The following is a 56,421-nucleotide window of genomic DNA, read 5'->3' as shown; positions in this document are numbered from 1 at the left end:
CACCCAGCAGGGCAACTGAGCCACTGCGCAACAGTGGGTGTCGCCTTAGAAAGGAGGACGCAGCGCAAGTCGTGGTCCACGGCACAGTTCACTGGAGGATGGGTGCGGGAATCTGGGTGTCGCCTATGTGCGGAAGACTGGGTGTCGCTGGACACACGACTGCCGCAGGTGACCTCGCGATCTGCTGCACGGCGCTCGCCGGCGTAATCGCCCGCCAACTCAAGTCGCACACTGGACTCCGGCCAGCGACCCGGGCGCTCATGAACACATCCGGCTAGCTCCACGAGACCACGTGACGGCTGCGATCTAGGCGGCGCATCATCTCCTCTCGCGCCGGGGTGGTGACCTTGGCGTAGATCGCGGTTGAGCGGATGCTCGTGTGGCCAAGCAGGTCGGCGACATACTCGAGACCGAAACCCTCCTCGAGCGAGTGCACGGCGATCGAGTGGCGTAGCGAATGGGAAGCAATAGCAGGGGAGAGATGTGCGTCGGCGGCGTACTTCTTGAACCAGCGCTGGACCGCAAGGACCCGCAAACCGTGCTGGTTGTTGGACTCGCGACCGGTGAAGAGGAATGAACCCTTGTCCTCGCGCTTGCGGAGATAGCGCCGAATCGCCGGCACCAAGTCGCGGGGCAGGGGATACTCCTTGGCGTCGCCTCCCTTTGCGCGCCGGATCCGGATTCGACTGCGTGAGAGGTCGAGGTCTTCGAGAAGCAGGAGCGTCGCCTCGCTCGCGCGAAGTCCGAAGCGATACATGAGACCGAACAGGGCGACATCCCGCGATCTGCCCGCCACCACGACCGCGCGACGAAAGCGACCGAGCTCGTCCTGAGTTAGGTACCGAGGGAGGCGATCCTTTCCCCCTGTCGGGGGTCGAGCGCTGGCGCGATCGGGCCTCTGGCGCGACCTGGGGCGGCCGGCAGGGAGTCGAATGATAGAGTTCTGTCGTCCACGCATGGATGGCGAGTTCCGCTGGCGAGGCTTAGATTCGCGGGTCGTTCGCGCGGCCCCGGCGCCCGAGTGATAGCTTCTAGAGTAAACCCTATCACTCATACGGCGATGGTCAACCGCGACTTATCCACAAAACGAGATCGAAGCTCACCGGCGGGGGCGGTTCGATGACGACACAGGAAGAGCTGCTCGAGCAACTGGGCTCCGCATACACGAGCAAGGTCGTTCCGCGCCTCCATGGATTCGCCTTCATTCCTGACAACCTGCTTGAAGGGTTGGCGCGAGAGGCTCTATCCGAGCACTGGGGAAATAACCACTACGCGTTGGAGAAGTACCTCGCAGTGCACGTACCGTGGAGCATCGAGCAGGGCCGGTTCACGCAACGCAACAATCAGTTCTACGTCACCGCCGGACATTTGCAGACCCGCTACGGGACGCCGCTCTATCTCGTGTTCCAGCGCCTTGCCGAAACAGGCCGGTCGCCGTGGCGGCTCGTTGCGGCCGGCTCTCGCATTGCAGCGCCCGAACTCCCAACCCCCCCAGACATCCCACCGCCGCCGGCCTTTGACCGCGGCGCGGAGATCGTAATGAGCCACGACCACATCCTCGGAGACAACGCTGATCGCGTTCCTTTTCTTCGGGATACGCCACCGGTCGCACAAATGTGCGCCGTCTCTGGCGCCATTCAGTGGTCTTTGAATCGCGGACTTCATCTAGGTCACTGGTACTTTGGCCAGATGAACTACGTGGTTCCGCTATACCTTCAGAGTCGCGAAAACATCACGCGGGCCCCAGACCTAGTCGCACCCGTTCAAGTGAGCCCTGGCAGCCTGCTTGTCCGAACCGTCTTGGAGGCACAAATGGCCTATCCAAACGCCAGAGTCGCCGTCCACAGACATGATCAACTGCCTGCTTGGTTGCTCGAAGGCTGGGTGGCCTTCGCCGACAGAGTGGTTGCACCCGAGGAAGATCTCGAGGAGTCGGAATCCGACGAGGTCTGAATCGCACCTGCGGCCGACAACGCCGCGTGCTCAAGAAGGAGACGCACGGTGGCCGATCACGACGAATCAAAGGAGCACGCCGAAGAACCGGTTGACGATCTCGACGAGGTCTCAGAGGTCATTCCGTTCACCTACTCGATCACAGCGTACGGAGCCGACTACCCGGTCGACTCCCTCGTGAAGCGAATCGAGGCCCACGACGTTCTGGTGCCGCGTTTCAGCTGGGAGCCAAAAGAACCCGGTGCCATCGTTGGATTCCAGCGTGAATACGTTTGGCCACGCCCGAAGGCTGATCGTTTCATCGAGTCCCTTCTCCTGGGCCTCCCCGTACCGGGCATCTTCCTCGTGAAGGAGCAGTCGGGCCGACTTCTTGTTTTGGACGGCCATCAGCGGCTCTTCACGCTGCACTCGTACTACCAGGGCGTAATCCACGCCGAAGAGTATCGGCTGCAGGGCGTCCAGGAGCGCTTCGCTGGGAAGCGCTACAAGGACCTCGACACCGAGGACCGCCGCCGCCTCGACGACAGCATCATCCACGCAACAGTCGTCCGCCAAGACGAGCCGTCGGAGGACCAGAGCAGCATTTACGTCATCTTCGAGCGGCTGAACACCGGCGGGGTCAATCTGCAACCTCAAGAGATCCGCGTCGCGCTTTACCACGGCGAGCTAGTGGGTGTCTTGCGTCACCTGAACGATCACGAGCCTTGGCGCCAGCTCTATGGGCGGCGCTCCAGCCGGCTAAAAGACCTCGAGATGATTCTGCGGTTCTTCGCCCTCTACTTCCACTCCGCGAAATACGCGAGCCCGATGAAGGACTTCTTGAACCGGTACATGGCAGCGAACCGGCACCTCGCACGCCAGCCGGAGAATGTGCTGGAGAGCGTCTTCATGCGCACGATCGACACGATTCAAGCCGGCCTCGGCCAACGCGCGTTCAGACCAAAGCGCGCACTCAACGCCGCCGTCATTGATTCCCTGATGACCGCGGTCGCCCGGCGGCTCGATCACGGCCCCATCAACGACAAGGCGGGATTCGCAAAGCGCTACGAAGCGCTTCTAGCCGATGCTGGGTATATCGCAGCCGTTGAAACGGGAACGTCGCAGGAGGCCAACGTCCAGGCGCGCCTCGAGCTGGCGACGGCGGCGTTTGCTGATGTTCAATGACCGGCCGCGCCGAGGTTCAACGTCTTCAACAGAGGCTCGATGGCACGTTTGCGCGGGCGAGCGGTCTCATTGGCGTCGCCGGCGAGCTTGAATTGCTTTCGGACCACGCGCGGTATTTGTGCGTACTCGTCTCTGGTTTCTTCGAACAGGCTGTCATCGAGCTCGTTCTCGAGCACGCTCGGCGAAACGCGGGCAAGACCATCCAGCGCTATGTCGAGGCGCGGACGCGACGACTGACCAATCTGAACACTCAGCGGCTTCTTGATGTCGTTGCTGATTTTGACCCTGACTGGCGCCGCGATCTGGCCGCATATGTCGTTGACGAGAAGAAGGCCGCCCTCGACAGCATCGTCGCGCTCCGCAACACGATCTCTCACGGCCGGCCTACGTCGGTCACGTTGAACACGGTCAAGAAGTACTACGCCCAAATCAAGGATGTCGTTGGGCGCGTGGCCGACCTTTGTGTGCCCGTGTAGAAGAGCGAATGAAAAAGCCCAGCCTCGTCGCGAAGCTGGGTTGGTCGATTTCGTTCCAGGGACCAACCCGAGCAAGCTGGCGGGCCATTCCTGGATCTGTGAACTTAGCAGTGCGAGATTGCTTCGCGGAAGACCTGCGACAGTCGCAGGGTGTTGTCCATCTGCTGCCAAGGGCTCTGCTGCCCAATCACCGCCGTGAAGGCGTTGAACAGCGCCCAGGCCGTCTCCGGATCGAAGTCGCTATTGTCCAGCTCGTCGTAGCCGGCGATCACCTTGGGAAGCCGACTCGCCGGCAGTGCATTCGAGCGGACCGCCCGGACCATGATGTCGTGCGCCCTGCCCTTGGAGAGCTTGGTGCCCTTCATCACTTCGATCTCGTCTTGGAGTTTGGCCTTCATGGCCGACACGTCCGAGAGCATCCGGTAAATCAGATCCGGCAAGTCCCGGAACACGTTGACCGTGTGCTTGCGCGAGACCTGGGTCTCGCCGTGGAAAGAGAGGTTGTCGCAGACGAAGACGCGAGCGCCGGCTACGAGATCGACAGCCAGTGAGCGGTCGTAGCTCGACCGTAGTCCAATTGCGAGGCCCCAGTCCGCTTTCACCCCGTTGCGGCAGGTGAGAACGCCGAACATCTGGTTGCCTTCGCGAGCGAGGGCATAGCGTTCGTCTTCGACCCTCAGGCCGAAGCGAGGAATGTGGAGCTTTATTTCCTCGATCAGGCGAGGGTAAGGAACAGCCTTCCAGGTGTCCGTGTCATCGGGCACTGGAACTGACGCCAGGTCGGCGGGAGTTGCCTCCCATCCTCCCCGGTGAGCGATCAACGTCATGGCAGTCTCGCTTTCTGCGGATCGAACGGCTGAACGCGATGCGCCAGCTCGTCCTCGACGCGAATGAGTGAGGCCGGGAAGACGGACCAATCGCCGTAGTACCTCCCGTCGTAGAAGACGAGATCGTCTACGAACTTCAGGTCGCCGTCGCCGGCCGGTGAGGGAATTCCAAGCTTGAGGTCGGAGCGGTACGTGACGTGGACGTAGTCCACCAGGAAGACGGGGCCTTTCTCGCCCCAGTCGTCCATGTCCTCGGTCGGGTCCTTCCGTCCGTGGAAGAGCTGGAGCGCGACCTTCACAGCAGTTGCCTGGCTCTGAACGAGACCACGCCTCGACTAGCGATGATCACGTGATCGAGAACTCCGATGCCGAGCAGTTCGCCGCCTTCGACGAGGCGCTTGGTGATCGAGAGATCTTCTTCACTCGGTTCCGGATCCCCGCTGGGATGGTTATGCACCAGCACAAGCGAGGCGGCCGAGGCCTTGACCGCCGGTAGGAAGACTTCCCTTGGGTGGACGATCGAGGCGTTGAGGCTACCGATCGAAATCGTCTCGAGTGATTCGACCTCGTGACGAGCGTTCAGCAAGAGCGCGACGAAGTGTTCGCGCTTGGCCTTTCGCAATCGCCGGATGGCAGGAATCGCGACCACGTCGTCGGGGCCGCGGATCGACACCACCGGCTTGTTGGCGTAGCGGCGCGTCGTCAGCTCGCAAACGAGCACGACTGACTCCTTTCGTCAGGATCACCTCCCTGAAGTCGCCACAGAGGCGTCCAGTCGTCATTGACCCGCCGGACAATCCGGCAAAGGTCTCAATCGTGGTTCGGTCCTCCGCGCGAGCGGGGGGGGGTGGCGCGTGGTGCGCTTGCGCATACGACGGCGCGTGGCTACTCCCTGCGGAAGGGGTTGGGCTTGCGCTGCTCGAGCGAGACCTTTCCGTTGCCAGCCTTCTTGCCATTGAGGTAGCTCTGCTTGAGCTGCTTCTCGACGATCTCCCAGACTCGCTTCTGAACGGCCTTGAGTGATGCGCCGAGCTTTTCCTCGTCGGTCGTGACCTCTACGAGGTCGTCGTACTGTGCGGCGAACACTTCCGTGATCTCGTCCTTTACGGACGCGAGAAACGACTTCTCAGCCATTGGTGAACCCTCCGGATGACTGCTCGCGCACAATGCGTGGGCAGAGGACGGAGGGTTGTTTGAAAAGAGCGGAGTTCAGTGTGGGCCGGAGCGACGTCTAGCGAGCGCCGCCATCCTTCAGGCACTCCGTGCCCCGATGTGGGAGGGGCGTAAGGCCCGCGCGAGGGCTTCAGCGGGGCCGCTCAGTTCGGTCGATCAGGGAGAGGATCCCTGAACACTCTTCTCGCGTTCCAAGCACGGGACGGGGGGAGTCGCAGCCGAGGCGCCGCGGATTGCATGGTACGCCGATGCGGGAATCTCGCTAGAGCCACCCTGTGGAAAACAAGCCCCTAGTCGGGCTCTCCTGGCTGCTCTCCCTCGTCCACGGCTCTGCGACGCTTCTGCGCCAGAAATCGCGCCAGACGGTCGCGTGGGGCTCCTGGAGCGAACCTGGTGACGGCCTCTGCCGCGAGGTGCGCTCCCTGCTCCTGCGTGGCGTCAGGCTCAGGTAGGTCGTAGGACTGAGCCACGAAGACCTCTGTACCGTCATTTCGCTTCACCTTCACGAAGCACTCGCGCTGATGCTGATGCTCTAGTTCGCGGCACTGTGCTTCGCGTTCTTCGTTGACCGAGTAGAACTGCGGGTCGCCGAAGTCGCCCCACATCCAGTGCTTCTTCCTGCGCTTTGCTTCGGTGCCGGAGGCGGGGAAGATCTCCTTCGCGAATCGCTCCGCATCCTCGCGCCCCACTTGCATGACCACATGGACCGCAGTGTTCGCGAGGAGAGAGGAGAGGAACTCGGGATTGCTGTCGAACGGCGGCTGACTGATCGTCTGGTGAGCTATGACCGATCCGACGCCGCGCTTGCGGCTCCTGGTCACCAGGTCGATGAACGAACGAGTTGCGAAGTTCTGAAACTCGTCGGCGTACAGGAACCACGGACGAGCGCCTTCTCGGCGCTGCAGAGCCGCCTGATAAAGCCTCGACACGATGAGCATCGCCAAGAGCTTTCCTGAATCGCCGAGAATCGTCTCGGGGAGGTTGACGATGAGCGGCCGCCCTTCGTCCATGAGTTTCTGGAAGTCGAGGCAGTCCTCCGCGGCGATGGAAGGCTGAATGAACGGATTGTTGGCGAAGGCTGCCGCCTTGTTGCGCGTGCTCTCGACCCAGACACGCACCTCGCGCTGACTAATCGCGCGAAGGTGGTCGAGAAAGTAGGAGCGCGCCCGCTGATCCTGCGACGCTTGAGCAACACGCTCGCGCCAGGCCGCATCGCTGAGGAAGTGGGGGAGTTCAGCGATAGTGAGGCCTTGTTCGACGAACAGGATGAGCGAATGGCGCAGAAGATCCTCGAGCCTTGCTCCCCAGGAATCGAACCATGCGCGCCTGAACGCCTGCAGGCACCCTTCGACGACAGTGTGTGGATGAACACCTTCGGGAACGTGAAGGACGTTGAGGCGACTGGGACCAATCGTTGGGTCGATCAGCACCGGCTCCCTGCCGGCGTCGACCAGATGCCGTAGCACACGCGGCACCAACCGATCCTCCACGTCGAAAACGCCGAACCCGACGCCGTCGTGGATGTCTTGGACCAAGAGCGTCTCGAGCGCTGACGACTTGCCGGAGCCGGAGGAGCCGATGAAGTAGACCGACCGAAGGCGGTCGGGAGGGGAGAGTTCGATGTCCCGAGCCTCCCCACCGCCGAGCGGTTGTCCGTAGGCCAGGTTCACCGACGCCTCCGGTACGGGAGTTCTCGGCCCAGCCTCTTCGGCTTGGAGTTGAGGTGATCGAGCCACGCGCTGCACGCGAAGAATCCCAAAAGCGCTATGGCGCCCTCGCGAGTCCTGCACAGGTACGAGGAACACACAATTCCGTTGAGAAGCGTGAGCCAGAACAAGATCGTCCAGCCCACGCCTCGAATGTCCTTCGGCTCCTTCCAGGTCTTGAGGTAGAGCCACTTCAGGACGGACTTCACCTAGCGCCTCCGCGAGAGGATGTAGAGTGCCGCGAGACCGATGACGAGGCTCGTTCCCGGACGCTCACGCACGAAGTCGAGGGCCGCATGCGCCAGATTCGCCTGGGCCCGACGGGCGCGGTGATACTCCTCGAGTGACCGGTACCTGTCCTGCTCGTAGACGATGAGGTCGTCGTTCACTTGAACCTCCGGGCGCGAGAGGAGATGGCCTTCCAGCAGTGGGCCACCAGGGACATCAGCAGGCCGGCAGCCAAGCTGATGAGGGCGTTGTCGAGTACTGACGAGAGCTTCAGGGTGATCTGATCCATCATTTCCCTCCTCGAAACATGCCCTTGATGACCTGCCCGATTAGCCAAAGCAAGAACACCAAGGCGGACACGTTGACGACAAAAGCCCAAGCGTTGTTGAAGAACTCAGCCATCACCCTCCGTACCTCCAGTGCCGCGCGCCACACCGCGGGCACACAAAGAGCTGATGGAGGAGGTGGGAGCCTGCGGGGATGCCGTTGCCACGTCGCTGGGTGTGGATGTGGCGGTGAAAGCGACCGGGCTGTCCCGCGCAGACGGGCGAGCCGGTACGGGGGGAGTGGTAGCGGCGGGGCCGAAAGAACCAAGGCATTCGAGCCTCCTGGTTAGCCGGCGGGATTGCCGGCTCACTCCAGCGGGCGTGTCAGGACACTTGATTCTCCTACGGCAGCTCTCGGATAATCGGTGTGCCTCGATCCTCGAGGGCTGCCGGCATAAGTGGCGGTGCGGGCAGTTGTGGACTGGCGAGAGCAGTGGGACGTGACAGCGACGGATCAGATGTTTGGAGCCCCGTCGGGTTAGGAACCACCGCGGCAACTTGTGGTAGCCCGCTGTTGAACGACGACTTGCCCGCCTTTATCGGCAGATCGAACCCAGCCTCGGCGTTGGGAAGATCGGCAAGCACAAGAGTCAACAGTCACGCGCCAAGATGAGAACCGCGCACGAAGCTCGCCAAGTCCTAGAGCCAGCTCCGCAAGGCGGAGGGAACATGACGAAAGCGATCGACCTCTGGCTTTGCCGGGGGCCAGATGCAGCGTCATGGTCAGCGGTACTGGCACACGCTCGCGACGTGCGGCGGGTGCGAGAGTAAGGCTCAGGCTTGGATCATCGCACTGTTCCTGAACGCCTCGCGTGATGGATGGATTCCACTCAATGGCAAGGGTGTCCCGAGGGGGCGTCCCTACCAGAAGGTGGCGGACCTGATGAACGCGATGGGATTCAGGACGAAGGAAGGGGAGTTGTGGAAGCGCACGCGGACGCAGCAGGTCGTGATGAACGGCCTCGCCAGGGCCGCAGCGTTTCACGCCATCTTTCTTGACAGCAACGATCGCAAGCTCGGACGCGATTTCGAGGCTGCGATTAGAGATGCCGAGAAAGAGACGTGGGCTCTCTTCCAGCGTAAGCGCAGAGCAGTCAAGAACGGCGAGAAGGTCGACTACGGAACGCTCACGGTAAACGGCGAGTCCCGCGTTTGTGACCGTGCGCCGCTCAGCGAGCAGTACTGGGCGATGAAGAAGTTGACCGCTCGCCGGAATGGTTGGAAGTCACCTGAGCCGTGGTTCGCTTCGCCGCCTGAAGAGCTGTACGTCGACAAGCGGCAGCTGCTGTAAACGAAACGGCCCCTCGAGAAATCGGGGGGCCTTTCGTTTGCCGGCCGACAGTGGTTCTCATCAGGGAACGCGCTGATCGGGCAGGTAAGGGAACCTGGGCGCACCCTTCGGACTTTCGCACTCCGGAGCAAAGCCCGTGCGATCCGAAAGGCTCACGGTGCCTCGTGCGTGGGAGGCAATTCCTGAGAAGGAATGGAGCTGGACGAGCTGCCGGCCAGCGCTTTCAGTGAAGCAGGAAGTGCAATGATTGGGTAGGCTCGACCGTTTCCGTGAGTCACGACCTCCTCGAAGAGTCGCTCTGGGTTCTGCAGCGCCTCGATGATGGCCGTCTCGCTGACGACCCGGTAGAAGTTGAGCGCGTGTTCGTTGATGCGACCATGCCTCTGGATCGCTGACAGGATGCTGCTCTCGCGACCAGACAAGGCACTCGGATCCGAACGCCTCGGTGACATGAACAAGACGCTGAAGCGCGACACCTCGAACTGCCGCTGCACGACTTCCTTCGCGTCCGCCTCGCCATAGCGGCGGATCTTCTTCTCAATAGTGCGACGCTTGCTGTCTCTGCTCTCGATACGCTCATTTCCAGTGTCCGCTTCAAGGAAGACGTTCCAGCGGAGCCTCACCGCCTCTGAGCGCATTACGAAGAACGCGTCCGGTCGGATTCGGACTCCCTCGCCTTTGATCTCCGTCCCTTCACCCTGTTCCCAGGCGATCAGTGTGAGGAGATCGGGCCTGACCTGCTGGGCCCTCAGAAGCGCGGCATGGAACCGTGCGATCATCAGCTCATGCTCGAGTACGTATTCCTTGCGCGGATCCTTCAAGTACTCGAACCATCTCTCGGCGCGGACCGCGGGCGAGCCTAGAACCACAGCCCCCTTTCCGCTCAACAGGAACACCTGACGCGCGGAGCCGCGATTGATTCGGAACTTGGGGTCACGGAACTTCCACAGGCGATGAAGTAGCCCCTGCTCGAGCAAGGCTTCGCACGCTCGCCGCACTCCCCAGGCACCAAAGGCATGACGTCCCGGCTCCCGCTCGCTTGCGAGCAGGGCCGTGAGGACCTCGAGGTCCGCGACCCGCAGGTCGCGTATGGCCTCGAGGAGCCGGGTTCGATTCTTGGATAGTTTGGTCATGAGGGTGGGTCGTGGGTGAGAGCTTCCGAGAGCCCCTTTCGGAGCCCTCGGAGCGGTTGACTACCTGGCGAACGCGGGCAGTCTGACGAACGGAGCGACGCCGTGAACGGCGCAAACCCGGTTTGTCGAGCGGTGAACGAGTCGAACGTTTCGAATGTCGGTGAGCTCATAGGGACGGAAGTTCGCGTCGAGAACGTATGACGCACCTCCCTCAACCTCGACCTCCTCCACAAACCTTGAGCAGTTCGGACTCTTCGGGCAGGTCATCTGCTTGGTGGAGGTCATGCACCCTCCTCCACGCCGTTGCCGTCGACACTGTCCGACACAAGCGTTGCGTTGACCGTGCTCGGCGCCTTCGCGCGGTGCCCGAGCATGATCATGTTGTCCGCCACGATCTCGTTGGCCATGCGGCGTTGACCGTCCGCGTTGACGTACGGTCGTTTCCGCAAGCGCCCTTCGACGTACACCTTGGAGCCCTTTCTCACGTACTGCGCGATGATCTCGCCCAGCTTTCCCCAAGCGATGCAGTCGTGAAAGTCGACCGCCTCTCTCCTCGCCTTCGTCTTCGCGTCCTGCCACGCGTAGTTCGTTGCGAGGCTGAAGCGGCAGAGGCGTTGTGAGCCATCTCCCGACGCGCTGACCCTCGACTCCGGGTCGCGCACTACGTTTCCGATGAGCGTGACTTTGTTGAGGTCCATGGCCTCAATCCTCCACGACTCGCTTGCCGTCTGCCCCGCACGCTTCACACTGCACACCCCCGACCATCGGGGCTTTGCAGCACTCCGAACTCTCCGGCGTGACTTGGAATTCCATACGCCGATCCCTTTCCGCCGAGTTGATGCAAAGTCCCCGGCGCTCGGCCGCCTGTGGGCTCAAGCGCAAAAGCGGTTAGTGGGGTGGCGGTCAATGTGGAGTCGCCGCAGCGAACTACATTGACGGCCGGGGGACCCCAACCGCTACGCTTGGGAGACCTACAGGCAGGCTTACTTTGAATGCGCGTTGCGAATGAAAAACTCAGGGCTGAACAATCGGTGAGAAGGCGAGCGCCCGGTACTCCGGGCCGAAGACGCTACGAGCCGTCTGTGAGGCTCCAAATAGAGTTCGGCGGGCCGGTAGCCCAGCGTCGGGTTTCACCGTCAAGCTGCGGAGCAGACACCCGCCAAAGCGAACTTCTACCGCCTGTACCAGTACACCCAGACCCAGACGTACACGCCGAGGACGAAGAGCACCTGCAGGACCCACATTGATTGCCCCCTAAAGGGAGAGGTTGAGTTGCTCGAGGGCGCCTGCCAGGCGGCGCCGCGCCTTCTTCTTCGCCTTCAGTCGCTCGCTGTCCGCCTTGATTTCCGCGTCTAGCTTCGCCAATTCGTCTTGCAGGTTCTGCGTCATGAGTCCCTCCGGTTTCCGGGCCGGTGATCGGCCCGCCTACTTGATGGCCGGTGTCAGTCGGGGAGGGCTTGGAACGCGAGTCGGAGTAACTCGCTCGCGGATTGACTGGGGCCGTGAGGCCGAAGGGCGGCGCACTCAGTGGACGGGTTCGGGGCCGTCGACCATTACGAAGTTGCGGCCGATAGGCGGTGCGCGCTCGGCCGACCGTGAGTGTCCGGCCCAAATGGCCAGAGCCGAGCGGTAGCGAGGCGGCTAGCCGGCCGCATTAGGGGCAGGGCGGGACATTTGGGCCGGAGAGGAACGGAGGCGGCGTTTAGGGCGGAACTTCAAGGCGTTGAGCCGAGTTCCGAGCCTGCGGAAAGTCCAAGTGAGTGTAGCAACTGGACTGGGGCCGTCTAGGCCTCGTTATCCTCAGCCGCGCCTGGATCGGAGGCCGAGCGCGCTCTCAGTTCGTTGGAAACAGTTCGTTGAAGAAATGTTCACGAATGGCACCTTCGTCGTTCTTCCCAAACAGGTTCAACAACGGCTCGTTCTCGATGATCTTCAAGATCGCGTTTCGAAGATGTGCATCCCCAAGTACAACCACTGCCCGAAGCTTTGCCTCATCCTTCTGCTTGAGATGACCGCCATGCACGACCGTTGAGCGATACCCATAGAGGTCGTGGATATTCTTGTAGATCTCTCGGCGCTCCGTGCCAGTGGTTCCGAGCAAGAATGCAGAGCGTTCTGCGACGCGATGGGCCACGCCGTTAATGTCCGTAGAAAAGAGGGTCTCAAAGCAGATGCAGTAGAACGCCGCCTTGACGCTCGGATCATCTGCGCCACGAGCTGCTTGAGCAAAGTATAGGCACCTTGCGATCCGGGAGGCGTGAACCAGGCCGGTTGGTCGACCCGCCTCAAGCGCACGAGCCACCTTTGGAATGATGGCGTCGAGCTGCTTCATGTAGCCGATGGCGGTGTCGAGCTCCGATCGCGTGAAGGTGGCATGAACTAGCGTGCATTCCGCGGTGAAGTAGTACGCGCTGTGCCGCTCGCTCAGCGAATTGTCCGAGCCATCCTCGTTGTTGACCATGAAGAACACGCTTCCCGGATTGCCGCTGTTGTCGCGGACTAACCAGAGCGCCAACATGAAGATCTGCGAACGAACCAAGAAGTTCCGCGTGATTGCATGTCCAGTCAGCTCGTCACAGTTCGGAGGGGTCGTCCTCGTCAGGTTGAAGAGAAAACTCGGCCGCGACACGAGTTCTTCGCCCTCCCGCTTGCTGATGAGATCGAAGAACCGCTTTTCCATCAGCTCTCTAGAGATCGCCGGCTTCGTTCCGAGTCGGAGATAATCGTCTAGTTCCAGACCCCCATCTGGAACGCCTTCGAACGCGAGGTACTCAAGAGTCTGAAGCATGTGTAGCTCCACGAGATCTCCCTCTGACGGGATTGCCCCGGAAGTCGACCGCCATAGTGGATCAGTCGACTACCGCAGACACGAACCCACCAATACCTGAAAGCATTGGGTGGTGAGTTCGTCGCGCGATGCGAGTTGGGGCCAAGCTTTTACAGTTTGCCACGTCTGCCGGGACTGTCCAGGGTCACTTCTCCCCAGGTCTCGTGCGATGGGTCAGCGAATCGAATCGAGCCAGAAACGAACTCGACAGCCCCAGAACTCTTCGATGGTGATCTCGCAGGTACTTGTTGAGCGAGTCCCGCTCAGCGTCTCCAGGTTGGGGATCACCAGGCCGTGAGCCGTCGAAAGCTAGAGCCGAGAACTGGCGTGACTTCTTGACCTCATCCCGCAGCGCGATACTGCCGTTGATCGCACGCACGTCGAGCATGATCTTGAGCGCTTGGGTTCGGAGCGCAGGATCGAGACCAATCATCCCGGGGAAACGCACGCCCGGTCCGACACCCTGAAACTCGAGCATGGGGGCAAGCGGCACGAGGTCACGGATGGCTGGATAGATCCGGATCTCGTCGTCGAGCATCCGCAGGTTACTCCGCGCCACGGCCTCATTGAGCTCGAGCTGCGTGGCGAGCGCCGAGGCGTTTGCGTCGTCGAACTTGTTCTCTTCGAGCCGGGCCTGGATGAGATCGTCCCGGTAGTTCTGAAGCTCATGCCGCACGGTGAGTCGGAAGCCGTAGTAGGTCCCACCGAACGTCGCCGCGACCCCCAAGACTGCCCCGAGCAACGTGTGCAGGAGCGGGTGACGCCAGAGCGACTCCTTTTCTTCTGACAAGGCTCCTCCAATACAGGAGGGGACAGCGTGGACCAGCTACTCACGATCCAACAGGTCGCAGATTACCTCAGTGTCAGCCCGAAAACCGTTCGCCGGCTGGTCTCCCGGCGGGGCCTGCCGCATATCCGGTTCGGCCGTGTGTTACGGTTCGAACGTGGCGACGTGTTCCGGTGGCTTCAGGCCCGAAAGGAGGGCTGAAGATGCCGAAGCTGCCCAAGAACATGATCAAGCGAAAGGGCAGGGGCGGGTACTACTTCCGCAAGCGATTCGCCGGCCGGGACGTCTGGATCTCACTCGGCGAGGACTTCTCCGAGGCGAAGACCAAGTTGAAGAAGCTTCGGAACGAAGATCACTTGCCTCGAGCTGATGTCACGGTCGCGGAGGCCGCGAAGCGCTGGCTCGGGCAGTACATCGCGACCGCTAGGAACGAAAAGCAACAGGTCATGGCAGCAGCTCGGGTCAGGAGGTACATCGACCCGTTCTTCCGAGCGACATTGCTGCAGCGCGTGACCAAGGAACACATCAGGTCGTACCGCCTCTGGCTCGAGAAGCACGACATCGCACCGAACACCGTGGGCCACATCCTCGCTGACGTGCGGTGCTTCCTGAACTGGGCCGAGGACGCAGGACTGGTGGATCGCTCGCCGTTTCCGCGAAGGATCATGCCGCGGATTCAGGAGCAGCCGCCCGACCGGCTTGCTGATGAGGATGCAGAAACGCTCAAACAACTTCCCGACCCGCACGGTTTCGTGTGCCGCCTGGCACTCGGGACGGGGCTCAGGTGGGGAGAGCTGACGAGGGCTCAAGCTTCGGATGTTGAGAGGGGGTTTCTCGTGGTGTCGAAGACGAAGTCGGGAAGGGTGCGTCGTGTGCCACTCGCTCCGGAGCTGCTTTCGGAGGTCAGGGGTCACGTCGGCAGGTTGGTCCCATTCTCGAACCTCTCACCAGGGTCGTTCTCGGCCTACATCCGAAGGCAAACGGGGCTTGCAGGATTCCACGTCCACCAGACGAGGCACACCTTCGCTTGTCAGTGGCTGGAACGCGGTGGCAGTCTCGCTGCTTTGCAGCAGATCCTCGGGCACGCTTCGATCGAGACCACCCAGAGGTACGCGCGCATCAGCGATGACGTCGTGATGCGTGAGGCAGAGCGGCTCAGCGAAAAAGCGGTAGCCAGAGTGGTAGCCACCAAAACGTAACTTGTTGTGGCCCCGTAGCTCAGACGGATAGAGCAGCGGTTTCCTAAACCGCGTGCCGCTGGTTCGACTCCAGCCGGGGCCACCACCTAAATCGCCTCAACCATCGCTGAAACTGCGTCGACTAGAGGGTGTTCCGGGTTTCCGGGGCACCCTCTCCGTTTGGCCGGAAATGGACAGAATGGGACGGGAGCGGACGTTGAGGGGAGACCTAAGGGGAGACCAGGCCGGTGCCGCATGGAGGGGCATGCCCTCCTAGTCGCGTGATCCAGCGCGCAGAGAGCCCGCGGTCAAGGTGGAGCGTCTGGCGGCAGCGCAAAGTTGGCTCCGTTGACTCACCTGTCGCTCGTGTGTTATTCAAATACACGTTTGATGATTTGAGGAGCCTTGATCGAATGGGCTGGGCTCGATCGCCAGGCTGCGGTGCGAATCTCACGTCGATCTGGGAGACACGAATGAGGAGGTCACGACATGGCTGATCCCGTCGACTCGCAGGCCTCTCTGGAGGCGGTGCTCAAAGATGAGATCGTCCGCATGTATCAGGAAGTGGCCGACAACCCAAAGGGTACTTTCCACTTCTTCCACGGCCGCGAGGCAGCGGAGTTGTTCGGCTACTCGCCCGAGTGGCTTGATCGCGCGCCCGTGAGTGCCGTTGGCTCGTTCGCCGGAGTCGGCAATCCGCACGAGCGAAGCAACCTCCAGCCGGGAGAGACAGTGCTCGATCTCGGGAGTGGGGCTGGCCTCGACGCGATTATCGCCTCCTGGCGCGTAGGCCCAAGCGGCAAGGTCATCGGTGTCGATCTCAACCCCGCGATGTGCCTCAAGGCCCAGGCGCACGCGGCAGCGACCGGGACCCGGATGGAATGCCAGGTAGGGCGCATGGAGGACATCCCGGTGCCCTCGGCTTCCGTGGATGTCGTGATCTCGAACGGAGTGATCAACCTGTCCTTTCGCAAGCGCCGGGTCGTGGAGGAGATATTCCGCGTGCTCCGGCCAGGTGGTCGCATGTCGATTACCGACATTGTGAGCGCTAAACAGCTCTCCCAATCGATCGTCAATGACCCCAAACTGTGGGCCAGTTGAATCGGCGGGGCTCTCCCGGAGGGAGAGATGTTCCGACTGCTCGAGGAGTCCGGTTTTGTGCGTGTCCGATCTGCAGTCGTCCCACGGTTTCAGTTCCGCAAGGAGTCAACGCAGAGCTCAGCCGAGGCCTTCGGCGTCAAGGCCGTCATGATGACCGCGCTAAAGCCGCCACTGACCCAATAACGCGCAACTCGGGGTTGGTCTTTGAGGAGATTCATGGATCGAACGAAAGGCACGCAGAGGCTCTTTGAGCACTTCGCTCACATCGGGAAGGCGGTTTCGAGCGCCCAGCGGATTCAGCTACTTGAGCTGCTCGCCCAAGGCGAGCGCAGCGTCGACGTGTTGGCAGCGGAAGCCCGGCTCCCAACCGCGAACACCTCGCACCACCTCCAGGCACTTCGGGCCGTGCGTCTCGTCGATGTTCGCAAGCAGGGCACGCGGGTCTTCTACCGACTCGCCGGGCCGGAAGTCTTCGATCTCCTGCAGGTCATCCGCCGCGTGGCACAGGCGCGGATCGCCGAGGTCGACGACTTGATCCATACCTATTTCGCGTCGCCTGAACTGCTGGAACCGGTCTCCCGGCGCGAGCTGGTCAAGCGTGCGCGCGAGGAAGACGTGCTCATCCTCGATGTGCGACCGCCCGAGGAGTTTGCGGCCGGACACATCCGCGGGGCGATGTCTGTCCCGCTCAACGAGCTCAAACGACGTTTGGCCAAGCTCCCCAAGCGGAAGGAGATCGTGGCGTACTGCCGTGGCCCCTATTGCGTGCTCTCAGTGCATGCGGTGGAGCTGTTGCGGTCCCGGGGATTCCGCGCGCGGCGTCTGGCCGACGGTTTCCCCGAGTGGCAGGGAGCCGGCCTTCCTATCGAATCAGGACCTCCATGAGGTGCATGAATGAGCGCAGCCAGCTTTCTGTTCGTCTTCAATGAAGCCCCGTATGGCAGCGAGCGGGTGTACAACGGCCTCCGGCTTGCAGGCTCGCTTGCCAAGCGGGAGGGCCTCAGCATCAGAGTCTTCCTGCTCGGCGACAGCGCGTCCGCCGCGAAGACCAATCAGCGCGTACCGGCCGGGTACTACAACGTCCAGAACATGCTCGCGGCGTTGACGAAGCGCGGCGGCGAGGTGGGGGTCTGCGGCACCTGCATGGACGCGCGCGGTATCGCACTGGATGAGCTCGTAGAGGGATCACACCGCGGCACCATGGACGAGCTGACCGAATGGGTGGCGACGAGCGACCGGGTGCTCATCTTCTGATCGAGGGAGGACAGGTGACACGAACGCAACGCATTCTCGTGTTGGGTGGGGGTGTTGGAGGGCTCGTGGTCGCCAACGACCTGCGAAAGCGCCTCCCCGCGCGCCACGAGATCGTGCTCGTCAACCGTGAGGAGACATTCGTCTTCGCACCTTCGTTACTCTGGCTGCTAGTCGGAGCCCGCCGCCCCGAGCAGATCTCGCGGCCGCTTCGGCGGCTGTTGCGCCGCGGCGTCACGGTGACGACGGGCGAGATCGAAAGCATCGCTGCCGACCGCCGGGAGGTCGTGGTGGGCGGGAGGACGTTGAGCGCCGACTACCTCGTGGTCGCACTCGGCGCCGCCACCTCGGGCGGCGCGATCCCCGGCCTGGTGGACGGCGGCCACGATCTCTACTCACTCACGGGGGTGATCGCATTCCGGGACGGCCTGGCCTCCCTGAAACGCGGACGCATCGCGATCCTCACCGCGGCACCGGCCTACCGCTGCCCGGCTGCCCCGTACGAGGCGGCCATGCTGGTCGAAGCCGCCTGCCGCGCGCGGCGAGTTCGCGAGCATGTCCAGGTCGACATGTTCACCGCGGAGCCTGGCCCGATGGGCGTCGCGGGGCCCCAAGTCTCGGCGGCTGTTCGCCAGATGGTCGAGGGCAAGGGAATCAACTACCACCCCGAGCATCAGGTGACTCGTGTCGACCCGTCTGCGCGCACCATCCAGTTCTCCAATGGAGCGGCCGCGTCCTACGACTTGCTCGGATTCGTTCCGCCGCATCACGTGCCCCAGGTGGTGAGCAGATCGGGTCTGTGCGCGGAGGGCGGATGGATCGAAGTGGATCGCCACACTTTCGCGACCCGCTTTCCAAACGTCTACGCCATCGGCGACGTCACCTCGGTCCCGCTCAAGATGGGCAAGCCGCTTCCGAAGGCGGGCGTCTTCGCGCACTCCGCGGCCCAGGTGGTCGCCAAGAACATCGTTCGAGCGATCACCGGCCGCGGGGCCGAGGCTCGCTTCACCGGGTTCGGCGAGTGCTTCATCGAGGCGGGCGACGGGAAGGCCGGATTTGGGAAGGGCGACTTCTATGGCGAGCCGCTGCCCACCGTCGCTGTCCAGGCCCCGTCCCGTCGCTGGCATCTCGGCAAGGTGTTGCTTGAGCAATCCTGGCTCCGAGGCTGGATGTAGTCGCTCAAGGCTCGAACTTCGACCATGTCATCCACGTACACGAACCAATCAGGGAGAGGCTTGCCAGTGGACAAGACGCATCGTGCATCGTGGCTGCTGATGGCCCTCGTCACGCTCTTCGCGATCGGTTGGCTCATGGCTTTCGGGCCCGTGAGCGGGCGTGCCGGTGGAACCCAGTTGGCTTCGAGCGCGGCCGACCGACCGGACAGCGCCGATTCGGGAGCGGCGGATTCAGTGGCACCGGTCGCGAAATCGATCCCGGAGGCGAGCCTGATCCACGTCAAGGAGTTCGGGGAGGCGCTCGCAGGCCCAGTTGCGCAGCGCCCCGCTGTGCTGCACGTCGGTTACCACGTCCTCTACCGAGGTGGACACATCGCCGGCTCGCGATACTTTGGCCTGCCTCGAAACCCGAGGGCCTGCAGGCCCTGCGCGACGCAGTCCGGAAGCTGCCGCGGACGAAGCCGGTCGTCCTGTACTGCGGCTGCTGTCCGTGGACCGACTGCCCAAACATGCGGCCCGCATACGCAGCGATGGCGTCTACCGGCAGGGCCGTCAAGATTCTTTACATCGCACAGAACCTCCAGAAGGACTGGATCGATGCCGGTCTGCCGACGGAAAGCGGAGACAAGTGATGTCGTTCGGATCCCGCGCAGCGGTCTGGTGGACCGCGGGCCCTGGTCCGGCAGGCAACTGATAGACCGCGAACCCTCCAGTTGCCGTTCCTAAACCGCGTGCCGCTGGTTCGACTCCAGCCGGGGCCACCAACTCGATCGCCGCGACCACACCGGCTGAATGCGGGCGATTTCGCTAGGAGCCACCGGAATCCGCGCAGTAGGGTCACGCCTCTGTGCCCCGAACGAGGAGTTGAACCCTCGGATCCACATCTCGCACGTTGCCCTCTCACCGAGCAGGAGTTCCCCGTGTCCTTGTCACCCGTGCGTCTGGCTGGCCTCGCCATGCTGTCCGTCCTCTCGCTGGTCGGCGGGGTGATCAGCGCCCAGGCCACGTCCGTCACCTACAGCGTGACGACGAGTCTCTCGCCCTTCCTCAACGCCCCCTATACGTTCCCGGCAACGCCAGTGCCCAAGTTCGACATGCCGGACCAGTGCCTGTCGTCCGTGTGCGTGCGACTCGAGGGCCAGCAGTTCGGCTTCATCAGCATCGAGAACTTCGACGCCAGCCCCAAGATCGTGAACGTCACGTGGAGCGCCAAGTACGACCTGCTCCGGCCGAGCCTGACGCCGCTGCTCACGGTGACGCCGAGCCTGCTCAAGTCGTATTCCCTTTCGGCGTTCGACGGCGGTGTGGACTACGCAGGGACGTCGGGCGTGACCGAGTCGGGCCTGTTCGCGACCGCCGAGGACAGCACCTGTGTCACGGCACCGGCCGACCTGGCGCTCTTCACGGGGCCGGGCAGCATCAGCCTGCCGTGCACCGTGGCCAACACGTCCACACACAACGGTGCGAACAGCTGGTCGTTCGGCATCCAGGCGGCGGCGATCATCAATGTCACCTACAACTACTCGCCGTGCGCCACGCCCACGCGTGCCACGACCTGGGGCCGTGTGAAGCTGCTCTATCGGTGATCGGGAGCCGGCCGCCAGCCTGAAGGAGAAGCGCGGTGCCTGAACCCAAGACGAAGAAGACCACCGCCAGCGTGCAGGCCTTTCTTAAGAAGGCGGCGAAGGGCGATCGCTACGACGCGTGTCAGTTCCTTCTCGAGACGTTCGAGCAGGCGACCAATGACAAGGCAGCGATGTGGGGCCCCGCCATCGTCGGCGTGGGCGCCGAAACGATGACCTACGCGAATGGCGACCAGCGCGACTGGCCGATTGGCGGATTCTCGCCTCGGGCGCAGAACATCGTGCTCTATGGCATGCAGGCGTCCCCCAGGCACGCCACCCTGATGAAGAAGATCGGGAAGGCGACGATGCGTGGGGGATGCATGTACATCAAATCGCTCGAAGGCGTCGATCAGCAGGTTCTGGCCGAAATGATCACAACCGCCATGGCCGCCAAGGTGCAGCGCTACCCTTCGAAGGCGAGGAAGAAGTAGCCGCGTATCTCCGAGCCCGCAATCAACCTCGAAGTCGTTCCACGTCGCGCAATGGGGGCTCACCAAAGAGGCGCTTGTACTCCCGGCTGAAGTGGGATGCGTCGTCGTAACCCACCTCGTATCCGGCAGTGGCGGCGTCAAAGTCGCCGGCGAGGAGAAGCCGCCGGGCCTCCTGAAGCCTGAGCGTCGAGGCGATGGTGCTTCGGGAGCCCTGGTTCGTTGTGCCAGACTCGGGTCCGCGAGCGGGATGACATGCTTCCGGGTCAGTGCTGCGCGAGAGCGGCCGGGTTCCGGCAGCCGTGGCACCTCCGGTAGAGTGGCGCCCATGTCACCCATGGAGAGGATCTACGATCCGATCACTCGCGGCCGACTCCAGCAGCTGGCCGAGGCCGGTTTCGGAGACATGATCAAGGCGGTGGTCGATTGCCGGCGCCGGGTGATGGCGGTCGGAGGCGAGATGCACGCCGATGAGGAACAGTGGCTGCTCGACAACGGCTCGCAGCAGGCCGACCTCTGGGGCATCAACCTGTACCCGGCAGATGCGTCGGAGGGCTGGATCGAGTTCGACTCGATGATCAACGTGCGCCCCGCGCGGGGCAATCCGAGTCGCGGCGTCGAGAGCGCAGAGGTGCGCGATCTCATCCGTGCGATCGTCGCGGAGCTGATTCGGCCATGAGCTTCCATCACGTCGCCCTTGCGGCGGGTCGCTGGCACACCCTGTCGCTGATGGAACAGATGGGCAATGCCGGCAGTGAGGTCTCGCGCGCCCTGCGCGCACGCAGCAACGGGAACCCGGCCCGGGAACGAGCGGCCCTCGATCGTTTTCTGGAACTCATGGACCTGACGATCTCCGACCCGCGCCTCGCGGGCCGTCGCAAGGAACCCTGCCGCGTGCGGGAAGTCGTGTGCGACTACTTTCTCGGCGGAAATGTCTACCGCTCGACGCCCGACTCTCTCAATCGGTACTTCATGCCCTACGCGGTCGCCGCAAGGCGGGAGTGACCACCCCCCTCACCCCTCGTCGCCTCGGTCGATCCCCAGCTCCGAGTCAAAGTTCTCGAGCACAGTCATCTGGATCCAGCTCTGCACTTCGACGGCCTCGGCGCACATCAATCCGTCGGTCACTCGCGCGTATCCCCCACAGGTCTTCAGCGTGCGAGACGTCGCTCCTGCGCCAAGCGGAACGCGACGCGCGGCGATCACTTCGTTCGTCTGGTGCGACCACAGGATTGCAAAGGCCGGATCGATTGTTCCCGCGTCGACGATCGGCGCGCGGTGACGAGATTGCGGCCGGGCGCCGCACCGGTTCCTACTCGACCATCTGCAGGCCCTCCGCCTTGCGCCGCCTCAAAGCGATACTCTGCGCGACAATCGCCTTTACCGTGGATCATCCATGCGGCGGGACGCCTTCCGCACCTTTGCCACGCGCTCCGCTTCGCGACGGACGAGGTCATCGGTCACCCGCGCGTAGCGCATGGTCGTGCTGAGGTCGCGGTGTCCCAGGATCTGCTGCAGTACAGCCAGGTTGCCGCCAGCCTCCAGCCACCGGATCGCGAACGTGTGCCGGCAGCGGTGCACGTGGAAGCCGGTGATGTCGCTCACCCGTCTCACACGACGTGAGAACGAGCCGGGGCTTCGCGGCGAGAACGGATTGAGGGGGCCATCGATCTCGCCGATCTCCTCGATCAACCCGGGGGAGAGCGGCACGCGCCGCACACGGCCCGACTTGGTGTGCGCGATCTCGAGCAGACTGCCGCGCACGTCGTGGCGCGTCACCTGGCAGGACTCGGCCCAGCGGAGCCCGGTCTCGAGCAGCAGCCGCAGCACGAATCCGGCGCGGCCGGGGAACCGCACGAGATGCGCGACCTCGGGCTCGCTCAAGCCGCGCGCCAGTGTCTCCGCGATCCGCGGCATCACGCGGGCGGGGAATGGCGTGCGCTCGAGGATGCCGGCGTCGACCGCCCACCTCAGGAAGCACCGCAGGTCGCTCAACACGTGCATCACCGTGTAGGGGCTCAAGTGATGATCGTGCTCAAGTTCGAGCCGGAACTTGCGGATGTGGTCGCCGGACAGTCGACGCAGCGAGATGTGAAGCAGCGAGCCCGCGACGTAGCGCGTGAACCGACACGCGGCGAGCCGCTGGCCCTTCACGTTTCTGGCGGTCGCGACGTAGGTCTCCAGCCACCGCCAGCCAGCCTCGTACCAGGTGGGCTCGCGCTCAGGCGTCGGCAGGGACAACTGCAGGCCCCGCGGGTTCCCGGGTCTCCGGCACCTGTTGCGCATGGCGACACCTCCGGCAGGGGCGTTGACACACGCGCGCCAAGAATGGGCCAGGCCCCAACCCGTGATGCGCGCGCCCCCACTCACACTGCACGTCCGGGGCCGCATCCTCTAGACTCTTCACCTCACAATCCTGCTGTCGAAGGCGGCCAGTCCCCCCGGCTGACTCGAAGCCATGGAAGCATCTCGATCGAGCACCGGAGGTCCGTGGCATGAGCCTGCTCACCCAGCGCCTATATGGCTACGTCGTCGCCCTCGCACTCTCGCTGCTGCTTGTCACCGCAGGCATCTCGCTCGCCCAGAGTGTGGACACGACGCTGTGGGTGGCGAATTCCCAGGTGCTGTCCTTCGTGCGCGACGGTGGACTGCTCTACATCGGCGGCAGCTTCAACCATGTCGGCCCACCCACCGGGGGTGGTGTCGCGATCGATGCGGGAACGGGTGCTATTCAGCAGCCGTACCCCAAGGTGATCGGGACCGTCTTTGCCATCGCCGCGGACGGCAGCGGCGGCTGGTACCTGGGCGGCATCTTCAGCTCGGTGCGCGGGCAGGCGCGCAACAATCTCGCTCACATCGACGCATCGGGAGCCCTGACGGCCTGGAACCCGAATGCCAACGCAACCGTCCGCGCACTCACGGTGAGCGGCGGCAGGGTCTACGTGGGCGGTGAGTTCACCCAGGTCGGCGGGCAGGGACGCGATCAGATCGCCGCCGTCGATGCGACGAGCGGCGTGCTCGAGGCGTGGAATCCCAACTCGAACAACATCGTCGAGTCGTTTGCCGTGAGCGGCGACACGATCTACGTCGCGGGCTCCTTCACCAGCATCGGCGGGCAGACACGCAATCGAATCGCGGCACTCGACGCCTTAAGCGGTGCGGCGCTGGCCTGGAATCCGAACTCCAACGGCGCCGTCAATGTGGTGGTCGCGAGCGGCGGCCTTGTCTATGCGGGCGGCTCCTTCACGACCATCGGCGGCCAGTCGCGAAGCCGGATCGCAGCACTCGACACCGCGACCGGACTCGCCACCGCCTGGAATCCGTCGGCGAACACCGCAGTGTTCGCCCTCGAGGTCAGCGGAAGCACGGTCTACGCGGGCGGCGGGTTCGTGACCATCGGCGGTCAGCCGCGCAGCTTCATCGCGGCACTCGATGCCAGCAGCGGTGCCGCGACGTCTTGGAATCCGGTGTCGAGCGGCGCGATCTTCGCTGTCGCGGTCGAAGGCGTCACGGTCTACGCGGGCGGGAATTTCGCGACGATCGGCGGTCAGACGCGCGCGCGGGTCGCGGCACTCGACGCGGTGAGCGGTGCCGCCACCGCGTGGAATCCGAACGCCGGCAATGGAGTCAACGCGGTGGCCGTGAGCGGCGGCATGGTCTACGTGGGCGGCGAGTTCACCAGCATCGGCGGACTGTCTCGCAACTCCCTCGCGGCACTCGATGTCGCGAGCGGTGCGGCCACCGCGTGGAATCCGAACGCGAACGGCGGTGTCAATGTGCTGGCCATGAACGGCAGCACGCTCTACGCGGGCGGGAGCTTCACGACGATCGGCGGACTGACGCGCAACCGGATCGCTGCGATCGACGCCGCGAGCGGCACTGCGACCACCTGGAATCCCAACGCGAACGCGAACGTCAACGCCCTGGTGGTGAGCGGCAGCACGCTCTACGCAGGCGGGAACTTCAGCTCGATCGGCGGGCAGACCCGCGGCGGGATTGCCGCGATCGATGCAACCAGCGGGGCGGCCACGCTCTGGAACCCGGTCGGAACCGGCCTGGTCAACGCGCTGCTGCTCAGCGGCGGAAAAGTCTACGTGGGCGGCACGTTCACGACCGTCGGCGGTCAGCCGCGCAACCGAATCGCGGCGATCGACGCATCCAGCGGTGCGGTCACGGCCTGGAACCCGAACTTCAACGGGGGCGTCAATGCCCTCGCCATGGGCGGCACCACGCTCTACGCCAGCGGCAGCTTCACCTTGCTCGGCGGTCTGGGTCGCAACCGGATCGCCGCAATCGATACCTCGACTGCCGCTCCGACCGCCTGGAATCCGAACTGCAACAACCTGGTCAGCGCTTTGGCGGTGGGAGGGAACACGGTCTACGCCGGCGGCACGTTCACCAGCATCGGCGGACAGGCGCGTACCAATCTGGCCGCCCTCGATGCGGCGACCGGCCTCGCCGTCAGCTGGAACCCGACCCCGAATCCCGACTTCACGGTCGGTGCGCTGAGCGTGATCGGAAGCACGGTTCTGGTCGGCGGGAACTTCACGAGCATCGCCGGACAACCTCAGTCCTGCCTGGCCACCTTCGGCGTTCATCAGTCGGTGTCGGTGGGTGACGGCCCGGGTGCCGTGCCCGGAACGATCACCGTGATGCCCAATCCCATCCGGTCGGCGGCACAGATCGAGTACGCGGTTGCGAGATCGGGTCGTGTGCGCCTCGAGATCCTCGACGTCACAGGTCGCGTCGTTCAGACTCTCGTCGATCGATTCCAGACTACCGGACGTCATGCGACCGCGTGGGATCATGCCGCGCGATTCTCCAGCGGCGTCTACTTTGTTCGAGTGATCGCGCCGGGTCAGACGGAGACGACCAAGCTCGCGATCGTGCGGTAAGCCGCAAGGGGAGGATCCCGTGATCAAGACCAAGCCGAAGCCGAAGGCCAAGACCACGTCGAAGGCGAGCAAGCCAGCCAAGTCCGTCACGGATTGGCGAGCAGAGACTCTCGACCGCATGCGCGAGCTGATCCTCGAAGCCGATCCCAAGATGACCGAGGAGCAGAAGTGGCGGAAGCCGTCGAATGCGATGAAGGGAGTCCCGGTCTGGTCGCACGACGGCATCGTCTGCACCGGGGAGTCCTACAAGAATGTCGTGAAGCTCACGTTCGCGCGCGGAGCCGGCGTCCCCGATCCCTCGCGTCTCTTCAACTCCAGCCTGGAAGGCAACACGCGGCGGGCGATCGACATCGCCGAAGGGGAGAAGATCGACGCGCGCGCGTTCAAGGCGCTGGTGAAGGCCGCGGTCGCCCTGAACGGCGCGTCGACGAAGAATCGGTAGGCCCTGAGACAACTTGCTTGCGAGGAACCCACCACTCGTCTTCAAGGGAGGTCCCAGTGAACTGGAATAAATGGATTCGGCAGACTCACCGCTGGCTGTCCATCGCCTTCACGTTGACCGTCATCGCCAACTTCGTCGTCATGGCGCGCGGGACACCTCCGGCCTGGGTCACCTACGCACCGCTGCTTCCGCTCGGCTTGCTGCTGTTCACGGGCCTCTACATGTTCGTGCTGCCGTACGTCACCAGGCGGCGCAGCGTGCAACGCGCCCAGTGACCGCGCGACCGGCCGCGGCGAAGGCCCGCAAGCCCGCGTCGCTGCCCAAGTCCGACGGGGACGCCGGCGTGAAGGCGTTCATCGCCAGCCTCGAACCCTGGCAGGCCGCCATCGCCAGGCGCGTCGATGCGCTCGTCGTGAAGCATGTGCCGCGTGTGAACAAGGCGATCCGGTGGCACTGCCCGTTCTACGGAGTAGAGGGGCAGGGCTGGTTCCTCGCCTGCAATGCCTTCCAGCGCCACATCAAATTCAGCTTCTTCAAGGGAAGCTCGCTCGAGCCCGCTCCGCCTATCGGCAAGTTCAAGGACGTGCGCTCACTCGATCTACGCGAGTCGGACAAGCTCGACGAGAAGCAGATGGCGGCCTGGATCAAACAGGCGGCCGCCATCCCCGGTTGGGACGGCGGAGCCAATCGCTACGGCGGAGCCAAGCTCTAGGAGGAGATCATGAAGAAGTCGGAAGCGCCCCAGGTCGAGTCGGCATCGAAGCTCATCTCCAAGCGAATCGCCGAACTCGGAGACTGGCGCGGGAAGACGCTCAGCCGAATGCGCAAGCTCATCAAGGCGGCGGATCCGAGCGTCGTCGAGGAGTGGAAGTGGATGGGCACGCCGATCTGGTCGCACGACGGCATCATCTGCACGGGCGAGACCTACACGAAGGTCGTGAAGCTGACCTTCGCCAGGGGTGCCTCGCTCAAGGATCCGAAGCGACTCTTCAACTCGAGCCTCGAAGGAAACGTCCGCCGCGCGATCGACATTCCCGAAGGTGAAGCGGTGAACGAGTCCTCGTTCAAGGCGCTCGTCCGCGAGGCGGTCGTCGCCAACCTTTCCGGCACCACGTAAGTTCGGATCGGACGACCAGTGGCGGCGACCAAGTTAAGCACGATCCAACACACATCATGAATGGCATATTCAGCGGACGCGTGATGCTGCGCTGGCTAGAATGCGACGTCTCAACCGCGATAGCCGATAGATCGACGACGGGCACACACTAGTTTCGTAGCGTAGCGATCCACGCTTTCCCCCGCTGCCCTCACCCCTTGAAGGAGCTCTGAGCGTGCTGCGTTCGACCCTGACCGCGCTGTTGATGACTTGGCTCACCGGTACTGCCTTCAGTCAGAACCTCATCGACTTTCACCCGGCTGCTACCTTCGGCGTCGGGGGCAAGCCCGCGGGCGGCGTGTTGTTCGACTTCACTGGCGATGGCTCACTCGATCTCGCGATTTCGAGCGACAACCCCAACAAGATCGAGTTCTTCGCGAATCAAGGCGACGGCACGTTTGGGGCTCCGGTCGCATTGCTGACCGGGAATGAGACGGGCCCCGAAGGTCTGGCGGCCGGAGACTTCAATGCCGACGGACATCTTGATCTCGTCGTCGCGCTGTTCGGCACCAGCAGCGTTCAGCTCGTTTTGGGTGACGGCGCGGGAAACTTCACGCTGGGACCCTCTGCCACCGTGGGCGTTGAACCGAGTGTCGTCGTCACCGCGGACTTGAACGGAGACGGATTCGTGGACGCCGCGGTCAACAATCGCGTTTCCGGTGACATGTCGGTGATTCTCAACAATGGGGCGGGAGGGTTGCTGAGCGCAGTCACATACCCGGTCGGCGACCAGACGCGATGCATCGCGGTCGGCGATTTCTCGGGTGACGGCGTTCCGGATCTTGCGGTCAGCGCTCGCGACAGCCGCAGGGTGCGGCTCTTTAAGAACATTGGCGGAGGCGCCTTCCAGATCTTCCGCGATCTGTCGATGGGATCCATCCTCAAGCCGCAGGGCGTGGCGATGGCCGATCTCGACGGGGACGGCGCGCTCGACCTGGTGACCGCATCGTCCGGGACGACTCCGGGGCAGGAGCACCCGAGCGTCTTCCTTCAAAACAATGGCGGTCGACCGAACATCTGGGTGGGTCCGGTCAACGGGACAGCCCTGCCGGGAGTAGAGCCGACCGGCATCGCCGCTGCCGATTTCGACCTCGACGGGCTCATCGACGTGGCAACTGCGAACGCCGCTACCAACAACGTCTCAGCAAACAAGAATGGCGGCATCGGCATCTTCACGATCCCGAATGTGTTCGCCGTCGGCTCCAATCCCAGTATCCAAGTTCTTCTGACCGGCGACATCGACCGCAATGGCGCACCCGATCTGGTAACGATCAATGAAGACAGTGAAGACGTCTCGGTCCTGCTGAATCGGATGCAGGGAACCGTGTCGGTCCGGAGCCCGAATCCGGGCCGAGGCCCTCATCTACTACACCCGGCGAGCCCGAATCCGCTCACATCCTCGACGTCGCTCGACTTCGACCTTCCGGTTGCGGCGAGCGTTCACATGGCGATCTACGACGTGACGGGGCGAAGCGTTCGCACGCTGGAACGCCGCGCGTTGGCGGCCGGCCGTCATCGCGTGACGTGGGACGGCACGGCGGACCACGGTGGCCAGCTGCCCGCCGGCGTCTACCTGGCGCGGCTCTCTGCGGGTGACCGAGTCGAAACTCAGCGGATTGTTCTGGCGCGCTGATATGGAGCGACCCTAGTTCAAGACGATGATCGAGGCGGCGGTGCTGGCGTGGGTCGTCCTCGAGGGTCCCGTCGTCCTCGCGCCCAACAGCGGCGAGGCGTCAGGCCAGCTCCGAGCGCTTAACGATCTGGCGTCCGCGCGATTGACCCCAGGCGCGCTGCCCCTCTACCGTGCCGAGCATGCGAGTCGGGACCCTCTCTCAGTTGTGGCGCTATCCCGTCAAGAGCATGGGCGGGGAGCGCCTGGACACTGCCGCGTTGTCCCTGCGCGGCATCCCAGGTGATCGCGGCTGGGCGGTGTTCGACGAGTCGCGAAGTGGAGTGACGACCGCCAAGCGCCTGCCGCCGCTGCGCGCTTGCCGCGCGCGCTACCCGAGCGAACCCGACTCGCGCCTCGGATCACCGCCCGCCGAGATCACCCTTCCGGATGGGACCATGGTCTCGACGGATTCGGCCGAGGCGACTCTCCGGCTCGGCGAACTGCTCGGACGCGCGGTCTCACTCTGCCCCCTAGGACCCGCCGGAAGCGAAGCAGCCCCACGCATCACGGCGGCGGGAGAGTCGCCTGACACGATCCGCGCGCTGATGGGGATCCTGCCGGGTGAGCCGGAAGCCGACCTGAGCGCATTCACCCCCGAGCGACTGCGCTTGCTGCGCCACGGCAACTTCTTCGACGCGTACTCGATTCACCTCATCACCCGCACTACCTTGCGAACTCTCTCGCGTCTCGCCCCGGAGTCCGACTGGGACGAGCGCCGCTTTCGCGCCAACCTGCTGGTCGAGAGCGACGACGACGGCTACCCCGAGCTCGCGTGGGTGGGGCGGCGCCTGCGCGTTGGCACGGCGCTGATCGAAGTGGTCATGGGCTGCCCGCGGTGCGTCATGGTTACGCTTCCGGAAGACGACCTGCCCCAGGATCACCGCATCATGCGAACGCTGGTGCGCGAGACGCGCCACACCGCGGGGATCTACGCGAGCGTGGTGGAGGAAGGCGGCGTGCGGGAGGGAGACCCCGTCGAAGTCCTCGACTGATCTCGTCGTGAGTAGAGCCGGGGTCCCAAGCCGACAATCTCGACCGCTGTCGCCGACCACGCTTCCGCCTTCGCCAGTGCCGGAACTGCACACGATCGACCTCGCGCTACGGTAGCGGGCTCGCGCAACAGCTGTACACCGGGCTGGAGTGCTGGGCAGCCGAGAACGGCTCCAAATGGCTGCGGCTCGGCGTGATGGTTGGCAACGCCCGCGAGGAGCGACTCTGGGTGTCGCGCGGGTATCTCGAGACGCGCACCCGGCCGGTCGGGTAAGCAGGGTCTCTCGCGGAGCCGACGGGCGCGCGTTGCCCAGGGATTGCGGGGTTGAGACCATTACGGATGCGCGAGTTCAGGTCGAAGAGCTGTCGGCCGAAAATCCTTATTGACTAACATGTCCGATCAGACATAGCCTTCGAGTGCATGGATGCGCACGACAAACTGATCGTCTGGCTTCATGGTGACGTCAAAACACCTCCGTTCTCTCGAGAGGCCCGGATCGAAGCCGGAGTCCTGCTACGGCGACTTCAGCGCGGAAAAAAGCTCTCCCTGCCCCAGTCGAGGCCAATGCCTGTGATTGGGCACAACTGTCACGAGCTTCGGATCGTCGACAGACAAGTGACCTGGCGGATCGTGCTCTCGGTTCAGGCCGATGCGATCGTGATGCTCGATGTTTTCGCCAAGAAGACCGGACAAACCCCCGATCACGTGGTGAGCACCTGCAAGCGTCGGCTCAGGGCTTACAACGCGAACGATTGACCCAGGAGCGATCGTGAACTCCACGAAGCGAAAGCGGCTCGAGTCCGCTGGCTGGAAGTTTGGAACTGCAGGTGAGTTCCTGGGCCTGTCACCCGAGGAAGCGCACATCGTCGAGCTGAAGCTGGCGCTGGCCGACTCTCTCCGGCGCCATCGAGAGAAGCAGCACCTCACTCAGCTTGCTCTTGCCAAGAAGTTGGGGTCCAGCCAGTCGAGAATTGCCAAGTTGGAATCCGGCGCACCTGGCGTCTCCATGGATCTCCTGTTCCGAGCGCTATTCGCTGCCGGCGCGACCCCCGCTGACATCGCGCGCGAGCTGCGGCCCAAGAAGCGCGCCGCGGCGTAGCGTTCACCCGGACTCCCAACGGGTTCGCCGAACTGAGTTCGCCACACGCGCGGCCTCGAGCCAGCGCATTGCGAGCGTGTGCCGGCAGCGCTGTACGTGGAAGTCGGCAATGCCAGTCCTAAGCGTCGTCCTCGTGATGTGCTCCCGCCGCCGAACCCGTAGGATGCCGGCGGAGGTGCGCGAGGTGAAGATCAATTCAGTCGAATTCGTGATGAGTGCGGGCAATGCGCGCGAGTGCCCCGAGGGCGCGTTGCCCGAGATCGCCGTGTCGGGGAGATCGAACGTGGGGAAGTCCTCGCTCATGAACTCGCTGTTCGGGCGCAAGGACCTGGTGATGGTGTCCGCCACACCCGGCAAGACGCAGCGCCTGAACTATTTCCTGGTCAACGAGAAGTTCCACATCGTCGACCTGCCCGGCTACGGGTTTGCGAAGGCGCCGCCCAAGGTGCGCGAGCAATGGGCCCGCATGATGCAGGAGTTCCTGCGCACGCGTCGCCAGCTCGTCGCGATGATCCAGCTCGTCGACGTTCGTCACGACCCTTCGCGCGAGGATCGCGAGATGGTGCGGTGGCTGCTCGACGAGCGCATGCCCTTCTGCCTGGTCGCGACCAAGACCGACAAGCTGGCTTCGAGCAAGCGAGAACCAGCCATGCGCGCGATCGCGACGACGCTCGAATTGCCGGCGGATCAGCCGATGGTGGGCTATTCGAGCCACGCCGGAGAGGGACGCCCCGCGTTGCTCGCATGGGTCGGGCAAGCGCTTTCGGCTGGCGAGTAATGAGCACGACTGCAACTCAGGCAAAACCGCAGGGCCTCGCGCTGTTGCTCGACTGGCGCCGCATCCGGTTCACGCTGATCCTCTCGATCGCATTCGGCCTGCTGTTCAGCTTCGGCTGGACGTCGGGGCTGCCCTCGCTCCTGATCCGCACGGTTCTGCTGGGCCTGCTCGCGATGCTTGCGTTCGGACTGTTCGAGCAGTGGCCGAAGCGGCTGCCCCGGTGGCTCGCGCGCTGGGTGCTGCAGGTGGTGGCCGTCGCGGCGACCATGCCGAGCGCCACCTTGTGGATCTACATCCTCTCGACCGCACCCGGCGCGCCGCCATTCTGGAAGGACTCCGATCGCCTCAGTGGCTTCGGGTTGCTCACGGTGCTCGGGCTGCTGCTGGCACCTTGGGTGGCGCTCGGGGCAGTGGTGCGACAGAAAGATGCGCTGGCGCGCCATCAGGCGCTGGCCTTCGAACTGGAGCGCACCAAGCTCGAGGGCCAGGCGGTGGATGCGCGGCTCCGCCTGTTGCAGGCGCAGGTCACTCCGCACTTTCTGTTCAACACGCTGGCGAATGTCCAGGAGCTGGTCGACTCAGGGTCGCCGCAGGCCGCCATCGTGCTGCGTAGTCTCGTCGCCTATCTGCGTGCATCGGTACCGCGGCTGAACGAGACGGCCACCACACTCGGTCAGGAGCTTCAGCTGGTGCAGGCGTACCTCGAGCTGATGCACATGCGCATGCCCGATCGGCTTCAGTTCGCGGTGCACGTCGATGACACCGCACTCGCGCTGAGCTGTCCGCCGATGACGTTGCTGACGCTGGTCGAGAACGCGGTGCGCCACGGCGTCGACCCGAGCGAAGAAGGCGGCCGCATCGACATTCACCTGCAACGGCGCGGCGAGCGCTGCGTCCTGCAGGTCGTCGACACCGGCGCAGGCCTGCGGCAGTCGGTCGGCGGACTCGGGACCGGACTCTCCACGCTGCGCGAGCGACTTCAACTGGCGTTCGCCGGAGATGCACAGCTGCGCGTGAGCGCACAGCATCCGCGGGGCGTGTGCGCCGAAGTCGAATTCCCCGCGCGCGGCACGGCGACCTCATGAGCCCGCACCCAACCGCGCTGATCGCCGACGACGAGCCGCTGCTGCGCGAGGCCCTGGCGCGCCAGCTCGCTCAGGCATGGCCCGAGCTCGAGGTGGTCGCTCAGGCGCGCAATGGACGCGAGGCGATCAAGCTGTTCGAGTCATTCGAGCCCGACGTCTGCTTTCTCGACGTTCACATGCCGGGCATGTCCGGCGTCGAGGCAGCGCACCAGATCGGTCGCCGCGCGCATCTGGTGTTCGTCACCGCTTACGACCAGTACGCCGTGCAGGCGTTCGCGCAGGGTGTGCTGGACTATCTCGTGAAGCCGGTCGAGCAGGAGCGCCTGACCGAGACCGTGGCGCGCCTGAAGGAGCGGCTGCAGGCTGCACAGCCGGCGCCGAACACCGAGGCGCTGCTGCTGCAGCTCGCGGCGCAACTCGCGCAGCTCCAGAGCGGCGCGGATCCCGAGCCGTTGCGGTGGATTCGCGCGCAGGTCGGGGAGACGCTGCGCTTGATCCCGGTCGACGACATCGACTTTCTGCGCTCCGACACCAAGTACACGATGGTTGCGTGGCGCGACGAGGCCGGTGCGCCGGCCGAAGCGCTCGTTCGCATGGCGATCAAGGAGCTGGCGGCCCAGCTGGATCCCGCCCAGTTCGCGCAGGTGCATCGATCGGTGGTGGTCAATCTGCGCGCCATCAGTCACGTCACACGCGGTGAGAACGAAACGGCCGACGTCCACCTGAAGGGCCGCACGGAGGTGCTGCCGGTCAGTCGCAGCTACCTCCACCTGTTCCGCCAGATGTAAGCAGCCGCGGTTCGTCGGCCCAGAGCGTGCCTCACTCGCCTCCGACCGCCACTGGTCGCAATCGACCACTGTCGTGCAACTCCACGCCCACACTCCCGCGTAACAAGCGCCGTCAGAGTCAGACGCGACGGGAGGGTGGCGATGCATGTGACGCAGGGTGCAATGCGCGCGAATCCGATGGGTGTCGCACCTCGCCGCGGTGCGGCCGATGCAACGGTCGTGACGGAGCTGGTCGCACTGCTTGAGCGCCTCGGGGTGAAGGAAGCGTTTGGCGTCTCGGGCGGCGCGATGGCGGCCCTGTGGGACGCGATGTCATCCAGCTCGCTCGGCGTCTATCACTTCCGTCACGAGAACGGTGCCGCGTTCGCGGCCATCGAAGCGAGCTTCGCGAGTGGTCGGCCGACGGTGCTGTTCACGACCACCGGCCCGGGACTCACCAACGCCATGACGGGCATCGTGGCGGCCCGCGAAGAGCGCGCTCGCGTCATCGTCCTGTCCGCCTACACCTCGGCCTCGTCTCGGGGACGCTTCGCGATCCAGGAGACCTCTCGAAGCACCATGCCTGCTTCACTCTACGACGCCGGTCGAATGTTTCACTTCGCCTCGGTGGTCGAGGACACCCGACAGCTCGACGCGATCGAGAGCGGGCTCGCGGCCGGCCTGCGCCGCCGCGGCGGCTTCGTCGCTCACCTGGCTCTGGACAGCGCGGTACAGAGCGCACCTGCGGCCCGGTCGCAAGTGCTGTCGGCGGCCACCCCGGTGCCCGCGGATTCACCGACCCTCGCCAGAGTCGCCGACTGCGTGAATGCGCTCAGCGATGGTCCGTTCGCGATCTGGGTCGGCTTCGGCGCACGCGACGCGGCCGCCGAGGTCGCTGCACTGGCGCGCCGCATGCGCGCTCCGGTGATGTGCTCACCCCGCGGCAAGGGCATCTTCCCGGAAACCGATCCGCTGTTCGTGGGCGTGACCGGTCTGGCGGGACACTCATCGGTGATGCGGTACCTCGAAGACTTCAAGCCCCGGCGCCTGCTGGTTCTCGGTTCGCGGATCGGCGAGCCGACCTCGTTCTGGGATCGCCGATTCATCACGCCGGAGGGGTTCGTTCACATCGACGTGGATCCCGAGGTTCCGGGCGTTGCGTTCGGTACCGCACGCACGCTCGCGATCGTGGCCGACGTCGGCACGACGCTGCGGGAGGTGCTCGACACGCTGCGGCCGCCGAGCGACGGCGTGGCGCCGGAACTGCCGCATCCGCAGATCGAGCGGGTTCAAAAGCGCGGTGACGGACGGGTGCGCCCCGAAGCGCTCATGGATGCACTTCAGGACTGTGTGGTCGATCGCAGCGACGCGACGCTGTTGTCCGAGTCCGGCAATTCGTTCCTGTGGACGACGCACCGACTGCGCTTCGCCGAGCCGCACCGCTACCGGGTCAGCACCGGCGTGGGGGCGATGGGGCACGCGGCCGCGGGAGTGGTCGGTGCGGCGCTCGCGACCGGTCGGCGCGCGGTCGCCGTGGTCGGCGACGGCGCGCTGCTCATGACCAACGAGATCAATACGGCGGTCAAGTTCGGTGCGCCGGTCGCGTGGGTGGTGCTCAACGATGGCCGCTACGGCATGTGCGCCCAGGGTATGGAGGCACTCGGACTCGTGGCCGACGCCGCGTTTCCGCAGGTCGACTTCGCGGCGTTCGCGCGCGCGCAGGGTGCCCGGGCGGCGCGTGTCGACCACGAAGTGCAGCTCGACGGCGCGTTGGCCGAGGCGATGGCGGCGGATGGCCCGTTCGTGCTCGACGTTCGGATCGACCCGCAATGCAAGGCCCCGGCATCGCTTCGCAACGCGGCACTCGCCGAGCCACTCCCACCGAATCACGAGCGCGTCTTCCCGCAGACCAACGGGAACGGGAGCGGTCACTAGATGGAATCCAACACATTCACCGCCTCGATCTACGCGCAGACGCCGTCATCGCGAGCGTTCGCGTACTTGCGACGCCTGCAGAACCTCGACGAGTGGACGCTGGGCAGTCGCATGACGACGCGCATCGACGACGACACCTTCATGGGCACGGCGTCGGGCTACCAGTCCATGCTGTGCTATCACGTGCGAACACTCGAGCATCCGCGGCTCGCCGCGATCGAGTGGCAGTGCGGCTACCGCTATCGCGAGTACTTCAAGCAGTACCCGGTGTTCGTGTTTCCTTCGCAGTACGTGAACCCGCACGGCGACGAAGCCGGCAGCTATGTCCACTGGGTCAGCGTGATCGACCCCGCGCGTCGCACCGAGATGATCATGCAGGGAATCGCGGCGGTGCATCACTACGAAGCGCGGGGGCTCAAGGCGGCACTCGAGCGAGGCGAGAGCCTGGCGGCGCCGGCCGCCGGCCGTTACTCGGTGCTCTCGGACACCCTATGGGTCGACGCTCCGATGGCCATGGCCCGCGAGCTGCTCGCCGATCGCGAGGCCCTCGCGACATGGGCCCCGCTCTTTCGAGCTGTGGACGCCGGCGCGGGTTCGTTTCGCGATGAGTACGCGCGGCAGGTCCAGGTCGAGTTCACCGCGTGTGAACTGGGCGACTACGTTCTGATCGAGCACGACTACCACTATCGAGAGCTCGGCGAGCTGCAACGCTGCCCGATCGTGCTCATTCCTTGCGCGCGTGCGTTCGGCGCCGAGGCCCCGGGGTTCCTGCTCCACCGGATCGCGTTCGTTCGCAGCGACGGCTTTCAGAGCTACGGTCGCACGAGTTCCGTGGAGTTGTGCGCCGAGAGCATGGCGATCAAGCGCATGCTCGAAGCGAGAGCGGGAAACCCGGGCAGCTTTGCGCGGGGGATGAGCTACCGGCCTGCGCCGACTACGACCCCGCACGAGGTGGTGGCGTCACCGCCCGACCTGTTCGCCCCGGAGTTCGCGGCCGATCCCTACCCGCACTATCGCCGCATGCGAGACGAGTATCCGCTCCACTTTCACGCCCCGACTCGCGCATGGATCCTGAGCCGCTATGACGACGTGCGATTGGCGCTGACCCACCCCGCGTTCACGACCCGGAGCTACGCCGCGCAGACCGAGCCATTGCTCGGCAAGACGCTCATCCAGCTCGACGGTCGCGAGCACGCGCTCCAGCGGCAGCTCCTGACGCCGTCGTTTCGGGAGGGGAGCATTCGCGAGCGCTTCTCGGAGCTGATCGCCAGTGCGATCGACGAGCTGACGGGTGCGGTCGCGGCGCGCGGCGAGGCGGATCTGATCGGTCAGGTGGTGGTGCATCTTCCCGTGCGCATCATGGCGGGGTTGCTCGGCCTGCCCGCGCAAGACCGCGACCGGTTTCGCGAGTGGTACACCGCGCTGATTCAAGGAGCGCTCAATCTCGCCGGTGACCCGGGCATCGCGATCGCGGCGACCACGGCGCGCGATCAGCTCGATGCCTACCTGCGACCGCTGATCGTGGCGCGCCGCGAGCTCCCCGGCACCGATCTGATCTCCACGCTGGCGGCGACCACGGTCGAGGGCGATCGACTGACCGACGAGCAGATCATCCGATTCGCGATGCTCATGGTGTTCGCGGGTGGTGAGACCACCGAAAAGGGACTCGCGACCACGCTGCGCAACCTGCTCGCGCATCCCGACGCGCTGGCCGCCGTGCGACAGGATCGTTCACTGCTGCCGCGCGCGATCGCCGAGTCGTTTCGCTACACGGCGCCCACTCACATGGTGCCGCGTCAGACCTGCGAGGAGGTGACGGTCTCGGGGGGACTGCTTCCGGCGGGGGCCGAGGTCATGTGCTTTCTGGGCTCGGCCAACCGCGACGACCGCCGCTTCACCGACCCCGATCGCTTCGACATGGATCGACCCGAGGCCGACCCCAGGCGCGCGTTCACGGGTGCGGCCGACCATCTCGCGTTCGGAGGCGGAAGGCACTTCTGCCTGGGGGCCGTGCTGTCGCGCTTCGAGATCGAGGTGGCATTGAGCCGCATCTTCGATGCCTTGCCCGACCTGCGACTCGCAGGCGAGGTGCCGCCGCCCGATGTCGGGCTGTTCCTGCGCGGCCCGGCGACGCTTCCGGTTCGGTTCACCGCGCGGACCTAGCGCGTCACGCGGCGCGCTGAATCTCGCTCGAGTCGGTCGCCGCGGCGTGACCCTTCCGCGCCATGACGCCCCACGCTTTACGTTTGCGCATGGCGTTCCAGAGTCCGCGCACGCGAAACCACGCCATGAGCTGCCGGTAGCCGAGGTTCTCGAGCACCGCATACGCCATCAGAATCAGGAACTCGCGCCCGCGCGTGTAGCGTGGGCATACGACGGTCTCGAGTGCGAGTCCGAGCAGCGAGTTCACGATGCCTCCGGCCACGAACAGCGCCAGGTAGAGCAACGGGAACACCGAGTGCAGGTGCCCGGTCGCGACCAGCACCACCGTCAATGCCAGCCCGGTCAGTTCGATCACGGGACCGAACAGCTCGAACAGCAACTGCGACAGAAACGCGATGCCGTGGTGAATCGCGAAGCGCTCGGTCAGAAGGATCTGGCGATTGAGCCACAGCGACTCCGCCAGGCCCTGATGCCAGCGCCCGCGCTGGCGCGACAGGGTGCGAAGGTTCTCGGGCACTTCGGTCCATGCCACCGCACTGCCGACGAAACGCACCGCACGGCGGCGCCCGTTGCGCCGCGCCCAGCGCTGCAGTCGCATGATCAGCTCCATGTCTTCGCCGAGCGTGTCGGTACGAAAGCCGCCCACCGCGAGGACCGCGTCGCGTGAGAACAACCCGAGTGCGCCCGACACGATGAACAGGCTATCCATCAGATTCCAACCCATGCGTCCCGCCAGCATGCCGCGCAGGTACTCGACGGTCTGAAGCCGCACGAGTGCTCGCCTCGAGACTCGCGCCTTCACCATGCGACCGTGATCGAAGAGGCTGCCGTTGGCGGGTCGCACCACGCCCCCGGTCACGATCACCGAGGCGTCGAGATAGAAGGGGAGCGCCAGCTGAAGCAGCGTGTCGCGCTCCAGCATGGAGTCCGCGTCGATGGCGCAGAACAGCGGGTGGCGCGCCACCGCCAGCGCCATGTTGAGTGACTGCGCCTTGCCGCCGTTCACGGTGTCGAGCACCACCAGAAACGGATAGTCGGGCGAAGAGTAGACCCCGCGCACGCGTTCCTGAGGCACGCGTGCGCGCAGCGTGCGAAGGGAGGGGCGCAATCCGAACGCATCCACCATCGCCTGCAACGTGCCGTCTTTGGAGCCGTCGTTGACGACGATGATCTCGAACGACGGGTAACGCAGGTGCATGAGCGAGCGGATCGAGTCCACGATCGTCGGGCCTTCGTTGTAGGCCGGCACCAGAATGCTGATGGGTGGCGCCAGATCACCCTCGAACAGGCTCAAGCGATCCGAGACCTGCTGGCGGCGCAGCTCGCGCCTTGCATCCACGAACGCGAGCACTCCCAGCACGAAGTACTGAGCAAAGAGCAGTGCGCCGTAGATCAGAACGAACCGTCCGAACAGCCGATCGGAGAGCCGCAGCGCCACGTCACCCCACACGGCTGACTCCGCCAGGACTCTCGACGTCCCACTCGAGTGCCTGAAGCACTTCGCTCGCAGCGCCACGCGCATACGCGTCACCGCTCAGCGTGGCAATCAGGTCGAGTTGCGCGCGTCCGGTTGCACCCAGACTGCCCATGGCGTACGCGGCGTTGCGGCGCACCCACCACGAATGGTCGTTGAGGCACGGGGCGAGTGCGGCGACCGCCTCGCTCACACCGTGCCCGCCCAGCGCCCGCGCCGCCTGAGCGCGCACCTGCCAGGCCGCGTCCCTGAGTGCTGCGCACAACGGCCCGACCGACTCGGGCGCAGCCAGGCTTCCGAGCGCACGTGCGGCCGCGATCCGGGCTTCGAGCCCGCCCGAGCTCAGAAGCGCTTCGAGGGCTTCGCGCGACTCGACATCACGCCACAGTCCGAGCACATCCACCGCGGCCAGACCGCTCGGGCGTTCGAAGTCGGCGGCGGCGAGGCCGAAGCGCAAGGTCGGCAAACTCTCAGGGCCGAAGCGCTTGATGAGCGCCACCAGCTGGTGGCGGCTCAGCGGCGCGAGTGTCTCCGCGTGATCGAGGAGCCACACCAGTGCCGCGTGATCGTGAATGCGAGCCAGGGCGAGGGCCGCCATGAGCGTCACGGTCGAGGGCCCTGCGACCATGGCGCGGCGCAGCGGCTCGCGGTTCGCCGGGGCGTCGAGCATTCCCAGATGGCGGGCCGCCAGCGAGCGCGCCCACGTCCGCCCGCTCGCCAGCCGATGGCGTTCGCGTGCCACGTGTTCGAGGCCGCACAGCGCCTCGGACAGGTTCGTCCACTCGTCGCCCGCCACGCTGTCGGCAAACGTCTCGAGTGCCGCCCAGAACACCTCGGGTCGTGCCTGCGCCGCGATCGGTCGCAGCGCTTCGGCGTCGATCCGACCGGTGAGAAGGCGAGCGAACTGAAGCGCCAGCGCATGGCTCTCGGACGCGCGGCGCGCCTCGCGCCGCGAGGACCAGCGATGCCACAGCAGAAGCGCACACGCGAGCGCCACCGTCAGCGCGCACAACACCGCGAGTCCGATGGTCAGCAGCCGCGCGGCGCCACTGAATTCCATGGGACTCGATCCTTCGCGGTCGCGCTAGAGTCCCAACCGCAGCCCGAGCGCCGCGGTCAGGTAGCGGTAGGCGCCGGTGGTGGAGCTGGCGGCACTGTTCGACGCGCCGACCGATGCCACGATGCGGTGAAGCGGGGCCCAGGCACACTGCACATCGCCGGTCACGCGCCACGCCAGTTGTGTCGCAGCCTCTGCGCCAACCTGCTGGGAACCGACGCTCGCATTCAATCGGCCGGTCCAGGCACCTCGCGAATGCGCCAGCACGGTCCGCGCCTCGGCGAGCGCGAAACGGTCAGGGGAGAAGTACCCGACGCCGCTTCGCTCGTAGGCCAGCACTCGGCCGAGCACCCCGAAGGAACCCAGTCGCGCGAGCGGATGCATGACCGCGATCAGCACCGAGGTGCGACGGTTGCCGTCGCTCAGCCACGCCGCGCCGCCTCCGGCGCTCAACGAGAGCCGGGCACCGGGCTCGGCATCGATGCTTGCGTTCAGTTCGTCGACTTCGAGTCCGCTTCCGATCAGTGCCGCGGTTTCATCGAGTGGCGAATGCGCGAATCCTGCCCCGACGCTCAGCTGCCGAGACGCCCGAACGTTCATCGAAGCGCGGTAGGTCGAGAGAGACCGAGAGGCGGCGCCCGCGGGATCGAGCCAGCGCGTACCGCCTGCCAGCGTGAGTTGAGCACGGCCGCGGGCCGCCTCGAGGCCGGCTTCGCCGAACGTGCGGCTGGCGTCGCGAGCGGGATCGCTGGCGGCGAGCGAGCCACCCGAGAGCAACCCGCGCACTCCGTCGGCGATCGCGAACGAGGTCGTGACGGTTCGTGATCCGTTCACGTTGTGGTCCGAGTCCTCACTCACGCTGTAGTCGAGCTCGACCCTGGGACGCTGGGCGTGCTGCGCACGCTCGAGTCCCTGCCGCGCATCGGAGTCGTCGGGATCGAGCGAGAGCAAGGTGTGGTAGTCGGCGATCGACGCGTTCAGTCGCCCGGCCCACCCGAGCAGGCGCGCCTCGTCGAGCAGCAGCCCGGGGTCTCGTGGCTCGAGCTCGCGCGCCCGTGCGATCAGCACCAGCGCCGAGTCGAGCCGGCCCACCCTCGAGAGCAGCAACCCCAGGCGATGATTCGCGCGCACCGAACGCGGGTCGCGGGCCAGCACTTCGCGGTAGGCTCTGCGCGCCGCTTCGTCCTGCCCGGCGAAGTAGGCCGAGTCCGCGCGTGCGAGCTGCGCGGCGGGCTCGGTGGCGAGCAGCGTGATCACCAGCAGATCGAGCACGCTCATGGCGGTCCGTCGCGAGTGCCGAGCGTCGGTCCTGCGCTGCTCCACACCGCCTTCATCGAGTCGTAGACGGGCTTGAGACGCGCGTGAAAGACCGGCTCGCTCCACGGCTTCCAAGTCCAGGTGCGGAAGTCGTCGCGCCGCCAGCGAGCCTCGGCACCGAGCGGTGGCAGACTCCCCGCGACTTGCCCCGAATGCTTGAGCCGGGTGACGACGCCGATGTGGAAGCCTTCGGTGTGGGAGGTGCCGAAGTCGGCTCCTTGCGCGCGATGATCATCGAGCACCGTGGCGCTCGAGGGATCGGTCACGTTGAGCAACGCCCACGCGATCTGGATCTCGAGCACTCCTGCGCTCGCATCGTAGTACCAGTCCGAGAGCGTCGACTGATCCTCGCGGCCGAATCGCAGGCGCCCGCGTTCCCAGGTCTGGGCGGGGAAGAAGCGGCCGTCGCGACCGAAGCGCGCGCGATTGACGATCAGGTGCATCGCGTCGAACTGCCCGTCGGCGCGATTCCCCGTCACCGCCGGCCGATGGTAGAAGCCGCCCAGGTCGTCGCCCTCGCGAATCGCGGCTGGTCCCAGATACGGGTTGTAGTCGGGTGTGACGAGCAGCCGCGCGTCCTCGTGGCCGTTCAACTGCACGAGGAACTCGAATCCCAGATCGCTCGTGACTGGAAGCCCGGGCAGCGCATGCTGGCCCGAGTCGGGCTGGTAGGTATCGAGCGCGATCTGAACGCCGAGTGAGTCCCACGGAAACGCGCGGCCGCGAAGGCCGGGCAGTTCGATCGCCAGGTAGAGATTCGATGCATCGCTCCCCACGCCGAGCGATGACGGCTGCGCGGCGGTGGCGCCGGTGGGTCCGCTCGCAACGGTCGGGAGCGCGAGCCAGCGCGACACGTCGCCGCCGAGTGACGGCCCGTCGGCGGGCCCCGCGATCATGGCGAGCACGCCGTAGTTCTGCTCGGCGTCCATGCGGTTGTGCCAGCGCGGGGTGTGATCCCCGGGCAGCTCCAGATCGATCACCGCCCAGTTCTTCTTGAACCACTCATCGATCCACGCGAACAGGATGCCGCCCGCGCAGCCGCTCTCGCGGATCTCGCGCGTCAGTCGCGCGTCGATCTCTGCCATCGCGACTTCGTCGTGCCCGCCGTGCGACCACCCTTGAGGCTGCTGGTGCGCGAGCCCGCGACTCGACGGCACGCCGTACTCGGCGATTAGAAGCGGGATCCCGGCGAGGTGGCGCCGCAGCGCAGTGAGGTAGCCGAAGTAGTTCGACGGTCCTTCGCTCGAGTGCGCGCGACCGTAATCCGGCTCGTGAATCATGAAGTCCGGGTAGTAGGGATACGCGTGATAGCTCGCGAACCAGCCGGCAGGATTCGCGGCGGTTGGCCGAACGCGCAACGCATCGAGGCTCACGACGTCGTTGTCGTATTCGAGCTTCTGATACTCGATCGGGCGGCCGACCCGGGTGCGCCACTCGCGCTCTTCGGGCGTTGTCGCCTCGGTCGGGTGGTGGAGCGGATCGAGGGTCGGCCAGTTGGTGTAAGCGATCGGACGAATCGTGTGGTAGCGCTCGACCTCGGTCGTGAGCATCCAGTCGCACTGCTCGGCGGTCCACGCTTCCATCGCCGAACCGTCGGCCATCTCGAGATAGCGGCCGTCGTAGCGACGCTCACGGTGAGAGAGGGCCTCGAACGCCGCGACCGAGAACGGCTCCCATTCGCGCCCGATGACGTACGCCAGCGTCCAAGTGGAGACGTCGGCATCGTAACGACCCCGCGCGTGTCCGGGACTCGGGCGGATGTCCGCGTCACCGTGAATGGCGCCCAGCACGTCGCGCATCTCGTCGCGAAACGCGGCCTTCCACCTGGGGTCGTCGAAGTCGTCGCCCTCGGGCAGCTCGGCCCACACGCCGTGGATCAGCCACAGCGCGCGACTCGGGTGCGCGTGGTTCCACCCCGCCAGCGCGCGGTAGAACGCGGGCGGCAGAATGGTGTAGAGGCGCACGGTGTTCGCGTTCATGCCGGCGATGCGATCGAGCCATCCGGCGTAGACGAGCGAGTCGGTCGGGAACTCGGCGGGAAATCTTCCCGGGAGCGCCACGCCCAGATTGATGCCGTTGATGTAGAACAACTGCCAGCCGGCGGCGGTCGGGACCTCGAAGTGCTCACCGTGCGTTCGCGCTTGAGTGACGAGCTGCGCCGGTCGAGCGCGCGCCACGCGCGGAGCGAGATCCCAGTGGGGGCTCAGAGCATCGAGGATCGCTCTCGCGTCTGCATCGGTGGGCGCGAGTACTCGCACGCGGCGCGCCGCTCTCAGAGCCAGCGCATCGTGTCCATTGCGCCTCGCGGCGTGCATGAGTCCCTGCCAGGCGTCGACGTAGTTCGAGTCAGCGGCGACGACAGGTCGGAGCAGCGATTCGGCGCGCGCCGGCACACCGAGTCGCAGCCACGCATAGCCGAGCCCGACGCGCGCGTCGAGACCGTGCGGGCACTTCCGATCGGCGCGCTGGAACCGGGCCGCCGCGACCGCCATCGAGTCCGCTCGATACGCCCGCCATCCGGCATCGACCAGGTCGCCGACCTCGGGCGGACAGCGAACGGCCGCACGCGCCGGCGGAGCCGAAGCGAGGAGTGCAGCAAGCAGCACCCACGCGGCGCGCGATCGTGCCGCGAATGGAGCCCATGTGTTCGGCATGTCGAGACTCGCAACCAGCGATCACAACGCTCGCCGGGGGGCGCCGAGGGGCGCGACATCCGCGGCCAAAGGGCCGACGCGAATGCACGGAGTTCACCCGGGGTTTCGGCCGCTTCGGGGCCTCGGGTCAGCGAAATCTGGTCCGTGTCGCAAGCCAGCTCGTGTGTCGGCCGCCCCGCGTGACACGGGCGCGCACCGATCGCTCCTCGACTTGGAAGCCCGCCGCCTCGAGGCGCTGCGTGAAGCCGGGATCACCCTGCACCGACCACACGCCGAGGACTCCTCCCGACTTGAGCGCGTCGAACGCAACACGCAGCCCCGTCAATGAATAGAGCGCATCGTTCGCGCTTCGGGTGAGACCAGTCGGACCATTGTCCACATCCAGCAGAATCGCATCCAGTCCGGATCGTCCGGAGCGCATGGGCTCGGCGACGTCGCCCACGAACACCTCGACTCGCGGATCGTCGAGCGGCCGATCCGCCAGATGCGCCAGGGCACCGCGATTCCAGTCGACGACCGCGGGCACCAGTTCGGCGACCACGACTCGGGCCGTGGCAGGTAGGTGACGAAGTGCGGCCGCGAGCGTGAAGCCCATTCCCAGGCCACCGATCAGCACCCGCGGGTCCGGGTGATCCGCGATTCGTACGCATGTCCATTCGGCGAGTGCGGCTTCGGATCCATGTGCGCGACTGCCCATGAGTGCGCGCGAACCGACACGGATGACGTACTCGTCACCGCGGCGCTCGAGGATCATGGGGTCGGCCTGCCCCGGCACGATCGCTTCACCGAGTCGAACCCAGGGGATCACGAGATCGTCTTCCGGACCAGGGTGGGACCGCTTCGCACCCGGCAAGATACGCGTTGCCGGGTGCGAGTCGAATCAGACGTGCTCTCGGACCGCTCCTCGGAACGCGTCCTTGCCGGCGTCGATCGCGCCGCCGACTTCCTCGGCACGGTCCTTGACCATGTGCTTGATGTCGTCCACCCGATCTTTGGCCCCGTCCTTCAGCTTGCGGGCCGCTTCGCCGAGATGGCGACGCGTCTCCTCACCGGCCATCGGCGCGAGCATCAGAGCCAAACCGGCGCCCACTGCTGCGCCGAGCAGGAACCCCACCATCATCGAGCCACCTTTGTTCTCCGACATACTCGTCTCCTTGAATGGTGTTTGAGCCGTTGCGGCCACGCGTCTGCCATCGCTGCATCAGAAACTGAGCGCCGGCGCGAATGCCGCGCATGATTCCGACCGTCTGCGCGATCGGGCGTTCGACCTCGTCGAGCAGACTGCTGGCCAGGCCCGTGGCGCGATTCGTGAGCTGCTCGACCGCCGACACCCCGGATTCGGCCGAGCGAGTGATTCGGGAGAAGGCGTGGAGCAGTTCATCCGCCCGGTCTGACGTTCGCTGAACGTCTTCGAGCAGCGCGGGCAGCTTCCCGAGCGAGACATTGGCGTTCTCGATCAACGCCTTGGTCTGAAGCATCAGACGGATCGAGACCACCGCGACCGCGACCAGAGCAACAGTTACAATCAGAATGCAGATTTGTGCGAGCAGAGGCATTGGGATTTTCCCCTTTCCGCCGAGAATTGCTTGATTTGGACCGATGTTCGCGGTCGACTCGGTCCGCCGCTCGAGGTACTTCGCAACAACCACGCCAGCGCGGCATCGCGCCTCGCGACATCAAGCCCGGGAACATCCTCCACCACGACGGCCACGCGCTGGTGACCGACTTCGGAATCGCGCGCGCGCTGAGCGAGGCGGCGAGAGCGGGGCTCAGGAGCGCCGGCATCGCACGGCCAGGCGCGAGCGCTGCTCGCCGAGCTCGAGCGTCCGGATCGCACCGACTTCGTATGGCCGATGGGACTCGCGATGGCGCACGCGCACCTCAACGAACCCGACCGGGCGCTCGACTTGCTCGAGCGCGCCTACGAAGAGCGTGTGAGGTGGATGCCGTTGCTGGGGCGCGAGCCCGCGTTCGACGTGCTGCGAAACGCGCCGCGGTTCCGCGCACTGCTCGCGAAGATCGGGCCGGCGGCGATGCCGGCCCGATCTTGAGGTGCCTGAGCGGTGCGCGATCGCGTCAGTCGAGTCGCACCGCACGCTGCGTCATGATCCTTCCGCCGGTCTCGAGCCGGTAGAAGTAAACGCCGGCTCGGGTCGCACGCCCGTCGCGATCGCGTCCGTTCCACGTCATCTCGTGACGTCCCGCCGCGAGCAGGCCGTCGGCGAGCTGCGCGACCTCGCGACCCTGAACGTCGTAGACCGCGAGCCGCACCCGGCCCGCGGTGGGGAGCGCGAACGCGATGCGAGACGTTTCGCGAGTTGGATTAGGCGACGGCGCGGCCAGCTCGATCTGCGTCACCATTGCGACCGGCTCGACGCCCACCGTCATCGACGAGTTGCGGAAGTCGGTCTCGAACCAGCCATTCGCCTGCGGTGACTGCCACGGCTCGGTAGGCCAGTAGGGCGAACGCGAACGCACTCGCGAGCGCCAGCCGTAGCAGGTCGCGCGCTGCAGGCCGTTCACCGGCACCAGCGCGGCGCTGACGGCGCCTTCACCCGGAATCGGCGTGCCGAGCAGGTTCTCGGTCGTGAGTCCGCTCAGCACCGAAGCGTTCGCGGCCAGCGTCGCGGTCGGATTCAAGCGCCACTCCATGCGCACGCGCAGCCGTCCGCCGGCGCTGCGAAGCCGGTGGTACAGATAAACGCGGTTGGTGTTGTCGTTCATGCCCTGTGACGGAAGAACCTCCGTCACGCCGCCGTTGAGCAGTACGATCCGCCGGGTGATTGCGGTGGTACTGCCGAGGAATCCAGTGGCGGTGCCGTCGTTGAAGCCGAATACGTCGTCGCCCGGCGCACCGATCAGGAGGTCTCCGAAGCCATCGCCGTTCATGTCCATTCCGCCGGCGACCGAACCACCGAAGTTGGCGAACGACTCGCCGCCCGAGCGCGTGACCGGCCCCGACATCGTGAGCGGTCCACCCAGGAACACCGAGGCGGTCCCCTGATCCTGGGGGCCGAGATTGTCGGCGAACACCGCGCCGACCACGATGTCGCTGTAGCCGTCGCCGTTCATGTCGCCGGCGGTCGAAACCGCGGAACCGAACGCCGAACCCACTTCGCTCGACTGGAAAGTGAAGTAGGGCGTGGCCGAGATCGAGCCCGGCACGCCGGGGAACACGAACACCGCACCACAGTTGTTGCGCCCGTAGGCGCCGATCACCACGTCGCTCAGGCCATCTCGATTCACGTCGCCGGCAGATGAGACGGCGCTTCCCAGACTCCCGAAGTCATCGTCGCCCAGGTAGACGCGCAGCGGAGTCGACGAGACTCCCGACGCGGTGCCTGGAAACACCCACGCCTGGCCCGAATCCACGAGGAAGAACGGCCCGATCGGACTGTCGAATTGCGGAGCGCCGATCACGATGTCGCTGTAGCCGTCGCCGTTCACGTCGCCGGCCGAGGCCACCGAACCTCCGAACTGACCCGACTCCTGATTGCCTTCCAGAGTCAGCTGCGGCGTGGTCTGGATTCCAGCCGCGCTGCCCAGGAACACGTAGGCACGACCTTCGTCGTTCTCGCCGTGATTCTCGAGCACCGCGCCCACGATCACATCGGCGAAGCCGTCGCCGTTCACATCGCCCGCGGCCGCGACGCGATTGCCAAAGTGCGCACCCGGGTCACCGCTCCCGAACAGTTGCGTGCGAGGATGCGGCGATCCGGTCAGCCCGCTGGACGACCCGTAGTACACCCACGCGGTTCCGGTTCCGTCGTACTGATCCGCGCCCGCGATGATGTCGTCGTAGCCGTCGCCGTTGACGTCGCCCGCTTTGCTCACACACACGCCGAGCTGCGCCGAGGCCTGACCGCCGTAAGCCTGCCAGTCGACCACTCCGAGCGGTCCGGTGGGGCCGCCACGCACAACGAACGCCCCGCCCTCGGCGTTGAGCGTGTTGGTGAAGAACGGCGCGCCAACGATGATGTCGTCGTAGCCGTCCCCGTTCACGTCGCCCGCCGACGCCACCGACCAGCCATAGCTCGCGCCACTCTGAAACGTCGAGTAGGTGAACCACGGTGCCGCTGCGAGCAAGTCGGCCCCTCCGCGCCACACGAACACCTGGCCCTCTTCGGCCTGACCGTTGCTGTGGTACGGGGCTGAAACGATCCAGTCGCCGAACCCGTCGCCGTCCGAGTCTCCGGCAGTGCACACCGAGGTTCCGAGCTGCGCGCCGACCTCGCCGCTTTCGACCGCACCGAGGTCGGACGCCATGGTGAAGCCGAGACTGGTGTAGACCACCCACGCGCCCTCGTTCGACTGGCCGTTCGAGTAGTTCGGGGCGCCGATGATGACGTCGCCGAGTCCATCGCCGTTCACGTCGCCGGCCGAAGCGACCGCGGCGCCGAAGTGAGCATTGTTGCCGCCGATCGGCGAGGGTCCGCCGGCCGCCCAGAACGCAGTCGTCGAGAGCGTCGTCGATGTACCCGGGTAGAGATAGGCTGCCCCGCGATCGGGATCGCCACCCGAGTCGTGGTTCGGCGCGCCGACCAGCAGGTCGGCATAGCCGTCGGCGTTCACGTCGCCGGCGGGGGCGAGTGCGGCGCCGAAGCGCGCACCCGATTCGTCGCCGACCAGGAACGAGAAGGTGCTGCTCGGCGGCTGCGGCAGTCCGTCGGCCGTGCCCGAGCCGTACCAGATCACCACGTGACCCTGCTGGTAGCCGGGGATGCCGACCGCGACATCGCCGAAGCCGTCGGCGTTCACGTCACCGGCGCTGGCGACCGCTGCGCCGAGTTGCGAGGCGGCCGGGTAGTTGAGATCGCAGCCGTTCACCCACCAGCGATTGCTGCCGTCGAGCCCGGTGCCCGAGCCGAACAGCACCTCGGCGTAGCCGGCGACCACCGCGCATGCACTTCCGGGCCTCACGCCGCTCGGCGCCCCGACGATCACGTCGTCGAAGCCGTCACCATTGACGTCGCCGGCGGGTGCCACCGCACCGCCGAAGCCGTTGATCGAACGCGCCACCACCGTGATGTTCACGGTATCGAGGCCCCAGCCACGGCCATACATGATCTGGATCGAACCGCTGAGTGCGGTCGGCTGACCGATCACGATGTCGGCGAGCCCGTCGTTGTTCACGTCGCCGGCTGGCGCGATTTCCAGATTGATCGGAATGCCGGTTCGCACCCAGATCGGAGTCGTCGAGGTGCCGGATCCGGTGCCGAGGTAGAGCGCGAGCTGACCGTCGGCCGGCAGGACATCCTTGCCGCCGTAGGTGAGCACGTCACTCCAGCCGTCGCCGTTCACGTCGCCGGCGGTGCACACGCGCAGCCCGAACCGTCGCAGCGCAACGTTCGACTCGCGCGGCCAGCCGGACACCAGGGTGTGGGCGAACGCCGTGACCTGGGGCGTGTTCGGCTGCGAGAGCACAACGCTGCGGCCGTCGGGCGCCGGCGTCGTCCGTGACGAGAATCCGTTCAGGAACGCGTCGAGGCGCGCGGCGTCGGGGGAGCCGGCGGCCGCGAGGACCGGCAGCAGGAGGGACACACCGAGCAATGTCAGCGCGGCCCTCGGCACCCGCATCCATTTCCATGACGGTACCGACGGTCTGGCGAAGCGCGACGAGGATGACAGGCGCATGGAATCCTCCGGGCAGTGGGGTGAGCTTCACTACCGGGAACGCGGCGCGCTGGCTGCCGTCACACGCCGGGGCGGGATTCGCTGGGAGCGCGGCGTGAAACTCAGCCGCCCGCCATGGCCCCGATCACCAGAAAGGGCTCGGCTCCGCTCGTAACCGCCTCAGGGAGGGGAGCATCGGGCGATTCGAGCGACAGGTCCTCCTGGCAGGCGAAGAACCGCACGAACGCGCGGCGCTGCAGCGTGCCGTGGTCACGGATGGTTCCGCGCAGCACCGGAAAGCGGAGCTCGAGCGCGTCGAGCACCGCGCGCTGGGTCACCGGACCGGCGAGCTCGAGCCTCACCTCACCGTCGACACGCGCCAGGGTTCGCAAGTGGGCCGGAAGCACGATGCGGATCATTGCAGGGTCTGCACCTCCACCGACAGCACCGCCGGCAGATCGCGAACGATCGGAGCCCAGGTGTCACCGCCGTTCGGCGAGGCGTAGACCTGCCCGCCGGTGGTGCCGAAGTACACGCCGCAGTCATCCAGGTGGTCGACCGCCATCGCTTCGCGCAGCACGTTCACGTAGCAGTCGCTCTGCGGCAGCCCGTTCGTGAGCGCCTCCCACTCGTTGCCGCCGGTGCGGCTGCGATACACGCGCAGCTTGCCCTCGGGCGGATAGTGCTCGGAGTCGCTCTTGATCGGCACGACGTAGATGGTCTCGGGTTCATGCGCGTGAACATCGATCGGGAATCCGAAGTCGCTGGGCAGGTTGCCGCTCACTTCCACCCACGACTCGCCGCCGTCGTTGCTGCGCATCACGTCCCAGTGCTTCTGCATGAACAGCACGTCCGGGCGCGTCGGATGCATCGCGATCCGATGAACGCAATGGCCGACGTCGGCATTCGGATCCGGAAGTTCGTACAGCGACTTGAGTCCGCGGTTGATCGGGCGCCAGCTCTGCCCGGCGTCATCGGTGCGAAACACGCCGGCCGCCGAGATCGCGATGTACATGCGCGAGGGATTGGCAGGATCGAGCACGATCGTGTGCAGCCCCATGCCGCCCGCGCCCGGCTGCCACAGCGCGCCCTTCTGCGCGCGCAACCCGGGGAGTTCCTGCCAGCTCTTCCCGGCATCGGTCGAACGGAACAGCGCCGCGTCCTCGATGCCGGCATACACGGTGTCCGCGTCGGTGAGCGAGGGTTCGAGATGCCAGACGCGCTTGAACTCCCACGGATGCTGCGTGCCGTCGTACCACAGGTGCGTTCCCGGGGTGCCGTCGTACGGGAACGCATTGCCGACCGGCTCCCAGGTCTTGCCGCCGTCGTTCGAGCGCTGAATGACCTGACCGAACCAGCCACTGCATTGCGAAGCGTAGAGGCGGTTCGGATCCAGCGGCGAACCCTTGACGTGGTAGATCTCCCAGCCCGCGAAATGCGGTCCCTCGACTTTCCACCGGTCGCGCTTCGCATCCGAGGTGAGGACGAAGGCGCCCTTCTTGGTTCCGACCAGTACCCGCACGCCGCTCATCGCGAACTCCTTTCAGGACTTCTTCGAACCGCGACGGGCGATCAACGAGTCCAGGCTCCACTCGCCGGCGCCGCGCGCAGCCATGTAGAGAAACACGAAGCAGAAGAGCGCCGCCGCCACGCCGCCGTTCTGCACCGGCCAGGCGCCGTTGGGGGCGTGGAATTGCCAGTAAGCGACCGCCATCTCGCCGCACAGGATGAACGCGACCGGGCGCGTGAAGAGTCCGAGCATGATCGCGATGCCGCCGAAGAATTCGAGCGCCCCGCCAATTCCGACCTGCGTCATGAGCGGAGCGGGGACGCCGCCCGAACCGGGCATGCCGCCGAACCAGCCGGCCAACTTGGTTGCCCCCGCCTGAAAATACATCCAGCCCGTAACGGCGCGGAGCAAGAAGTAGCTGATCGATGTGGCGCGATTCAAGTTCATGGCGTTTCCCTCGGACTTCGACGCGGAGTGGCGGCGTCTGCAACGTCGCGCAGACTAGCGCATGCGGCCAGTTCGGCGCCGAACAACGCTCCGGTGCGTGCGGATCTTCCACGCGACGTTGAAGGTGGCGAGCGGCACCAGCGAGAGCAGCACGTAGAACGCGATCCCGGCCGCCAGCTGCATGCCGTTGTCGGCTACGAATGCGCGCAGCGCGCGGGTGAAGAGCGACCAGGCATGGTGCATGGCGGCTACGGCATCCGAGTGGCCTGCCATCCGACCGCGCGCCATTCACCTTTGCGCTTCATGAAGAAACCGGTGTTCAGGTAGCGCGCCACCTCGGTGCTGTCGCCGTGGGTCTGAGTGGCGATCAGTCGAAACGCCACCATCGCCGCGTCGCCATACTGCTGAACGCGGACCTCTTCGGCCGAGTAGACCGACACCGGCTCATCGGGTGGGGAAGGCGGCGTGGCGCTGACGTCTTTCATGATGTCGGTCTTGCCGATTCGGCGGCCGGACGAGCCGGTGTAGATGAGGTCGTCAGCCCAGAAGCGCTCGTGAATCGCTGCGTCGTTGCGCGAAGCACCGGCGAGGAATTGGGTGAGCAGCGAGGTCAGCTCGGCCGCCGCAGGGGCCGCCGCCGGGGTGGTGGTCGCGAGCAGTACAGCGAGTGCCAGATCCAGCACGGCAGGCATCATGTCGGGCTCCTGGGTCCAAGAGGGCGCTGAGGGTCGCAGCGTAGCGCAACCGTTCAGACTCGGCTCACGCCGGACCTCCGCAGTGCCGATGACCCTGCCACGTCAGGAGGTCGAACATGGACACCGGAACCGGACTTGGTATGGGAATGGGATTCTTCTCGACCATGCTGGGGCTGTGCGCCCTGATGATCACCTCGAACTGGATCGTATTCGAGAAGGCGGGGCAGGCCGGATGGAAGGCGCTGATCCCGATCTACGGTGCGGTCGTCTTCATGCGGATTCTCGAGCGGCCGTGGTGGTGGGTGCTGTGGCTGTGCGTGCCGCTTCTCAACCTGATCCCGGCGTGCATCGTGTGCCTCGATCTGGCCAGGAAGTTCGGCAAGAGTGCCGGCTGGGCGGTGGGGCTCGCACTGCTGCCGTTCGTGTTCCTGCCGATGCTCGCGTTCACCGATGCCAGGTATGTCGGGCCCAGGGGTTCCCCGCAGCGCCCCTTCGCTCGCGCCGCCTAGACGAGCGAGTATGATGCGCCGCATGAAATCCGCGACGCGTCTCTACCTGGTTCGCCATGGCGCCACTTCGCGCACGGCCGAGGATCGCTTTTCGGGCTCGGCCGGGGTGGAGCTGTCGGAAGAGGGGCGCCAGCAGGTGCGTCAGCTGGCCCGCCGACTGGCCGACGACCGCATCACGATCGCTTACAGCAGCTCGCTGAGTCGCGCGGTCGAGACCGCGAAACTCCTGTGCGAGCCGCATCGGCTCGTGCCCGAGCTGCGCGACGGCCTGCGCGAGATCGACCACGGGCACTGGGAGGGTCTGACGCGGGCCGAGGTCGAATCGCGTTTCTGCGACGAGTACGCGGCGTGGGAGGCCGACCCGTTCACGTTCGCACCGAGTGGCGGTGAGTCGGGCCTGAGCGTGCTGGCCCGCGCACTGCCGGTGATCCGCGAGATCGTGCTCGCGCATGCGGGCGAGAACGTGCTGGTGGTCGCTCACAAGGCCACACTTCGCCTGATCCTCTCGAGTCTGCTGGGTTTCGACGCGCGCGGCTACCGCGATCGCCTCGACCAGGCACCCGCGTGCCTCAACATCGTGGACTTCAAAGACGCGGTGCGGGCGCGGCTCATGCTGTTCAACGACGTCTCGCACTATCAGGACCAGCCGCGCCGTGCGGAGGGCAATCTCTCCAAGTGGTGGGACCCGGCCGACCCCGGAGGCAAACCATGAAGCCCAACCCGCCCGCCGCGCGACGCCAGCCGACGTCACGCGCGCTCTCGATCGGATTGTGGAGCGCGCAGGTGCTGCTCGCGGCGTTGTTCGCAATCTCGGGCACAATCAAGTCGATGCAGTCGATCGAGCTGCTTCACAAGGCGATTCGCTGGACTCCGTCGGTCCCGGATGCGCTGATTCGATTCATCGGCATCGCCGAGCTGGCCGGAGCGCTCGGGCTGCTGCTCCCCGCGTTCACTCGCATCGCGCCGCGACTCACACCGGTGGCGGCGACGGGGCTGGGCGTCATCATGCTGTTCGCGGCCGCGTTCCACATTTCGCGCGGCGAAACCGCGGTGTTGCCGTTCAACACGGGGCTGTTCGCACTCGCGGCGTTCGTGGCGTGGGGCCGCTTCGTCGCGGCGCCAATTCCGCCGCGCGCCTGAGCGCCGGCTCGCCCGCGAACGAATTTACCGCGCTGGTCGGGCAGGCCTGGTCGATCTCGACATCTGTCTATATCGTGGCGTCCATGTCCAGTCCCTCACGCGATGCAGCGCCCGTGCGCCTTCCGCGCGTACCCGAAGCCGAGCTCGATGTGCTGGTTCAACTGCGGCGCGCTGGGGAAGCGACGGCCAGCGAGATCGGCCGGGCTCTCGCAGAGCGCCGGCCGATGGCGCACGGCTCGGTGCTCACACTCCTGGGACGCCTCGAAACCAAGCGCCTGGTCGCGCGTCGTCGTGGACCGATCGGCAAGGCCTTCGTCTATCGGGCGACCGAGCGCGCCGAAGGCGCGCTCGAACACCTCGTCGACTCGTTCGTCCGCCGTGTGTTCGAGGGTGACTCGATGAATTTCGTCGCGTCACTGCTCGCCCGCCGGCCGACCTCGGCGCGGGAAATCGAACACCTCGAGAGCGTGCTCGCCGAACTCAAGGCGCGCCGCACGCCGCGCGCGCGAAAGGGCAGCGCGTGATCGAAGGCTTGATCGAAGGAGGCGTGCGGGCGGGGATCGCCTCGACCGCTCTGTTGGTGGCGCTCGCGCTCTTCCGGCGCACTTCGGCGGCGTTTCGGGCGGCGCTGTTGTCGCTCGCTTTGCTGATGTTCGCGATCGCGGCGCTCCCGGGATTCGCGTTACCGGTTCCCGTGCTCCTGCGTCCCGTCGCGTGGAGTGGCGCCGCTCCACGACTGACCGCCAGCTTCGAATGGCTCGTGGGAGTGGTGTGGTGCGTCGGCGCGCTGTGGGTCGCGGCGCGAACGTGGTCGGGTCGGCGCCGCCTCGCGCGCGAGAGCGTCGGCGAGGGTCTGGAGCCCGAGACGGACGAGCTGGCCGCACGCGTGCGAGCGGCAGCGACGCGCCTCGCCATGCGTCCGCCACGCGTCGTCGTCAGTCGCACCGCGACCTCTCCCTACGTGTGGGGAATGCGGAGTCCGGTGCTGGTCATGCCGGCCGGGTGGACCGCGAGGCTCGACGACCGCTCGATGCAGCTCCTATTGCGGCACGAACTCGCTCACGTGCGGCGCGGCGACACGCGCTGGCTGGGGCTCGCCGGGTGGCTTGCGATCGTGTGGTGGTGGCATCCCGTGTTCTGGCTGGTGGTCGCGCGGCTGCGTGCCGCGCAGGACGACGCGAGCGACGATCTGGCTTTGCATGGCGAGTGCGACGCTGCGGCGAACTATTGCGACATGCTGCTACGCGCCGCACGACTCACGCTGCCGGAGCGGCAGTCGGTGCTCGGACCAGCCGGGCTCGGCGTACATGCGCTGGAGTCGCGGCTGCGTCGGCTCATGCAATCGCCGGAGTCACGGCGCGCGCGTCTGGCGACCGGCCACTGGCTCCTGATCGCCGCACTCGCGCTGCTCCTGCTGCCAGGCGTGTCGCCGGCGAGTCGTCACTCGCAAGCGCCTGCTCTGCACCGGCACTCGCACTCGCATTCTCATTCTCACTGAATCGCCGCGCGACCGCGGCGTGAAGACGCTGCGCTCGAAATAGACACGCGTCTGGATACGAACCAGAAGAGGAGTCGACTCGATGCGCATCTGGATCATCCTGCTGGTCGTCCTGGAGTCCGCCATCGCAGCATGCCCGGTCGCCGGCCACGGCGACACGGTCCACACCCTGCGGCTCGCGAACGGCGAGTGGTTCGACGGACACGCCTTCGTCCGACGCGACTTCTACAGCGTCGAGGGCGCGCTGAGGAATCACTGGTCGGGTGCCGTCGAGGAGACGCTCGATCTCTCCGGCCGCTTCGTCGTTCCGGCTTTTGCCGATGCCCATAGCCACCTGTTCAGCGACACCGCGGGCTTCGCGGCCGACCTCGAGCGCGATCTGCGCGCCGGGGTGCTGTTCGTCAAGAACCCGAACAACCCGACCTCGCTCGTCTCGGCCATGCGCAAGCGAGTGAATCAGGCGCGCACCGTCGACGTGGTGTACGCGAACGGCGGACTCACCGCCGGCAACGGACACCCGGCCCAGATTTACGATGGCGCCACGGCGACGGCCTCGCCGCGTTGGATCGACGATGCCTACTTCACGATCGACGATCGCAAGCAACTCGAACTCAAGTGGCCGCGCGTAGTGGCCGGCCGGCCCGACTTCATCAAGGTCTACCTCGAGCACTCCGAGGCCCACGCGGCTCGCTCGCACGATCCCACCCGACGTGGTGGCTTCGGACTCGACCCGGCGCTGCTTCCGACCATCGTGAGACGCGCACACGGGGCCGGCCTCACCGTTTCGGCTCACGTCGCGAGCGCCGCGGACTTTCGCGTCGCGATGACTTCCGGCGTCGACGAGATCACCCACCTGCCGCTCGAGCGCCTTGCAC

General features: G+C 65.6%; 63 protein-coding genes and 2 tRNA genes (1 of these 65 only partly in view). 38 read left to right on the top strand and 27 right to left on the bottom strand.

Annotated elements, in window-relative coordinates; translation table 11 throughout:
- Positions 1-19: the 3' end of an ATP-binding protein gene (locus tag HOP12_02380; protein NOT32997.1), read on the top strand. 770 nt of this gene lie to the left of the window's left edge; the window shows 19 of its 789 coding nt (coding positions 771-789); the start codon falls outside the window, past its left edge; the stop codon is at positions 17-19.
- A 255-nt stretch (positions 20-274) separates the two neighbouring features.
- Here HOP12_02380 and HOP12_02375 read toward each other — a convergent pair whose 3' ends face one another.
- Positions 275-958, bottom strand: a complete 684-nt coding sequence (locus HOP12_02375) for a tyrosine-type recombinase/integrase (protein NOT32996.1) — start codon at positions 956-958, stop codon at positions 275-277.
- 161 nt (positions 959-1,119) lie between these two features.
- Here HOP12_02375 and HOP12_02370 point away from each other — a divergent pair, with 161 nt between their 5' ends.
- From HOP12_02370 to HOP12_02360, 3 genes are read left to right on the top strand one after another with little or no spacing between them, the layout of a single operon-like run.
- Positions 1,120-1,953 carry a DUF3825 domain-containing protein gene (locus tag HOP12_02370; GenBank protein ID NOT32995.1) on the top strand — a complete coding sequence of 278 codons (834 nt, stop codon included), beginning with the start codon at positions 1,120-1,122 and terminating at the stop codon, positions 1,951-1,953.
- Positions 1,954-2,001: 48 nt separating this feature from the next.
- Positions 2,002-3,117, top strand: a complete 1,116-nt coding sequence (locus HOP12_02365; protein NOT32994.1) for a DUF262 domain-containing protein — start codon at positions 2,002-2,004, stop codon at positions 3,115-3,117.
- The gene (locus tag HOP12_02360; GenBank protein ID NOT32993.1) at positions 3,114-3,593 is read left to right on the top strand and encodes a hypothetical protein; all 480 of its coding nucleotides are present in this window, start codon (positions 3,114-3,116) and stop codon (positions 3,591-3,593) included. The genes HOP12_02365 and HOP12_02360 overlap by 4 nt, the downstream gene beginning before the upstream one ends.
- A 104-nt stretch (positions 3,594-3,697) precedes the next feature.
- Here HOP12_02360 and HOP12_02355 read toward each other — a convergent pair whose 3' ends face one another.
- The 7 genes from HOP12_02355 to HOP12_02325 form a co-directional block, all read right to left on the bottom strand.
- Entirely contained in the window at positions 3,698-4,420 is a 723-nt protein-coding gene (locus HOP12_02355) for a DUF932 domain-containing protein (protein ID NOT32992.1), read from the bottom strand.
- Positions 4,417-4,719: a hypothetical protein gene (locus HOP12_02350; GenBank protein NOT32991.1), complete on the bottom strand. Its 303-nt coding sequence runs from the start codon at positions 4,717-4,719 to the stop codon at positions 4,417-4,419. The genes HOP12_02355 and HOP12_02350 overlap by 4 nt, the downstream gene beginning before the upstream one ends.
- Positions 4,716-5,141, bottom strand: a complete 426-nt coding sequence (locus tag HOP12_02345; GenBank protein NOT32990.1) for a hypothetical protein — start codon at positions 5,139-5,141, stop codon at positions 4,716-4,718. The genes HOP12_02350 and HOP12_02345 overlap by 4 nt, the downstream gene beginning before the upstream one ends.
- A 164-nt stretch (positions 5,142-5,305) precedes the next feature.
- A complete protein-coding gene (locus HOP12_02340) occupies positions 5,306-5,554 on the bottom strand; it encodes a hypothetical protein (GenBank protein NOT32989.1) in 249 nt (82 codons plus the stop codon).
- A 329-nt stretch (positions 5,555-5,883) separates the two neighbouring features.
- Positions 5,884-7,263, bottom strand: a complete 1,380-nt coding sequence (locus tag HOP12_02335; GenBank protein ID NOT32988.1) for a type IV secretory system conjugative DNA transfer family protein — start codon at positions 7,261-7,263, stop codon at positions 5,884-5,886.
- On the bottom strand, positions 7,260-7,508 hold the full coding sequence (locus HOP12_02330; protein NOT32987.1) for a hypothetical protein: 249 nt from the start codon (positions 7,506-7,508) through the stop codon (positions 7,260-7,262). Before HOP12_02330 ends, HOP12_02335 begins: the two co-directional genes overlap by 4 nt.
- Positions 7,509-7,688, bottom strand: a complete 180-nt coding sequence (locus HOP12_02325) for a hypothetical protein (protein ID NOT32986.1) — start codon at positions 7,686-7,688, stop codon at positions 7,509-7,511.
- 1,048 nt (positions 7,689-8,736) lie between these two features.
- On the opposite strand from HOP12_02325, the gene HOP12_02320 reads away from it, so the two are divergent.
- Complete coding sequence (locus HOP12_02320; protein ID NOT32985.1) at positions 8,737-9,144, top strand: hypothetical protein; 408 nt, start codon at positions 8,737-8,739, stop codon at positions 9,142-9,144.
- A gap of 152 nt (positions 9,145-9,296) precedes the next feature.
- On the opposite strand, the gene HOP12_02315 is transcribed toward HOP12_02320, so the two are convergent.
- From HOP12_02315 to HOP12_02300, 4 genes are all read right to left on the bottom strand, one after another.
- Positions 9,297-10,277, bottom strand: a complete 981-nt coding sequence (locus HOP12_02315; protein NOT32984.1) for a hypothetical protein — start codon at positions 10,275-10,277, stop codon at positions 9,297-9,299.
- Positions 10,278-10,558: 281 nt separating this feature from the next.
- Complete coding sequence (locus tag HOP12_02310) at positions 10,559-10,975, bottom strand: single-stranded DNA-binding protein (protein ID NOT32983.1); 417 nt, start codon at positions 10,973-10,975, stop codon at positions 10,559-10,561.
- A gap of 1,136 nt (positions 10,976-12,111) precedes the next feature.
- Complete coding sequence (locus HOP12_02305; GenBank protein ID NOT32982.1) at positions 12,112-13,065, bottom strand: hypothetical protein; 954 nt, start codon at positions 13,063-13,065, stop codon at positions 12,112-12,114.
- A gap of 184 nt (positions 13,066-13,249) precedes the next feature.
- A complete protein-coding gene (locus HOP12_02300; GenBank protein ID NOT32981.1) occupies positions 13,250-13,894 on the bottom strand; it encodes a hypothetical protein in 645 nt (214 codons plus the stop codon).
- A 27-nt stretch (positions 13,895-13,921) separates the two neighbouring features.
- On the opposite strand from HOP12_02300, the gene HOP12_02295 reads away from it, so the two are divergent.
- From HOP12_02295 to HOP12_02250, 10 genes are all read left to right on the top strand, one after another.
- Positions 13,922-14,092 (top strand): helix-turn-helix domain-containing protein, encoded by a 171-nt coding sequence (locus tag HOP12_02295; GenBank protein ID NOT32980.1) that lies wholly within the window; start codon positions 13,922-13,924, stop codon positions 14,090-14,092.
- Positions 14,093-14,094: 2 nt separating this feature from the next.
- Positions 14,095-15,090: a tyrosine-type recombinase/integrase gene (locus HOP12_02290; GenBank protein ID NOT32979.1), complete on the top strand. Its 996-nt coding sequence runs from the start codon at positions 14,095-14,097 to the stop codon at positions 15,088-15,090.
- 8 nt (positions 15,091-15,098) lie between these two features.
- A tRNA-Arg gene (locus HOP12_02285) sits at positions 15,099-15,175 on the top strand.
- 383 nt (positions 15,176-15,558) lie between these two features.
- Positions 15,559-16,170, top strand: a complete 612-nt coding sequence (locus tag HOP12_02280) for a methyltransferase domain-containing protein (GenBank protein NOT32978.1) — start codon at positions 15,559-15,561, stop codon at positions 16,168-16,170.
- A gap of 216 nt (positions 16,171-16,386) precedes the next feature.
- Positions 16,387-17,055, top strand: a complete 669-nt coding sequence (locus HOP12_02275; GenBank protein NOT32977.1) for a metalloregulator ArsR/SmtB family transcription factor — start codon at positions 16,387-16,389, stop codon at positions 17,053-17,055.
- A 9-nt stretch (positions 17,056-17,064) separates the two neighbouring features.
- Positions 17,065-17,424 carry a hypothetical protein gene (locus HOP12_02270; GenBank protein ID NOT32976.1) on the top strand — a complete coding sequence of 120 codons (360 nt, stop codon included), beginning with the start codon at positions 17,065-17,067 and terminating at the stop codon, positions 17,422-17,424.
- Positions 17,388-18,596, top strand: coding sequence for an NAD(P)/FAD-dependent oxidoreductase (locus HOP12_02265; GenBank protein ID NOT32975.1), 1,209 nt, complete (start codon positions 17,388-17,390; stop codon positions 18,594-18,596). Before HOP12_02270 ends, HOP12_02265 begins: the two co-directional genes overlap by 37 nt.
- Positions 18,597-19,266: 670 nt before the next feature.
- Positions 19,267-19,360 (top strand) — tRNA-OTHER (locus HOP12_02260).
- A gap of 156 nt (positions 19,361-19,516) precedes the next feature.
- Positions 19,517-20,182, top strand: a complete 666-nt coding sequence (locus tag HOP12_02255; GenBank protein ID NOT32974.1) for a choice-of-anchor E domain-containing protein — start codon at positions 19,517-19,519, stop codon at positions 20,180-20,182.
- Between the two features lie 35 nt (positions 20,183-20,217).
- Positions 20,218-20,652 carry a DUF1801 domain-containing protein gene (locus HOP12_02250; GenBank protein ID NOT32973.1) on the top strand — a complete coding sequence of 145 codons (435 nt, stop codon included), beginning with the start codon at positions 20,218-20,220 and terminating at the stop codon, positions 20,650-20,652.
- Between the two features lie 22 nt (positions 20,653-20,674).
- On the opposite strand, the gene HOP12_02245 is transcribed toward HOP12_02250, so the two are convergent.
- Positions 20,675-20,848, bottom strand: coding sequence for a helix-turn-helix transcriptional regulator (locus HOP12_02245; protein NOT32972.1), 174 nt, complete (start codon positions 20,846-20,848; stop codon positions 20,675-20,677).
- A 138-nt stretch (positions 20,849-20,986) separates the two neighbouring features.
- Here HOP12_02245 and HOP12_02240 point away from each other — a divergent pair, with 138 nt between their 5' ends.
- Together HOP12_02240 and HOP12_02235 are read left to right on the top strand one after the other, a co-directional pair.
- A complete protein-coding gene (locus HOP12_02240; GenBank protein NOT32971.1) occupies positions 20,987-21,328 on the top strand; it encodes a hypothetical protein in 342 nt (113 codons plus the stop codon).
- The gene (locus HOP12_02235; protein NOT32970.1) at positions 21,325-21,654 is read left to right on the top strand and encodes a hypothetical protein; all 330 of its coding nucleotides are present in this window, start codon (positions 21,325-21,327) and stop codon (positions 21,652-21,654) included. Before HOP12_02240 ends, HOP12_02235 begins: the two co-directional genes overlap by 4 nt.
- 375 nt (positions 21,655-22,029) lie before the next feature.
- On the opposite strand, the gene HOP12_02230 is transcribed toward HOP12_02235, so the two are convergent.
- The gene (locus HOP12_02230; protein ID NOT32969.1) at positions 22,030-22,890 is read right to left on the bottom strand and encodes a tyrosine-type recombinase/integrase; all 861 of its coding nucleotides are present in this window, start codon (positions 22,888-22,890) and stop codon (positions 22,030-22,032) included.
- A gap of 254 nt (positions 22,891-23,144) precedes the next feature.
- On the opposite strand from HOP12_02230, the gene HOP12_02225 reads away from it, so the two are divergent.
- The 14 genes from HOP12_02225 to HOP12_02160 all read left to right on the top strand — a co-directional run bounded on the left by HOP12_02225 (position 23,145) and on the right by HOP12_02160 (position 37,632).
- Entirely contained in the window at positions 23,145-25,544 is a 2,400-nt protein-coding gene (locus HOP12_02225) for a PQQ-binding-like beta-propeller repeat protein (protein NOT32968.1), read from the top strand.
- Positions 25,545-25,563: 19 nt separating this feature from the next.
- Positions 25,564-25,986, top strand: coding sequence for a DUF1801 domain-containing protein (locus tag HOP12_02220; protein ID NOT32967.1), 423 nt, complete (start codon positions 25,564-25,566; stop codon positions 25,984-25,986).
- A gap of 56 nt (positions 25,987-26,042) precedes the next feature.
- Positions 26,043-26,261: a hypothetical protein gene (locus tag HOP12_02215; GenBank protein NOT32966.1), complete on the top strand. Its 219-nt coding sequence runs from the start codon at positions 26,043-26,045 to the stop codon at positions 26,259-26,261.
- A complete protein-coding gene (locus HOP12_02210) occupies positions 26,258-26,698 on the top strand; it encodes a hypothetical protein (protein ID NOT32965.1) in 441 nt (146 codons plus the stop codon). Before HOP12_02215 ends, HOP12_02210 begins: the two co-directional genes overlap by 4 nt.
- Positions 26,699-26,707: 9 nt before the next feature.
- Positions 26,708-27,103 (top strand): DUF1801 domain-containing protein, encoded by a 396-nt coding sequence (locus tag HOP12_02205; protein NOT32964.1) that lies wholly within the window; start codon positions 26,708-26,710, stop codon positions 27,101-27,103.
- Positions 27,104-27,317: 214 nt separating this feature from the next.
- A complete protein-coding gene (locus tag HOP12_02200) occupies positions 27,318-28,775 on the top strand; it encodes a T9SS type A sorting domain-containing protein (protein ID NOT32963.1) in 1,458 nt (485 codons plus the stop codon).
- Between the two features lie 179 nt (positions 28,776-28,954).
- Positions 28,955-29,806: an MOSC domain-containing protein gene (locus HOP12_02195; GenBank protein ID NOT32962.1), complete on the top strand. Its 852-nt coding sequence runs from the start codon at positions 28,955-28,957 to the stop codon at positions 29,804-29,806.
- 419 nt (positions 29,807-30,225) lie between these two features.
- Positions 30,226-30,561, top strand: coding sequence for a type II toxin-antitoxin system RelE/ParE family toxin (locus HOP12_02190; GenBank protein NOT32961.1), 336 nt, complete (start codon positions 30,226-30,228; stop codon positions 30,559-30,561).
- A 13-nt stretch (positions 30,562-30,574) separates the two neighbouring features.
- The gene (locus tag HOP12_02185) at positions 30,575-30,904 is read left to right on the top strand and encodes a helix-turn-helix transcriptional regulator (GenBank protein NOT32960.1); all 330 of its coding nucleotides are present in this window, start codon (positions 30,575-30,577) and stop codon (positions 30,902-30,904) included.
- A gap of 184 nt (positions 30,905-31,088) precedes the next feature.
- Positions 31,089-31,682: a YihA family ribosome biogenesis GTP-binding protein gene (locus HOP12_02180; protein ID NOT32959.1), complete on the top strand. Its 594-nt coding sequence runs from the start codon at positions 31,089-31,091 to the stop codon at positions 31,680-31,682.
- The gene (locus tag HOP12_02175) at positions 31,682-32,767 is read left to right on the top strand and encodes a histidine kinase (GenBank protein NOT32958.1); all 1,086 of its coding nucleotides are present in this window, start codon (positions 31,682-31,684) and stop codon (positions 32,765-32,767) included. Before HOP12_02180 ends, HOP12_02175 begins: the two co-directional genes overlap by 1 nt.
- Positions 32,764-33,555, top strand: coding sequence for a response regulator transcription factor (locus HOP12_02170; protein ID NOT32957.1), 792 nt, complete (start codon positions 32,764-32,766; stop codon positions 33,553-33,555). Before HOP12_02175 ends, HOP12_02170 begins: the two co-directional genes overlap by 4 nt.
- 141 nt (positions 33,556-33,696) lie before the next feature.
- Complete coding sequence (locus HOP12_02165; GenBank protein NOT32956.1) at positions 33,697-35,469, top strand: thiamine pyrophosphate-binding protein; 1,773 nt, start codon at positions 33,697-33,699, stop codon at positions 35,467-35,469.
- A gap of 912 nt (positions 35,470-36,381) precedes the next feature.
- Positions 36,382-37,632, top strand: a complete 1,251-nt coding sequence (locus HOP12_02160) for a cytochrome P450 (protein ID NOT32955.1) — start codon at positions 36,382-36,384, stop codon at positions 37,630-37,632.
- Positions 37,633-37,636: 4 nt separating this feature from the next.
- Here HOP12_02160 and HOP12_02155 read toward each other — a convergent pair whose 3' ends face one another.
- The 7 genes from HOP12_02155 to HOP12_02125 form a co-directional block, all read right to left on the bottom strand.
- Positions 37,637-39,082, bottom strand: a complete 1,446-nt coding sequence (locus HOP12_02155; GenBank protein NOT32954.1) for a glycosyltransferase family 2 protein — start codon at positions 39,080-39,082, stop codon at positions 37,637-37,639.
- A complete protein-coding gene (locus HOP12_02150; protein NOT32953.1) occupies positions 39,072-40,166 on the bottom strand; it encodes a hypothetical protein in 1,095 nt (364 codons plus the stop codon). The genes HOP12_02155 and HOP12_02150 overlap by 11 nt, the downstream gene beginning before the upstream one ends.
- Before the next feature lie 24 nt (positions 40,167-40,190).
- On the bottom strand, positions 40,191-41,441 hold the full coding sequence (locus HOP12_02145) for a hypothetical protein (protein NOT32952.1): 1,251 nt from the start codon (positions 41,439-41,441) through the stop codon (positions 40,191-40,193).
- Positions 41,438-44,134, bottom strand: a complete 2,697-nt coding sequence (locus HOP12_02140) for a hypothetical protein (GenBank protein ID NOT32951.1) — start codon at positions 44,132-44,134, stop codon at positions 41,438-41,440. Before HOP12_02140 ends, HOP12_02145 begins: the two co-directional genes overlap by 4 nt.
- 127 nt (positions 44,135-44,261) lie before the next feature.
- Positions 44,262-44,942 carry a hypothetical protein gene (locus HOP12_02135; GenBank protein NOT32950.1) on the bottom strand — a complete coding sequence of 227 codons (681 nt, stop codon included), beginning with the start codon at positions 44,940-44,942 and terminating at the stop codon, positions 44,262-44,264.
- Between the two features lie 72 nt (positions 44,943-45,014).
- Positions 45,015-45,212 (bottom strand): YtxH domain-containing protein, encoded by a 198-nt coding sequence (locus HOP12_02130; protein NOT32949.1) that lies wholly within the window; start codon positions 45,210-45,212, stop codon positions 45,015-45,017.
- Complete coding sequence (locus HOP12_02125; GenBank protein ID NOT32948.1) at positions 45,181-45,783, bottom strand: hypothetical protein; 603 nt, start codon at positions 45,781-45,783, stop codon at positions 45,181-45,183. The genes HOP12_02130 and HOP12_02125 overlap by 32 nt, the downstream gene beginning before the upstream one ends.
- Before the next feature lie 216 nt (positions 45,784-45,999).
- On the opposite strand from HOP12_02125, the gene HOP12_02120 reads away from it, so the two are divergent.
- Entirely contained in the window at positions 46,000-46,185 is a 186-nt protein-coding gene (locus tag HOP12_02120) for a hypothetical protein (GenBank protein NOT32947.1), read from the top strand.
- A 25-nt stretch (positions 46,186-46,210) separates the two neighbouring features.
- Here HOP12_02120 and HOP12_02115 read toward each other — a convergent pair whose 3' ends face one another.
- The 6 genes from HOP12_02115 to HOP12_02090 all read right to left on the bottom strand — a co-directional run bounded on the left by HOP12_02115 (position 46,211) and on the right by HOP12_02090 (position 52,396).
- A complete protein-coding gene (locus tag HOP12_02115; protein ID NOT32946.1) occupies positions 46,211-49,768 on the bottom strand; it encodes a T9SS type A sorting domain-containing protein in 3,558 nt (1,185 codons plus the stop codon).
- 101 nt (positions 49,769-49,869) lie between these two features.
- The gene (locus HOP12_02110; protein NOT32945.1) at positions 49,870-50,166 is read right to left on the bottom strand and encodes a MoaD/ThiS family protein; all 297 of its coding nucleotides are present in this window, start codon (positions 50,164-50,166) and stop codon (positions 49,870-49,872) included.
- Positions 50,163-51,278, bottom strand: a complete 1,116-nt coding sequence (locus HOP12_02105) for an exo-alpha-sialidase (GenBank protein ID NOT32944.1) — start codon at positions 51,276-51,278, stop codon at positions 50,163-50,165. Before HOP12_02105 ends, HOP12_02110 begins: the two co-directional genes overlap by 4 nt.
- A 12-nt stretch (positions 51,279-51,290) precedes the next feature.
- Positions 51,291-51,704 carry a DoxX family protein gene (locus HOP12_02100; GenBank protein ID NOT32943.1) on the bottom strand — a complete coding sequence of 138 codons (414 nt, stop codon included), beginning with the start codon at positions 51,702-51,704 and terminating at the stop codon, positions 51,291-51,293.
- A 54-nt stretch (positions 51,705-51,758) separates the two neighbouring features.
- Positions 51,759-51,947 (bottom strand): hypothetical protein, encoded by a 189-nt coding sequence (locus HOP12_02095; protein ID NOT32942.1) that lies wholly within the window; start codon positions 51,945-51,947, stop codon positions 51,759-51,761.
- Between the two features lie 5 nt (positions 51,948-51,952).
- Positions 51,953-52,396, bottom strand: a complete 444-nt coding sequence (locus HOP12_02090; GenBank protein NOT32941.1) for a nuclear transport factor 2 family protein — start codon at positions 52,394-52,396, stop codon at positions 51,953-51,955.
- A gap of 119 nt (positions 52,397-52,515) precedes the next feature.
- On the opposite strand from HOP12_02090, the gene HOP12_02085 reads away from it, so the two are divergent.
- The 6 genes from HOP12_02085 to HOP12_02060 form a co-directional block, all read left to right on the top strand.
- Positions 52,516-52,908 carry a signal peptidase I gene (locus HOP12_02085; protein ID NOT32940.1) on the top strand — a complete coding sequence of 131 codons (393 nt, stop codon included), beginning with the start codon at positions 52,516-52,518 and terminating at the stop codon, positions 52,906-52,908.
- 13 nt (positions 52,909-52,921) lie between these two features.
- Positions 52,922-53,620 (top strand): histidine phosphatase family protein, encoded by a 699-nt coding sequence (locus HOP12_02080; GenBank protein NOT32939.1) that lies wholly within the window; start codon positions 52,922-52,924, stop codon positions 53,618-53,620.
- Positions 53,617-54,048: a DoxX family protein gene (locus HOP12_02075; protein ID NOT32938.1), complete on the top strand. Its 432-nt coding sequence runs from the start codon at positions 53,617-53,619 to the stop codon at positions 54,046-54,048. The genes HOP12_02080 and HOP12_02075 overlap by 4 nt, the downstream gene beginning before the upstream one ends.
- A 113-nt stretch (positions 54,049-54,161) precedes the next feature.
- Complete coding sequence (locus HOP12_02070) at positions 54,162-54,572, top strand: hypothetical protein (protein ID NOT32937.1); 411 nt, start codon at positions 54,162-54,164, stop codon at positions 54,570-54,572.
- Entirely contained in the window at positions 54,569-55,546 is a 978-nt protein-coding gene (locus HOP12_02065) for a M56 family metallopeptidase (protein ID NOT32936.1), read from the top strand. Before HOP12_02070 ends, HOP12_02065 begins: the two co-directional genes overlap by 4 nt.
- Before the next feature lie 82 nt (positions 55,547-55,628).
- On the top strand, positions 55,629-56,421 hold a 793-nt coding region (locus tag HOP12_02060), incomplete at its 3' end, for a hypothetical protein (protein ID NOT32935.1).

The sequence above is a fragment of the Candidatus Eisenbacteria bacterium genome, assembly GCA_013140805.1.
Classification (GTDB): Bacteria; Eisenbacteria; RBG-16-71-46; order RBG-16-71-46; family RBG-16-71-46; genus JABFRW01.
Note: the sequence above shows the minus strand (reverse complement) of the source record. Positions and strands in the feature narration are given on the sequence as shown.

Bases quoted from the DNA above. Each gene is read 5' to 3' on its own strand.
- HOP12_02375 (NOT32996.1), bottom strand. From the start codon at position 958: ATGCGTGGACGACAGAACTCTATCATTCGACTCCCTGCCGGCCGCCCC.
- HOP12_02370 (NOT32995.1), top strand. From the start codon at position 1,120: ATGACGACACAGGAAGAGCTGCTCGAGCAACTGGGCTCCGCATACACG.
- HOP12_02360 (NOT32993.1), top strand. From the start codon at position 3,114: ATGACCGGCCGCGCCGAGGTTCAACGTCTTCAACAGAGGCTCGATGGC.
- HOP12_02355 (NOT32992.1), bottom strand. From the start codon at position 4,420: ATGACGTTGATCGCTCACCGGGGAGGATGGGAGGCAACTCCCGCCGAC.
- HOP12_02340 (NOT32989.1), bottom strand. From the start codon at position 5,554: ATGGCTGAGAAGTCGTTTCTCGCGTCCGTAAAGGACGAGATCACGGAA.
- HOP12_02320 (NOT32985.1), top strand. From the start codon at position 8,737: ATGAACGCGATGGGATTCAGGACGAAGGAAGGGGAGTTGTGGAAGCGC.
- HOP12_02315 (NOT32984.1), bottom strand. From the start codon at position 10,277: ATGACCAAACTATCCAAGAATCGAACCCGGCTCCTCGAGGCCATACGC.
- HOP12_02310 (NOT32983.1), bottom strand. From the start codon at position 10,975: ATGGACCTCAACAAAGTCACGCTCATCGGAAACGTAGTGCGCGACCCG.
- HOP12_02305 (NOT32982.1), bottom strand. From the start codon at position 13,065: ATGCTTCAGACTCTTGAGTACCTCGCGTTCGAAGGCGTTCCAGATGGG.
- HOP12_02290 (NOT32979.1), top strand. From the start codon at position 14,095: ATGCCGAAGCTGCCCAAGAACATGATCAAGCGAAAGGGCAGGGGCGGG.
- HOP12_02280 (NOT32978.1), top strand. From the start codon at position 15,559: ATGGCTGATCCCGTCGACTCGCAGGCCTCTCTGGAGGCGGTGCTCAAA.
- HOP12_02275 (NOT32977.1), top strand. From the start codon at position 16,387: ATGGATCGAACGAAAGGCACGCAGAGGCTCTTTGAGCACTTCGCTCAC.
- HOP12_02270 (NOT32976.1), top strand. From the start codon at position 17,065: ATGAGCGCAGCCAGCTTTCTGTTCGTCTTCAATGAAGCCCCGTATGGC.
- HOP12_02265 (NOT32975.1), top strand. From the start codon at position 17,388: ATGGGTGGCGACGAGCGACCGGGTGCTCATCTTCTGATCGAGGGAGGA.
- HOP12_02240 (NOT32971.1), top strand. From the start codon at position 20,987: ATGGAGAGGATCTACGATCCGATCACTCGCGGCCGACTCCAGCAGCTG.
- HOP12_02235 (NOT32970.1), top strand. From the start codon at position 21,325: ATGAGCTTCCATCACGTCGCCCTTGCGGCGGGTCGCTGGCACACCCTG.
- HOP12_02225 (NOT32968.1), top strand. From the start codon at position 23,145: ATGAGCCTGCTCACCCAGCGCCTATATGGCTACGTCGTCGCCCTCGCA.
- HOP12_02205 (NOT32964.1), top strand. From the start codon at position 26,708: ATGAAGAAGTCGGAAGCGCCCCAGGTCGAGTCGGCATCGAAGCTCATC.
- HOP12_02195 (NOT32962.1), top strand. From the start codon at position 28,955: ATGCGAGTCGGGACCCTCTCTCAGTTGTGGCGCTATCCCGTCAAGAGC.
- HOP12_02190 (NOT32961.1), top strand. From the start codon at position 30,226: ATGGATGCGCACGACAAACTGATCGTCTGGCTTCATGGTGACGTCAAA.
- HOP12_02175 (NOT32958.1), top strand. From the start codon at position 31,682: ATGAGCACGACTGCAACTCAGGCAAAACCGCAGGGCCTCGCGCTGTTG.
- HOP12_02170 (NOT32957.1), top strand. From the start codon at position 32,764: ATGAGCCCGCACCCAACCGCGCTGATCGCCGACGACGAGCCGCTGCTG.
- HOP12_02165 (NOT32956.1), top strand. From the start codon at position 33,697: ATGCATGTGACGCAGGGTGCAATGCGCGCGAATCCGATGGGTGTCGCA.
- HOP12_02160 (NOT32955.1), top strand. From the start codon at position 36,382: ATGAGCTACCGGCCTGCGCCGACTACGACCCCGCACGAGGTGGTGGCG.
- HOP12_02150 (NOT32953.1), bottom strand. From the start codon at position 40,166: ATGGAATTCAGTGGCGCCGCGCGGCTGCTGACCATCGGACTCGCGGTG.
- HOP12_02145 (NOT32952.1), bottom strand. From the start codon at position 41,441: ATGAGCGTGCTCGATCTGCTGGTGATCACGCTGCTCGCCACCGAGCCC.
- HOP12_02140 (NOT32951.1), bottom strand. From the start codon at position 44,134: ATGCCGAACACATGGGCTCCATTCGCGGCACGATCGCGCGCCGCGTGG.
- HOP12_02120 (NOT32947.1), top strand. From the start codon at position 46,000: ATGGCGCACGCGCACCTCAACGAACCCGACCGGGCGCTCGACTTGCTC.
- HOP12_02115 (NOT32946.1), bottom strand. From the start codon at position 49,768: ATGCGCCTGTCATCCTCGTCGCGCTTCGCCAGACCGTCGGTACCGTCA.
- HOP12_02110 (NOT32945.1), bottom strand. From the start codon at position 50,166: ATGATCCGCATCGTGCTTCCGGCCCACTTGCGAACCCTGGCGCGTGTC.
- HOP12_02105 (NOT32944.1), bottom strand. From the start codon at position 51,278: ATGAGCGGCGTGCGGGTACTGGTCGGAACCAAGAAGGGCGCCTTCGTC.
- HOP12_02100 (NOT32943.1), bottom strand. From the start codon at position 51,704: ATGAACTTGAATCGCGCCACATCGATCAGCTACTTCTTGCTCCGCGCC.
- HOP12_02095 (NOT32942.1), bottom strand. From the start codon at position 51,947: ATGCACCATGCCTGGTCGCTCTTCACCCGCGCGCTGCGCGCATTCGTA.
- HOP12_02090 (NOT32941.1), bottom strand. From the start codon at position 52,396: ATGCCTGCCGTGCTGGATCTGGCACTCGCTGTACTGCTCGCGACCACC.
- HOP12_02085 (NOT32940.1), top strand. From the start codon at position 52,516: ATGGACACCGGAACCGGACTTGGTATGGGAATGGGATTCTTCTCGACC.
- HOP12_02080 (NOT32939.1), top strand. From the start codon at position 52,922: ATGCGCCGCATGAAATCCGCGACGCGTCTCTACCTGGTTCGCCATGGC.
- HOP12_02075 (NOT32938.1), top strand. From the start codon at position 53,617: ATGAAGCCCAACCCGCCCGCCGCGCGACGCCAGCCGACGTCACGCGCG.